The sequence below is a fragment of the Marisediminicola sp. LYQ85 genome, from assembly GCF_046600695.1.
In the GTDB taxonomy this organism is placed as follows: Bacteria; Actinomycetota; Actinomycetes; order Actinomycetales; family Microbacteriaceae; genus Marisediminicola.
The window spans coordinates 1197916-1255586 of sequence record NZ_JBKIWO010000001.1; the positions used below are offsets into that span (position 1 = coordinate 1197916).

Consider the following 57671-nt stretch of genomic DNA (forward strand, 5'->3'; position numbering starts at 1 on the left):
CAACTACCTCGTGTCGTCGACGCCCGAAGCCGACAGCGTGCTCACCGAACTGCCCGAGCGATTCGACATCACGACGAACGACCTGCTGCTCGACCTCGGCGACGGCTCGGACGCCTTCGTCTTGAGGGTCTCCGACGCCGACGGCCTCTTCTACGGCGACGGGTGCGTCGACGTCGATGGACCGACGATGTCGACGCCCGCAGCCCTCGGGCCCGCGGGGGACTACACGGTCGACTGGCAGATCGTGTCGATCGACGGCCACCCCGTCGCGGACTCCTTCGAGTTCGAGTGGGACCCGAGCGACCCCTCGGTCGCGACCGAAGGCAGCGCCGAGCCGCCCGTGTGCGGTGCTGCGGCACCTGAGCCGAGCGCATCCGCCTCTCCGGACGACAGCGACTCCCCCGACGGCGCGACCGACGAGGCAGCCGACCAGCCGGGCGACGACACGGCCGACCCGAGCGCCGAGCCCACCGAGCCCACGACCGCGACGGATTCCCTCTCGACGGTGCTGTGGGTCGGGGGCATCGCCCTCGTGATCGCGGCCCTCGTCACGCTCGGCGTGAAGTTCGCCCGCGCGAAGCGCACGGGCTCGCGCCGCGACGACACCGACTGACCGCGTCAATACGACGAAGCCCGCACACGACGAAGCCCGCCGGTCTCCCGGCGGGCTTCATCGTTATCGGTGGAACCTACTGCACGAGTGCGGCGGGCGCCTGGATGTTCTTGCGCGAGGTCAACACCTGGTCGATGAGACCGTACTCGAGGGCGGCATCCGCTCCGAGGATCTTGTCGCGATCGATGTCTTTGTTGACCTGCTCGACGCTGCGGTTCGAGTGGTGCGCGAGCGTCGACTCGAGCCACGTGCGCATGCGGAGGATCTCCTGCGCCTGGATCTCGATGTCCGACGCCTGGCCGCGGCCCGCGTCGCCCGTCGAGGGCTGGTGGATGAGGATGCGCGCGTTCGGCAGCGCGAGGCGCTTGCCGGGGGTTCCCGCAGCGAGGAGCACTGCGGCAGCCGACGCCGCCTGACCGAGGCACACCGTCTGGATCTGCGGACGGATGTACTGCATCGTGTCGTAGATCGCCGTCATGGCCGTGAACGAGCCGCCGGGTGAGTTGATGTACATGACGATGTCGCGGTCGGGGTCCTGGCTCTCGAGAACGAGGAGCTGCGCCATGACGTCGTCGGCCGACGCGTCGTCGACCTGCACACCGAGGAACACGATGCGGTCTTCGAAGAGCTTCGCGTAGGGGTCTTGACGCTTGTACCCGTAGGCCGTGCGCTCCTCGAAGGTCGGGAGGATGTAGCGGGACTCGGCCACGGGGCCTGCGTTACCGCCGAAGGAAGAGATGTCCATGGTGTCTTTCTGCCTTAGTTGGAGCTGTCGGGAGTCTCGGACGAGTGCTCTGGGAGGTCGCCGGTTCCCTGGCCCGCGTCGGGTTCGGTCGAAACCGTCTTCTCGGTGACGCTCTCGTCGGTTCCGCCGCCGCCGATGACGTCGGACGCGAACTCGCGGAGGTGATCGACGAAGCCGTACTCGAGGGCTTCCTGCGCCGTGAACCAGTTGTCACGGTCGTTGTCGATGAGGATCTGCTCGATCGGCTTGCCGACCTGCTCGGCGGTCAGTTCCGCCATCCTCTGCTTCATGTCGAGGATGACCTTGGCCTGGGTCTGGATGTCGGCCGAGGTGCCACCGAAGCCTCCGGACGGCTGGTGGAGGAGGACACGCGCGTTCGGGGTGATGTATCGCTTGCCCTTGGTGCCCGACGAGAGCAGGAACTGCCCCATCGAGGCGGCGAGGCCGATGCCCACCGTGACGATGTCGTTCGGCACGAACTTCATCGTGTCGTAGATCGCCATTCCCGCGGTGATCGAACCACCGGGGCTGTTGATGTAGAGGAAGATGTCGCGTTCGGGATCCTCCGCTGCCAGCAGCAGGATCTTTGCGCAGATCTCGTTGGCGTTGTCGTCACGCACCTCTGACCCGAGCCAGATGATGCGGTCCTTGAGGAGTTGGTCGAAAATGCTCGAGACCAATGCCGGTTGGGCCATGGTTGCGCTCCGTTTCAGTTATCGCTTGTGTCGAATCTATCGGGAACAACGCGGCCACATCGGGCTGTTCGCCCTGGGCAGATACCCGCGCGGGCTCACCCGCCCGACAGACGCCGAACGGCCCGCCGCTTTCGCGACGGGCCGTGGGCCGAGCAGGAGTTCGGGGTCGATCAGTGCTGGTGTCCGGCGTGGTCGTGACCCTCGTGATCCTCGTCGTCGTCTCCGCCGCCGGAGACGTCGTCGGCCGAGATGATCGCGCTGTCGTCGTCGACCATGACGGGCTCGGTGAACGACGAGATGTCGACGGCGTTGCCGTCGGCATCCACGACCTTGGCCTTGTTGAGCACGGTCGCGAGAGCCTTGCCGCGAGCGACCTCCCCGATCATGCCGGGGATCTGGCCGTTCTGGTCGAGGATCTTGATGAACTCGCCCGGCTCCATGTTGTACTGCGCAGCGCCCTGGATGAGGTACTGCGTGAGCTCGTTCTGGCTCACCTTGATCTCTTCCTTCTCGGCGATCGCGTCGAGGAGGATCTGGCTGCGGAACGTCTTCTCGCTCGCTTCGGTCACCTCGGCGCGGTGCTCGTCGTCTTCGAGGCGGTTCTCGTTCTCGAGGTGACGGTGCACCTCGTCTTCGACGAGCTTCGCGGGAACGGGGATGTCGACCTTCTCGAGGAGGCGGTCGACGATCTGGTCGCGCGCCTGGGTGCCCTGGCCGAAGACCTTCGACTTCGAGACCTGCTCCTGCAGGTCTGCCTTGAGCTCGTCGATCGTGTCGAACTGGCTCGCGATCTGCGCGAAGTCGTCGTCGGCCGCGGGGAGCTCGCGCTCCTTGACGGCGAGGAGCGTCACGGTGATCTGTGCGGTCTGGCCCTCGTTGTCGCCCCCGAGGAGCTTCGACTCGAAGGTCGTGGTCTCGCCGGCGCTGAGCGCGTCGAGTGCCTCGTCGATGCCGTCGATGAGGTCGCCGGAGCCGACCTCGTAGGAGATGCCGCTCGCCGTGTCGACCTCGGTGTCGTCGATCATGGCGACGAGGTCGATCTGCGCGAAGTCGCCGGTCTTGGCCGGGCGGTCGACGGTCACGAGGGTGCCGAAGCGCGTGAGGAGGTTGTTGAGCTCGGTCTCGACCTCGTCGTCGTCGACGGTGATCGCGTCGACCGTGAGCTCGAGGCCGTCGGTCTCGGGGAGCTCGAAGTCGGGGCGCACGTCGACCTCGACGACGATGACGAGGTCACCGCTGAAGTCCTTGATGTCGGGCAGCTCGGTGACGTCGGCTTCGGGGCGACCGAGGGGGCGCACCTTCTCCTCTTTCACGGCCTGGCGGTAGAACTTGTCGAGACCGTCGCTCACGGCATGCTGCAGCACCTCGCCGCGCCCGACGCGCTGGTCGATGATGGGCGGCGGCACCTTGCCCTTGCGGAAACCGGGGATGTTGACCGACTCGGCGATGTGGCCGTAAGCGTGGTCGACGCTCGGCTTCAACTCCTCGGGGGTCACCGCGATGGTGAGCTTGACGCGCGTGGGGTTCAGCTTCTCGACCGTGGTCTTCACGATGGATTCTCCTGTTTTCGACGTACTGGGTACTGGACTTCGCCGTACTGGATGGGTGGGTTTTCGACTTCGTGGGGTTGCCGGAGGCACCGCGTCGGGGCGACAGGATTCGAACCTGCGACCTCTCGGTCCCAAACCGAGCGCTCTACCAAGCTGAGCTACGCCCCGGTTCTGCGTTCCATCGTGCACAACGCAGCACCGACTGGTTCCGATCAGCTGTCACCTGAAATTTGGCCTCGGCAAGTCTAGCCGAGCGAGGCGACGCGCGGTGCCAGCGGAATGTATTAGGCTGATGGTCGCACTCATCGGCTTCGGCTGATTTTTGCGGGGATGTAGCTTAGTGGTAAAGCCTCAGTCTTCCAAACTGATGATGCGAGTTCGATTCTCGTCATCCCCTCTCCTGTTCGATCACGTCAGAGCTGTGCTCCGCCTTGCGATCACCGCCCCCCCGTTCGGGGTACTGCCGTGTCCTCCTTTGTGAGGACTAATCTGGGTACACCCCCAACCGCACCCCGATTCGCTGCACGGTTCAGCACACGCCGCACCCGCTAGGCCCCCGCGGCAGGCCACCCCCCGGAGCACACCCATGTCTTCAGCGCCCGCATCCCTCGCCCCCGCCGGTTGGTACACCGACCCCCTCGGACTCCCCCAGTTGCGCTGGTGGAACGGCTCGAGCTGGACCAACCAGATCGACGAGCCGAGCGTCGAACTCCAGGTGTCACGGCAGTTCCGGGTGTCGTTCGTCGACTCCCCCGACGCCGCCTGACGGCTCGGCGCACACGCCGTTCGTCAGCTCGGCTGCACTCCCGGGAGCTCGGCGGTCGCCACGGTCTCGCCGCTCGCATCCCGGATCTCGACGAGCTCGACGGATTCGCGGAGGACCGCGGCGTTCATCGAGCACTCGATGAGAGCGGTGCTGCCGAGGAAGGTGCCCGATTCCGACTCGGTTCCGTCGGTGGCGACGAGCACGACCGCGTACCTGTCGGTCTCGAGTCCGTCGATCTCGAGCACCGTCTCCGTGCCCCACGTGTGTGCGACGACGCTCCCCTCGACCTGAACGCCCGAGGGTTCGCCGACGAAATCGACCGTCTCGATCGCCCCGAGGGTTCCCGGACCGCCGGTGGGTGGCGCGTCGATCACCGCTTGGGTTGCGAGAGCCGAGCCTGCGCCGAGGGCGATGCACGCGGCGGCAGCGGCGACGAGAACCACGCGGCGACGCAGCGATCCCGGAACCCGGCGTCTCAGGGTCTCGGCGGTGAGCGGCGGGACGGCCGAGAGCGGTGTCACCCCGTCCGCCCGCACTGCGGCGGTGATGCGGTCGCCGAGGGCGACCGACGGCTCGTGCTCGATCCATCCACCGAGGGCCCGAACACGTGTGGCCGCCTCGGCCAGCCGGACGATCTCCGCGTCGACACCGGGATCGGCTGCACGCAGCGTCTCGAGTGCGCGCTCATCGTCGGCGGTGAGCTCCCCCGCGATCGCGGCGGAGACGAGCCGGGCGCGTTCGTCGTCGTGAGTCACGAGGGGCTCCTGTCGTTGTGGGGATCGTCGGCGGTGTCGAGGTGTTCGCGGAGCGCCCGCAAACCGTAGAACGCCCGCGTTCGCAGCGTCGTCGCTCCGACGCCCGTGCGCGCCGCGAGCTCGGCGTAGGACTCCCCGTGAAGGTGCACCGCGACGACGGCGAGACGGTGCTCGGCGCTGAGCTTCGCGAGCGCCTCGAGCACGCGCAGGCGCTCGAGCTCGTCGGTGCCGACATCCGCCAGGTCTGCGAGGTCGGCACTGTCGGAGATCTTCGGCATCCGCTGCAGCGACCGCCGCGAATCGATGATCACGTTGCGGGCGATCGCGAAGAGCCAGGTACGTGTCGATGCCTTCGCGGGGTCGAAGCTCTCGCGAGCCCGCCACGCCTTGAGAAACGTCTCCTGCACGCAGTCTTCGGCGAGCTCCCGGTCGCCGAGCGCGTTGATCGCGAAACCGAAGAGGCTCGCACCGTGCTCGTCGTAGGCCGACGACACGTCGAAGTCGACACCGGCAGGCGTGGTGGGAACGGCGCTGCGCGACTCGACAGCACCCGGCGACTCGACAGCGGGGGGCACCGCGGCGAGCCCTCGGCCGGTCGCACGGGAGGAGCGATGCTTCCAGAACGGGGTACCCGAAGCACTCAGGGTGATCACACTCCTGCTCTGCACGTCGGTCACAAGACCCTCTCACCCTAAGTCAGCCGGTCCGGGTCGATCGGTACGAGGGGATACGTCGGAGCGGGCGGATTCGTTCATCCGCTCTCCCATGACGCAGGCAATGACGCCGATGAAAAAGATTCTCCGAATCGGATGAACGGATGCCCGGGCCTCGACGTACCCCCTCGTAATCGGGCGCACGACGGCGCCCACCCACTCGAAAGGCACACCATGTCGATGAAGAGAAACACCCGAACCGTCACCATCGGCGGGGCAGCGGCCGCTGCCGCGTTCGCCGTCCTCTCGGTCGCCGCCCCCGCGAGCGCCGAGACCGAGGTCGCCGAGCCGGCGACGTTCACGAGCGCGTTCACCGTCATGGCGACCCCGGGCGAGGTCATCGACACCGACGGCAACGCCGCCCCCGGTGAAGAGGGCGCGACCGGCACCTTCGACTTCCGCATCAACTCCGACCTCGAGATCATCTGCTACGACATCACCCTCGAGGGCGTCACCGGTGACTACGAGAGCCCCGCGAAGACCGCGACGCACATCCACGAGGCTGCGGCCGGCGAGTCCGGCCCGCCCCGCATCGCGTTCCCCAACCCCGAGCCTGTCGGGGATGGCCCTCGCACGAGCTCCGGCTGCCTGCAGGGCCCGTTCACGACCGGTGTCGCACCCGACGGAGCCGACACGGGAGAGGGCTTCACCCTCGCGCAGATCGAGGCGAACCCCGCCGGATTCACCGGTGACTCGCACACCGTCGACTTCCCCGCCGGAGTCGTGCGCGGACAGCTGAGCCAGGTTCCGGTCGGCGGAGTGCAGACCGGTGGCGGAGGACTCGCCACCGCAGATGACTCCGCTCCCGCCGGCCTCATCGCCCTCGGCGCGCTCGCTGCGCTCGGAACCGCGGCGACGGTCGTCATGCGTCGTCGCGCTTCGGCCTCGAACTGACGATGACACGCGCACGCACCGCGGCCTCGACGACCTCGCGTCGTCGGGGTCGCGGGCGTGCGCCCCTCTCCACACGCTCGTCCGTCGTCGGCATCCTGGGCGTCGCCATCGTGGTGGCACTCGCGGGGTGCTCGCCCTCGACCTCCGATCCGTCCTCCCCCGCCCCGACGCAGTCGGCACCGACGGAGTCGGTCGCGCCGGAGCCGTCAGCACCCGCGCCCGACGCCGCCGCCGACACGTCGCCCACGGTCGAGCCTGCTCTCGGCGACGGTGTCGTCCCCGCTCGAGTGTCCCTCCCGACCATCGGCGTCGACTCCGCTCTCATCGACCTCGGCATTCAGGCCGACGGAACCCTCGAGGTGCCCGTCGACTTCGACGACATCGGCTGGTTCACGGGAGGAGGGAAGCCCGGTGGCCGCGGACCGACGGTCGTCGCCGCGCACGTCGACTCCCCCTCGGGCCCCGCGGCGTTCGTGCGGCTCGGTGAACTCGAGAACGGCGACCGGTTCACCCTCACGGGAGTGGACGGAACGGACTTCGAATACGAGGTCTACGACTCCGCGAACTATGCGAAGGCGGAGTTCCCGACCACCGACGTGTTCGGAGCCGTCGCCGACGACGAAGTGCGCCTCATCACATGCACGGGATTCTTCGACACGACGATCGGCCACTACGACGACAACCTCGTGGTGTCGGCGGTTCGAGTCCTCCCGGAGTAGTCGGTCTGCCCCGCACGCGAGTTTCTGTCACGTGACCGCCGGACCGGCGCGAACCTGAGACTAACCTGAGGGCGTGACCCCGCCAGACGACGCCGCATCGCCTTCATCCCGCGCATCCGGAACCCCCGGCGGGGCCTCATGGCCTCGCGGATCCGCAGACTTGAGCGACACGACGAAGTGCCCGGCCTGTTTCACGAGCCTGACATCGACACGCTGCGGGCGCTGCGGGCTCGACGTGGCCCACCCCTCGGCGGCGACACTGCTCGAGGCATCTCTCGCGGCCGCCCGCGCCCTCGACGACCGCGTCGTGCTCATCTCGCACATCCGCGCCGACACCGCGAAGCAAGCCGACACCGCGAGGCAGAGAGTCGCGGCGGCGACCGACGCGGCCGCAGGGGTGGCTTCGGCGGCTTCCGCTGCCGCAGCGCCGCCGCGACAGACCGTGGCCGCCCCGTCGCCGTCGACCGTGCCCGGTGCGGTGACGGCATCCTCCGCTCCGCCCGCCGTTCCGGTGTCAGCAGGAGAGGTGTCGAGACCGGCTCCCGCGCGCACCTCGAGCGTGCAGGTGATCTTCCTCGGCATCGGGATAACGCTGCTCTCCATCGGAGCGATCACCTTCCTCGTCTATGCCTTCGTCACCTACGGGCTCCTCGCGAGGTCGATCATCATCGGCACGGTCACGATCGCGACGATCGTCGCGGCCACCATCCTGAAGAAGAGACTCGGCGCCACGGCGGAGGGGCTCGCGACGTTCGCCGTCGTGCTCATCTATCTCGACGCTTTCGCGGTTCGAGCCAACGACCTCGCGGGCACCGCCTCCGTCGAAGGAGCCCTGTTCTGGGGGATCACGATCGTCGTCGCCTCCGGTCTCTTCGCCGTGTGGCACCACACCTCGGGTTTGCGCGTGCCCGGCCTCGCCGCGCACATCGGCGTGGGGCCCGGGGCCGGCCTGCTCGCGGTCGCGGTGACCGATGGACTCGCGACAGCGATGCACGTGACCGTGGTCGCCCTCGCGATTGCGGTCGCGGGGCTCCTGCACGCGACGATCGGGCGTGTTCCCCGCGCGAGAACCGCCGACGTCGACGGCACACCCGAGCGGGCCATCCTCCTCGTCACGACGGCCGTCGCGCTCGTCATCGCCTCCATCGCGGCCTTCTCGAGCGAGCGCTCCGCCGGCGACGCCGTCACGGCGCCCGTCTCGCTCGCTCTCGTCGCGATCGTCGCCGTCGTCCACATCCTCGTGCTCGCACGCCTCCGTCTCCCGCGCGACGAACACTCGCCATCTGGGGCTCGGCCCGGAGCGCCGTGGCATCCCCTCGTCACCGTCTTCGCCGTCGTCGCCGGCCTCGACCTCGCGACGCTCGGATTCGCGTCGGTCGCACACAGCACCCACGACGACCTGCTCGTGTCGGTCGCCCCCGTCGCCGCGCTCGCGGTCGCCCTCGCTGCCGAAGTGCTGTGGCGGCGCACGCGCACGGGTGCGCACGCCCGTGCGACGACTGCGGCCCTCGTGTCGACCGTCGTGTCGACTGCGGCGCTCTTCGCTGCGCCCGTGGGCTTCGCCGTGTTCGCCTCGATCCGCCTTCTCGCCGGGGCGATCGCCGCACCGTGGAGTGTCGACGTGACGGCGACCGTCACCGAGCCGACGCACTGGGACATCCCCTCGCTAGGAGCGCTCGGTGCCGCCGTCGTGCTCGTGGCCGGCGCGTGGATCGGCCTCGCTCGCGCGGGCGACCGTCGCCGCGGTGCCGCGCTCGTCTGGGGCGCTCTCGCCGTCGCCGCTCTCGCCGTGCCCCTGCTCGAGTCCCTTCCCGCCATCCTCGCGGCCTACTTCGCGCTCGCCGCGGGCTCGCTCGCTGTCGCGATCGCCGGCCGGAGACGAGTGCGCGCCCGCGACCGCGTCATTCTCGCCGCGATCGCCGTGGTGTCGACCGTTTGTCTGTGGATAACCGGGTGGCTCGCCCTCGGAACCTGGCCTGTCGTCGCCGCGGCCGCGGTCGCTCTCGCGGTCGCCGCGCGCGGAGTCGCCCCGACGCGGCCGACGATCGCGGCCCTGTCCACGGGCACGATGGTCCTCCTGCTCCTCACCTCCGCGGGAGCGACGGCGCTCCACCTCACCTCGGCGCTCGACGTGCCGACGCTCACTCGCGCGACAGACGCCACGCGGTTCAGCTCCGTCGCCGCCATCGTTCTCGTCACGCTCGCCGCGCTGCTCCCATCTCGGCGGGTGCAGACTCTCGAGAGGCGCACGGCATTCTGGCTCGGACTGCCGGTCGCCGTGGGTGCCGGGGTCGTGCTGAGCCCCGCGTGGCTCGGCGGGACGACGCGGCTCGTCCCTCCCGCGGTCGACGCGGTCGTCGCGGCGGCCCTCGTCGCGGCCGTCGTCGCGTGGGCTCTCGCGCGCACCCTCGAGTCGGCCTTCGTCGAGCGCGTTCTCTCCGGGGCGATCATCGCTCCAGCCCTGCTCCTCGCCACGGTGACGATCACGACCGCCGCCGACGCATCCGACGTCATCGTCGGTGCGAGCGCTGCGGGGGCCGCGACTCTCGTCGCGGCCGCCGCTCTCGTCGCCTCCCTCCGCATCGCCCCCGACGACCCTCGCATTCGCACGATCGCACGCTCGTGCCACATCGGCGTCGGAGCGGTCGCTCTCGGAGTTCTCGCGCACACGGTCGGGGCCGACGCGCGCACCGCGTGGATCGTGCTCGCCCTCAGTGCCGCGACCGCCCTCATGCTCGCCCTCGTCCGCACCGTTCCCAGCATGTCTGCCGCTCTCGTCGCGGCGGCCACGGCGCTCCTGCTCTCCGCCGTCGGCGCTCTCGCGACAGACGTGGTCCGCGCGATCGAGCCGACGGGTTCGGCGCGAGCCGACGCCGCACTCGCAGCGCTCGCCGCATCCGCCGCCGCTATCGCGCTCACGCTTCTTCCACCCCGCGCACCGACCGCACGATTCGCGCTCTCGACGCTCGATCGCCGGGCGATCTTCTGGGTCGCCTTCGCGTGCGCTCTCCTGACAGCGACGTTGCCCGCGCTCTCGATCGTCGGCGTCAGTGGAGATCGGATGGCGGCACCGCTCGTCGTCGCCGCAGTGTACGTGGGGGTGCTCGCCGCGCTCACCGCCTTCCTCGCGCGGCGCACAACGAGGGCGGCCCGCGTCGAACGCGTCGCGGCGTCCGTCGCTCTCGCCCCGGTCGTGTTCCTCGTGCTCGCGAGCAGCATCGACGTCGTCGACCCCGGGAGCGCGACGAGCGCGATCATTCCCGCCCTCGCCGCGCTCATCACCGCCGTCGCCGCCCTCGCCTGGTCGGCTCGATCGACGTCGACCTCGCGCCCACCGGTCTCCCGAGGGGCGATCGACACCGGTGCTGCGCTCGTCGCCGCCCCCGCCGCACTCGTGGCGATCATCGACTACGACGGAGCATCGTGGTTCGTGCTCGTGCTCCTCGCGATCGCGCTTCTCGTGGTCGCGGTCAGCGCCGACGGACTGCTCGCATCGCGGTCGCGACGACACCAGCTCGGCTGGGCGGCACTCGCCGTGGCGGTCGCGGGGCTGTGGCTCAAGCTCGGCGACGAGTCCGTCGTCGCGGTCGAGGCCTACACGCTCCCGGTCGCGGGCGCAGTGCTCCTCATCGCTGCTCTGCTCGAACGCGAGCGGCCGGCTCGAGCGCACCTCGAGCACCCGGCCGACCCGCGAGGAGCGGATGCGACGGCCTTCGATGCGGCACCGACCCTGACTCTCGTGGGCCTCGTCGTCGCGATCCTGCCCCTCGCGATCGTCGCGAGCGACGGGTCCCTCGTGCGTGCCGTCGTCGTCTTCGTCGCGAGTGCTGCGCTTCTCCTCGCCGCGAGCCTCGCCACGGCGACCGGGCGGCCGCGGCCCTTCCTCGACGCTGCCGCGATCGCCGCGGCCCTCGGTGTCGTCGTGGTGTCCCTCGGCCGGGCCATCGTCGAATCCGACGCACTCATCGGGGCCGAGCTCGACCGCTCGTTCACCCCCGAGGCCTGGCTCGTCCCCGCCGTCGCTGTCGCGATCGTCTCCGCCTACGGTCTCTCTCGAGAGCGCACCGACCCCGCACAGCCGCGACGACGCGTTTTCGCTCTCATCCTCGCCCTCGTCACGCTCGTCGCATCCGTCGCGGTCGAATGGCCGCTCGTCGCACACACCGACACCGTCGTGCGGGCGCTCCTCGTCGTGCTGCTCCTGAGCGCGGTGCACCTCGTGACGGCCCTCGCCGCCGGGCCTCGGTTGTCGACGGTCCTCTCGCTCGTCTCGATCCTCGCGGGCGTCGCCATCGCGGGTCTCGCCATCGCAGCCGGATCCGCCGATCCCCTCGAAGTCGTGACCGTCCCCCTCGCGGTCGCCCTCATGGCGTCGGGTGCGACCCGTCTCGCGCGCGACCCCGACGCTCGCAGTTGGCCGTGGCTCGGCCCCGGCGTCGCGCTCCTCCTCGTGCCCTCCCTCCTCGCAACCCTCGGCGATCGGCCCGTCTGGCGTCTCGTCGCCCTGGGGGTCGTGAGCGTCATCGTGCTCATCGCGGGGGTCTCACGACGGCTCCAGGCACCGTTCGTGATCGCGAGTGCCGTCGTTCTCATCCACGCCATCGCGACCTTCACCCCGCAGATCAGGGCGGCATACGCGGCGCTCCCCTGGCCCCTCTGGCTCACGATCGGCGGTGCCATCGTCGTGGCCCTCGCCGCGCGATACGAGAAACGCGTCGCGAACCTCAAATCGGCTGCGGTCTCGGTGGCGAAACTGCGCTGAGAACAGCGGATAAGCGTTGCCTCAGCTTGCTTGCGCAGAACAACCATCGGCGTACATTGACATCAACGTCACCGAAACGGAGCAGCCCATGACCGACATCAGTTCTGTGTCCCACAGCCCCATCGATCCCGACATCACCGCGGGCGTGGCGCAGTTCCTCGCCCCCGTCGTCGTCGACCTCACCGCCCTCGCGGTCGACGGCAAACAGGCCCACTGGCACGTGCGCGGCGCCAACTTCCAGGCTGTTCACGAGTTGCTCGACACCGTCGTCGATCACGCTCGGGATTACGCCGACCTCGCCGCGGAGCGGGTCGTCGCCCTCGGACTCCCCCTCGACGCGCGCGTGTCGACCGTCGCCACCAAGAAGACGACCCCGACCCTGTCGGCGGGGTTCCAGTCGACCGATCGGGTGATCGCCGAGATGGTCGGTCACATCGACGCGGCCCTCACGACGGTGCGCACCGCGGTCGACGAACTCGCCATCCTCGACCCCGTGAGCCAAGATGTGGCCATCGAGATCGCACGAGCCCTCGAGAAGGACCGCTGGTTCCTCTTCGCGCACATCGCGACCGCGTGACGTCGTTACCCGCGCATCACAACCGGGAGTGCGTGAAGTAACCGTCGACCATCGTCGCGGCGACAGGCATCGATCGGAGCTCGTCGGTCTTCGCTGTGCTCGGGTCGATGTCGACGAGCACGAGGTCACCGACGTCGCCGACCTCGACGCGTGAGCGTCCCCGCGTCGAAGCCGTGAGCGCCTCGTCGAACGAGAGGCGCTGCTCCGGATGCCACGGCTCGAGGCCGTCGCGCGAGCGGGAGGTCGCGGCGGCGATCGTCACCCACGGATCGAGGGGCGCGACAGGAGCATCGGAGCCCAGAACGAGCGTGACGCCGGCATCCACGAGCCTGCGGAGGGCGAACGCGCGATCGGTGCGACCATGCCACAAGACGTCGGCGACCTCGCGGTCGTCCATGGCGTGTTCGGGTTGCACGCTCGCACCGACTCCGAGCCGAGCGAACCTGTCGAAGTCCGCGTCGCGCACGAGTTGGGCGTGCTCGATCCTCCCGCCGCATCCCGCGGCCTCGAAGGCGTCGAGGGCGAGTCTGTTCGCCTCGTCGCCGATCGCGTGCACAGCAGAGGTGAATCCGCCCGCGGTCGCCCGCCTGAGCAGGTCGATGAGTCGGTCGGTCTCGACCGTCAGCTGACCGTGGGCGTGGGCTCCGCTCGATCCGGGGTACGCATCGACGCACAGGGCGGTGCGGGTGTTGAGCGAACCGTCGGTGATGACTTTGAACGGGCCGACCCGCAATCGCCCGGCGGAACCGTCGACCACGAGGCCCGAGCGCAGTCCGGCGGCGAGGGCGGCATCCAATTCCGCAGGGTAGACACCCGCGTCGACCCTCACCGTGCGGAAGCCCGCCGCGAACCTCCGAGACCAGTCGGCGACGGCCCCGCGCATCTCGAGGTCGACGATCCCCACGATCCCGCGCCCCGCGGCCTCGGTCATCGCGGCCTCGACCCACCCGTCGAGCACGGTCGCGGGCACATTCTGAACGGCGCTCGTGACCGGAAAGGCATCCTCTTCGCGCAAGACCCCGTCGGAGGCGCGATCGAGCCCGAAGTGCGCGAGGGCCGCCGAGTTGAGCCAGCAGCAGTGCAGGTCGGCGCTCACGATCACCACGGGGTAACCCGCGACAACGTCGTCGAGTACGGCCCTGTGAGCGAGGTCCGGCCAGAGTGAATCGCGGAACCCGTAGCCCACGAGAGGCAGACCGTGCTCGGGTGCGGGTGCCGCCGCCATGATCGCTGCGGCGTCGGCGGCGGATGCCGCGAGCGACACGTCCACCCGACGGCGCGTGAGAGCCGCTTGACTCGCGTGCACGTGCTCATCCCAGAGCCCCGGGATCATCCACCGGCCGCCTGCCGACACCTCCGCCGTTCCCGTGAGACCCGGTCCGATGTCGGTGACGACCCCGTGCTTGAGGAGCACGTCGACGGGGTCGGTCGAACCGCCGACGACGCGCACATCGCGGAGGACGAGACTCACTCGTGCACCCGGCGCATCTCGGCGGCGAGACCGGGGTTGCGATATGCGTCTCCGTGATCGAGCTCGTCGATGATGCGGGCCGCGACCTCGGGTGACTTCCCCTGGCTGAGCTTGAGCCTCGCGTCGAACCTCGTCACGTCGACACGGATGCCGACGGTGCCGGTCGCGATGCGGCGAGCCTGCATCTCGTCGACGTCGAGTGACACGGGCGCGGGCATCTCTTTCTCGAAGTGGTCGACGAGCTCGCTCAGCACCGAGAAGTTCTCGTCGTCGTCGAGGATCTCGGGGGTGCCCCACAAGTGGGCGGTCACGTGGTTCCAGGTCGGCACGAATCCGTCGCCCTCGTACCACCCGGGTGAGATGTAGCCGTGGGGGCCCTGCACGATGACGAGCACCTCGTGCTTGCCGAGCTCGTGAGCACGTTCATCCGGTCGCCCCACATGACTGACGATGCTGATCCCCTCGACGGACTCGTCGAGCATGATCGGATAGTGGGATGCCACGATGCCCGCGGCCGTCGACGACACGATCGTCGCCCACGGGTTCTCACGGATGAGGCGTTTGACCTCCGCGGGATCGTCGAGGAGGTACGCGGGTGTGTATCGCATCGGATCATTCTGCTGGATCGAGCAGACCCCGGCGTGCACGCCGATGCCGTTCGCGCGCGAGTCAGACCTGATCGGTCGGGCACCAGTAGAGCTTGCGCCCCGCAGCCATCTCCATGCGGATGGGTGTGCCGCACACGCGGCACGGGAGACCCTCGCGGTGGTAGACCCAGTGGCGATCCGCGCGGCTGCGCAGAGCCGCGGCGTACTGCTTCTTCGAGAGGCCGTCCATCGTCATCATCTGGCCGACCTCGACTCCTGACTTCAGCAGTTTCGTCCAGTCGCGCCAGAGGGCGCGCACGACCGCCTCGTCGAGGTCCTTGCCTCGCCGATGCGGGTCGAGCCGAGCGCGGAACAGCATCTCGGCGCGATAGACGTTGCCGATCCCGCTCACGACCGACTGGTCCATGAGCAGCAACCCGATCGGGGTGCCCTTCTTGAGAACGGCCTCCGTGAACCTGTTCTCGCCCTTCTTGCCCGGCTCGACGAGAGGGTCGGGACCGAGCTTGGCGATCTGAGCGCGAACCTGATCGGGCTCCTGAACCTCGCACGCCGTGGGCCCGCGCAGGTCGGCGACGATGTCGTCGGCGAGAAGCCGGACGCGAACCGCTCCGACAGGGTCGGGAGGGAAGGCCGCGTCGTCGGGTGTCAGATTCTCCTGCTCCGCCATGCGCAGCCTCGCCGTGCGCGGAGCGCCGATGCTCGCGGCTGAGTCCTCACCCGCGGCGTCGACGATATCGCGACGCGATGCCGCGGCCGCCCCGCGCGCGATCGGGCGAGGCAGCTCGAGTTCGGCCGCAGAATCGGCGGCGAAGTCCCAGGCTCCGTAGATGCCGAGGTGCACCCGCAACCAGAGGTCGTGGTCGAATTCGAGGAAGAGTTGCTTGCCGACGGCGATCGAGTCGACGATCTCGTGACCGTCGAGCCTCGCGGCATCCGACGCGAAGCGACCCTGCGGTGACGAGACGGCCACGCGCTTCCCCACGAAGTGGGTGGAGAACTGCCGTGCGATCCGGTGGACGGAGTGACCCTCGGGCATGGTCTCAGTCGACCGATCGACCGGCGATGAGGCCGGTGGTCTCGTATTCGGCGAGCTGGGCGATCCGGCGCACGTGCCGTTCCTCGCGGGTGAACGGCTGCGCGACGAAGGCGTCGATGAAGCTCGTCGCCTCGTCGATCGTGTGCTGCCTGGCCCCGATGGAGATGACGTTCGCGTCGTTGTGTTCGCGCGCGAGTCGTGCTGTCGAGAGGTTCCACACGAGAGCCGCCCTCGCCCCGACGACCTTGTTCGCCGCGATCTGCTCGCCGTTGCCCGAGCCACCGAACACGACACCGAGTGCCTCGACACCGTGCCCCCTATCCGCGACGACGGCTTTCGCCGCGTTGATGCAGAAACTCGGATAGTCATCGAGGGGGTCGTAGGAGGTCGGTCCGTGGTCGACGACCTCGTGACCGGCGCTCTCGAGGTGCGCGGTGAGGTGCCGGCTGAAGTCGAGCCCGGCGTGGTCGGTGGCGATGTGGATGCGCATGAGCAGGCGCTTTCTCGAAGAGGGTGATCGGTCGGTGATCGGATGGAGCCCGCGGATCCGGCCGCGAGGGGGTCCGGCCCCGTGAGCCTCGGGGTTCGTCGGTCAGTCGAAGATCGGGCCGACCGTGCGAGACCGCTTGAGCTCGAAGAAGCCGTCGTAGGAGGCGACGGCGACGACGCCGTCCCACACGCGGAGAGCGTCCTCTCCCCGGGGCGCGGGGGACATCACGGGCCCGAAGAACGCGACACCGTCGACAGCCATGACCGGAGTGCCGACATCCTGGCCCACGCGACCGATGCCCTCGAAGTGGGAGGCGCGCATCTGCTCGTCGAACTCGTCCGACTCGCTGTAGGCCGCGAAGTCGTCGGGGAGGCCTGCGGCCGCGAGCGCGACGCGTACAACCTCGTGAGCGTCCTTCTTGCCCTCGAGATGGATCTGCTGTCCGAGAGCGTCGTAGAGCTTCTTCACCATCGGTTGCCCGTGAAGCTCCTTCGCCGCGGTCACGAGGCGCGTGTACGCGAGGCCACGAACGTGCACCTCGTGGTGAGCGTCGTCGACGTCGTTGTTCTCGTTGAGCACGGCGAGGCTCATGATGTTCCAGGTGACCCTGAGGTCGCGATGCTTCGACACCTCGTCGACGAAACGGGAGGTCATCCAAGCCCAGGGGCACGACGGGTCGAACCAGAACTCGACGGAGGTCGCCGACCCGTCGATGGTCGTGTCGGATGCGGGGAGCGTATCGGTCATGAATCCAGCCTATCCGCGCCCGCGACAGCTGCTGGATCGGACTGTTTTGGGTCTGGTGATCTCGCTCGCCCGAGCGCACACTGAAGAGAGGATCATCTCTGGTGCGACTGGAGGCAACATGTCTGCTCTCTCGAACGGTTTCTCGGTGTTCAGCGCCTCTGCTCGCGCGGAGCGTCGGAACAGCGCCACCCACCCTCACCCGCCGCAATCCCCCGACGGCGTTCCCGAACTCTCCCGCGGCCGTCATCGCAACGCCAAGCGCGGCGCATGCTTCATGGAGTTCGCGTCGTATCTCGCGGGAGAGAAGTTCAGCGACCATCCCGCGTGCACCCACCCCGCTCTCGCCGGCCTCGCGCGCCTGGTCAACGACTGGACACGCGACTCCAACCGGTCGAAGCTCGCTCCCCTCATCCCCAGTGTGATCGGGGTCGTCACCACGGGCCCCCGCGCCTACGAGCGGATCGAGCTCGACGTCGCCGTGCGCGCCGGCGCCGCCGCACTCGCGATCGCGAGCGAGTCGCGTCAGCGAGCCCTCGCCGTCGGACTCATCCGCGGGCACGCGCGCCTCGCCGCAGTCGACCCCGCGGGGGCCACCGCGATCCGCGAGCTCGTGCGCTCCGCACTCGCCGCCGTGCCCCTCGCCGACGCGTGGGCTCGAGCTCAGCTCGCGGCGACGAGAACGTGGTCGTCGCAATCGTTCGACTTCATGTACGGGGCCATGGTCAGCCTCGCCGTGGCATCGATAGCCGAAGCGTGCGTCGACGATTCCGACTCACGCTTGCGACTGCTGCTCGAGGACACGATCACGGCGTGCCGCGAGATCGTCGATTCCGCGGGACCGGAGAGCGCCGGGTCATCCGCGGGCACTCCCGCACGTGGGTCGGAGAGGCCCGTCTGGCACGGCTTCCTGACTCACGCGTAGCACCGGTTCCCGTTCGTTAGGGTGGTCGGGCGGCTCGATGCCGTCGATTACCCGAAGGAGAACACGGTGCCAGGAGAGAACCTCACTCGAGTCGAGGCCCAGGAACGCAAAGCTCTCGTGGATGTGCGCAGCTACGACATCGCGCTCGATCTGACGACCGACACCGAGACCTTCCGCAGCACGACGACGGTCTCGTTCTCCGCCACCGCCGGCGGTTCGACCTTCATCGATGCGCTCACTCGCACCGTGCACTCGGTGACCCTCAACGGGCGAGAGCTCGACCCGGCCGTCGTGAGCGACGGGGTTCGCATCCGGCTCGACGACCTCGACGACGAGAACACCCTCACTGTCGTCTCCGATGCCGAATACACCAACACGGGAGAGGGCCTCCACCGCTTCGTCGACCCCGTCGACGGTGAGGTCTATCTCTACTCGCAGTTCGAAGTGCCGGATTCCCGCCGGGTCTTCGCTGTCTTCGAGCAGCCCGACCTCAAGGCCACGTTCGCCTTCACCGTCACGGCGCCCGCGACGTGGCAGGTCGTGAGCAACTCCCCGACCCCCGAGCCCGAGACCCTCACGACGCAGGACGGTTCCGTGGCCTCCGCGGTCTGGCGATTCGCCCCCACCCCCGTGCTCTCGAGCTACGTCACGGCGATCGTCGCGGGGCCGTACGAGGTCACACGCAGCTCGCTCGTGAGCAGCGACGGGCGTGAGATCCCCCTCGGCCTGTTCGTGCGCAAGTCTCTGCACCAGTACCTCGATGCCGACTACATCTTCGAGAAGACCCGCCAGGGCTTCGCCTACTTCGAGGAGAAGTTCGCCTACCCCTACCCCTTCGAGAAGTACGACCAGCTCTTCGTGCCGGAGTTCAACGCCGGCGCGATGGAGAACGCGGGCGCCGTGACCTTCACCGAGACCTACGTGTTCCGCAGCAAGGTCACCGATGCCGTGCGCGAGCGCCGCGTCGTGACGATCCTGCACGAGCTCGCCCACATGTGGTTCGGCGACCTCGTGACCATGAAGTGGTGGAACGACCTGTGGCTCAACGAGTCGTTCGCCGAATGGGCCTCGACGATCGCGACCGCCGAGGCGACCGAGTGGACCGAGGCCTGGACGACGTTCCAGGCGATGGAGAAGAGTTGGGCGTACCGCCAAGACCAGCTGCCGTCGACCCACCCCGTCTTCGCGACGATCAACGACCTCGAAGACGTGCAGGTGAACTTCGACGGCATCACCTACGCCAAGGGCGGCTCGGTTCTCAAGCAGCTCGTCGCGTGGGTCGGGATCGACGCCTTCTACGCGGGCGTCGCGGCCTACTTCCAGAAGCACGCCTACGGCAACACCGAGCTGGGTGACCTCCTCGCCGAGCTCGAGACCACGAGCGGCCGCGACCTCTCCGGGTGGGCTGCGCTCTGGCTCGAAACCGCGGGCGTCAACACCCTCCGCACCGAGCTCGAGGTCGGCGACGACGGAACCATCACGTCGTTCGCGATCGCGCAGTCCGCACCCGACGACTATCCGACCATCCGCCCGCACCGGCTCGCCGTGGGGTTCTACGACTTCGCGAGCGACGGCTCCGGCGCTCTCGAGCGCACGCACCGTGTCGAACTGGATGTCGACGGCGAACGCACCGAGGTCGCGGAACTCGGGGGGCTCGCCCGCCCGGCTCTCGTGCTGCTCAACGACGACGACCTCGCCTATGCGAAGGTGAGACTCGACGAGGTGTCGCTCGCCACCGCGATCGATCACCTCTCGTCGATCTCCGACCCTCTCGCTCGCGCGATCGTGTGGGGCGCGGCGTGGGATGCGACGCGCGACGGTGAGACACCGGCACGCGACTACGTGCGCCTCGTGCTCGGCAACATCGAGACCGAGACCGAGTCGACGACCATTCGCACGACCCTCACCCAACTCGCGACCGTCGCGCGCGTCTATGTCGCCCCCGAGGCGCGAGTGCAGACTCTCGCGACCGTCGGCGACCGGCTCTGGGAGCTCGCGCGCGCCGCCACCCCGGGTTCGGATGCGCAGTTCCAGTTCGTGAAGTTCTTCGCCAACATCGCGAGCACGCCCGAACACGTCGAGGCCATCCGGGCACTGCGTGACGGCACCGCGACTCTCGACGGGCTGCTCGTCGACACCGACCTCGCGTGGGAGCTTCTCGAATCGCTCGTGCTCAACGGCGCCGCCGGTCGACTCGACGTCGAGGCCGCGCTCGCTTTCGACAACACGGCGAACGGTCAGCAGGCCGCCGCTCGCGCGATCGCCGCCATTCCGACCGTCGAGGGCAAGTCGGACGCCTTCTCCTCTCTCGTCGACACCGACGAGCTGCCGAACGCGATCGTGCGGCAGACGACCGTGGGCTTCCAGCACGCCAACGACCCCGCCGTGTTCGAGGCTCTCGTCGAGCGCTATTTCGCGACCATCACCACGGTGTGGCACTCGCGCTCGCACGCGATCGCGGAGGCCATCGTCGTCGGTCTCTACCCGACCCTCCTCGCGAGCGCGGAACTGCGCGACGCGACGAAAGGCTGGCTCGACGCGAACCCCGACACGCCGGCACTGCGACGACTCGTGATCGAGAATCTCGCCGGTGTCGAACGCGCCCTGGTGGTTCAAGCGAAGGATGCTGGATGACAGACGTCGTCTCCGTGATCGGCGGCGCTGCGCGCAGCGCGGTGGCCGGCGCCGTCGAGCCCGAAACCCAACCGTTCGACTGGACGGCTTTATGGGCGGGCGTGGGAGAGTTCCTCGAGCTCTTCCAGATGCCGATCACCATCATCGGCATCATCGTCGGCGCGATCCTCATGCGCGTGATCCTCCACTTCGTGATCCGTCGCGTCGTGACGCAAGTGGTATCGGGGGTGAAGAAGCGTCAGAATGTCGACGACACCCAGGCGCTCACGACGTCGCCGCTCGCGGCGGTCCGCGTCGTGCAGCGCACGCGCACGCTCGGCACGGTGCTCAACAACGTCGTGACGGTCGTCATCGTCATCGTCGCGCTTTTGCTCATCGTCACGGCGATCGACCCGAACATCATCGGTTCGTTCGCGCTCATCACCGCCGCGCTCGGTGCAGGCCTCGGTTTCGGCGCTCAGAACATCGTCAAAGACGTGCTCAACGGGTTGTTCATGGTCGCCGAGGACCAGGTCGGCGTCGGAGACGTCGTTGATCTCGGAGAAGCCTCGGGCACCGTCGAGACCGTCGGCATCCGCGTCACGACCGTGCGCGATGTCAACGGCACCCTGTGGTTCGTGCGCAACGGCGAGATCCTCCGCGTCGGCAACAAGTCACAGGGCTGGGCTCGCGTGATCATCGACGTTCCGACGCCCTATCACTCCGATGTCTCGGCCGTGCAAGCGTCGCTCCTGAAAACGGCCGTGACGATGACCGAGAGTGTTCAGTGGCGCAAGAAGGTGCTCGAAGCCCCCGAGATCTGGGGCATCGAAACCCTCTCGGCCGAGGCCCTCGTCATCCGTCTCGTCGTCAAGGTGCGGCCCGCCGACCAGTGGGACGTCGCGCGCGAGCTGCGATTGCGACTCAAGCTCGGTCTCGACGACCTCGGGGTCGATCTCCCGGCCCTCAATCGCATGGTCATCGACTCGCCCCCGAGCGCACCCCTCACCGAGTCCCGCAGCCCTCGGCAGACCGCAGACGCGCCCGACCCGCAACCGGCGACCAAGCCCGTGCGCAAGACTCCGACGCGAAAGCCGCAGCAGTGACCGACCCTCGCGATCTTCCCCTCACGCCGACAGCCGGCGTGCCTCCCGCTCCCCTCGTGCTGCGGGCCCCGAACACGGGAGGACCAGGCACGGGAGGACCAGGCGCGGGAGACCCGAACGCCGGCGCCGGACTCGGCCAGTCGTTCTGGTCGAAGGTCGGCGGCCGAGAGACCTTCGAAGCGCTCGTGCGCCGGTTCTACGAGGGGGTCGGTTCCGACCCCGTGCTCCTGCCGATGTATCCCGAAGACGACCTCGAGGGAGCCGTGCAGCGCCTCACGGGGTTCCTCGAACAGTACTGGGGCGGGCCGGGCACCTACAGCGAGCAACGCGGTCACCCGCGGTTGCGCATGCGTCACCAGCCGTTCAAGATCAATCCCGACGCGCGCGACCGCTGGCTCCTGCACATGCGTGCGGCCGTCGACTCCCTCGAACTGTCGCCTCTCGACGACGCGACGCTGTGGGACTATCTCGAACGCGCCGCCCACGCGATGGTCAACACTTTCGACGACTAGGAGCGGCCGGGGACCGATCCGCCACCGTGTGAGGCGAGCGCGGCCCTGACCCTCACGGTGTCGTTGTCCATCTGGGTGATGAGGGCCGGGAGGGAATCGAACTTCTCCATGCCGCGGATCCGATCGACGAACTCCACCTCGACCTCCAGGTCGTAGAGGTCCAGGTCGGCATCGAGCACGTGAGCCTCGACCTGGCGCTGCGGCACCCCCTCGAACGTCGGGTTGTTGCCGATCGAGATAGCGGCGGGTAGGCGTTCGCCCGCGACCGAGAGGTAGCCGGCGTACACCCCGTCGGCGGGGATGAACCCCTCGAGATCGGGCGAGAGGTTGGCGGTCGGGTAGCCCAGTTTGCGCCCGCGCTTCTGGCCGTGCACGACGATGCCCCGCACCGAGGGGAGCCGGCCGAGCCATCGTGCAGCATCGGTGATCTCCCCGCGGTCGAGCGCTCCCCGGATGCGTGTCGACGACACCGGTTCGCTGCCCTCGCCGACGGGGTCGAGGCGCTCGACGTCGAAGCCCATCGTGCGCGCGGCCTCCACGAGCGTGTCGAAGGTGCCACGACCGCCCGCACCGAACCTCGTCCCCGGCCCGACGAGCACGACACGCGCATCGAGGGCGTCGACGAGAACGGTGCGGATGAAGTCGTCGGCGGGCATTCGGCTGAACGCGAGGTCGAAGCGCAACTGCACCATCGCATCGACCCCGGCGTCGTCGAAGAGCTCGACTTTGCGTCGCGACGAGACGAGGCTCCGCGGATTGCGTTCGGGAGCGAGCAGGCTCAGGGGGTTGCGGTCGAAGGTCACGACGGTCGAGGTGAGGGAACGCGCCCTCGCCGCGGCCGTGAGGGTATCGACGATCGCGCGATGACCGACGTGGAGCCCGTCGAATTTGCCGAAGGTGACCGCGCTCGGCCCGAAACCCGCGGGAACCTCGTCGAGCGCCGGGAAGAAGCGCATCACGACCGGCGCGCCGCGGGTGCGCCGCCGTCGGGAGTCGACACTCCCGCCGAGCCGTTCCGCCGGCGCCTGCGGAGCCACAGGAGTCCGAGCACGGGCAGCACGAGCGGGATGAAGAGGTACCCCTGCCCGAAGCGCGACCACACGGTGTCGTCGGGGAACAGCACGGGGTCGAAGATGCTCAGCACCCCGACGACGATGACGCCGACGAGCTCGAACCCGATCGTCGCGAGCGCGACGCGGTACCAGCGGTCGCCGGGAACCACGAGCGCGACGGTCGCGAGGATGTAGACGACCGCCGCGAGAGCCGAGAGCGAGTAGGCGACGGGAGCGTCGCCGAACTTCGTCAGGATCTGGAACACCGACCGCCCGGTCGCCGCGAGGGCGAGGATTCCGTATACGACGATGAGGACTCGCCCGATTCCGAGCGCGCGGGGTGGAGTCGATTCGGTCATCATGTCCAGATTAGGGCACCGACCGGGCCCGAGACGGCGGAACGCCCCTCACGGCTCACGCGCCCTGCACGAACCAGATCTCGTTCATGCGATAGACCATGACCGCGATCGCGAGATTCGTGACCCCGAGGATCACGGTGCTCCAGCGGTTGCGTTCGACGAGCGCCCAGAAGACTGCGAGCGGCGGCAGGAGCAGGGCCGAGATGAGGTAGACGTAGAACTCGAGCACGCTCCCCGTGGCCGTGTTGCCGGCGAGTGGCGCGAAGAGGGCGACGACGAGTTGCACGACGAGAAGCAGCTCGACGAGCAGTGTCACGCCGAGGGTCAGGTCGGCGGGAGTGCGTTTGGCGAGACCGAGCACGAGACACAGGAGCCCCGCCGCGACGGCGAAGGCGGCCTGGGCGACGGTGAACCACTCGATCACGACGTCACCTCGTCGGTCGGGAAGTTGACGATGGGTTTCGCGCGCCCGTTCGCGACCTCGAGGAGCCCGACGAGTCGGCCATCGGGAGCGAGAGCGGCGTAGGGCTGACCGTCGGCGGTCTCGACGGCGATCCTCTTGCCGTGGGTGAGGTCGACGACCTGCTGGGCGTCGAGGGCGATCGAGTCGAAGAGGGCGGTCGCGACATCCGCGGGGGCCAGGATGCTGTCGGCGACGACGACATCCTCGAGAGTGCGCGCTTCGGCGACACCGAACGGCCCCACTCGTGACCTGCGCAGGGCCGTGAGGTGGCCGCCGGTTCCGAGTGCCTCGCCCAGGTCTCGCGCGAGAGCCCGCACGTAGGTTCCGCTCGAACACTCGATACGCACGTCGAGCTCGATCACTCCGCTCTCGCGGCGCTCGTCGAGCACCTCGAACGCACTCACGGTCACGGGTCGGGTCGCGAGCTCGACCTCCTCGCCGTCGCGCACTCGCGCGTACGCGCGCTTGCCATCGACCTTGATCGCGCTGACGCTGCTCGGACGCTGCTCGATGGGGCCCCTCAACGCGCCGACCTCCTCGGCGATGCGCTCTGCCGTGACCGCGTCGACCTCGTGGGCGGGCGCCGTGCTCACGACGTCGCCCTCTCGGTCATCGGTCGACGTCGAGGCACCGAGTCGAATGGTCGCGAAGTACTCCTTGTCGAGGCCGACGAGAAAGGTCAGGAGTCGCGTGGAGCTGTTGAGACCGAGCACGAGCAGGCCCGTCGCCATCGGGTCGAGGGTGCCCGCGTGGCCGACCTTGCGGGTCTGCGCGAGTTTGCGGGTGCGAGCCACGACATCGTGGCTCGTGAGGCCCTCGGCCTTGTCGACGAGCAGGATGCCGCTCGATCTCGTCACGGACTCGGGGTTTTGCTTCTGCACCCGTTAAGGGTATGCCGTCACACCGTGCTCGCCCCGCACTCCCCCGGCCCCACCCGGCCGGCGGCGTCGCGCCAGCACCGTCGGGCCGCCGCGACGGCGGGCGCCGACCTATGCTCGAGTCCATGCGGATCGCGGTGATCGGGGCGGGAGCCGTCGGGGGGACTCTCGCGGCACTCCTCGACCGTGCGGGCCACGACGTGGCGGTCACCGCACGCGGAGCCCACGCCGCGGCGATGCGAGCCCACGGGTTGCGCCTCACGGGCGCCTGGGGCGACCACATCGCGCGCGTCGAGGTCTCCGCCGCCGTCGACCAGACCCCCGACCTCGTGATCGTCGCGACGAAAGCGACCGATGCGATCGACGCGGTCGCCGCGTCCGCCGCCCGCATCGACGGGGTGCCCGTCGTCGTCGCCCAGAACGGACTCGAGTCGGTGCGGTCGCTCGCGACGGTCGTGCCCCGATCCGACCTCGTCGGGGCACTCGCCCTGTTCGCGGCATCCCACCTCGAACCGGGCGCGGTCGCGGTGACCGCGCCCGGTTCGCTCAGCATCGGCGACGAGTCGTCGACCCACATCGCGTCGCACTTCGCCGCTCGCGTGCTCGACCCGGTCATCCCCACGACGATCGTCGACGACTTCCGCGGTGCGCAGTGGACGAAACTGCTCATCAACCAGGTCAATGCCCTGCCCGCGATCACGGGCTCGAGCGTGCAAGACACCATTCGGCACCGGGCGTTGCGGCGCGTGCTCGTGGCGAGCATGCGCGAGACGGTGGCCGTCGCGCGAGCCGCGGGCATCCGGTTCACGTCGATGTCCGGGCTCACGCCCCTCGCGATCTCGGTGTTCGCGGCGCTCCCGGCGGCGCTCTCGGGCTTCCTGCCCCTCGCCATGGCGAAGCGCATGGGCGACGTGCCCAATCTGGGTTCGACCCTGCAGAGCATCAGTCGCGGCCACCTCAGCGAGATCGACTATCTCAACGGCGCCGTCGTCTCCGAGGCTCGCGCCGCGCGCGTCGACGCGCCGGTCAACACCGTGCTCCTCGATCTCGTGCACTCGGTCGAACGCACGGGGCGCTTTCTCGACCCCTCTGCCGTCGTGGCCGCGGTTCAGCAGGTGTCGGCGAAGACCCGGCGCGGATGATCGGGGTCGCTCACGTCGACGATGGCGACCGCTGACGCGCGCGGTCGTGCCTCGACGAGGTAGGACGCCAGGGCTTCGGCCGGGCCGCTGCCATCGTGCCCGTCGGTCGACGAGGCGGGACCGTCGAGCCAGATCGCGAAGTTCCACTTTGCTCGAACGGCGGGATCGAGCACGAACGACCCGTCGACCACGAGCACGGCCGGTGAGGTCGAGGCTCGGCGGAACGGTGCGACGACGGTCTCGCCGAAGAGCGCGGCGTCGTCACTCGACGGGCGCCGCGGCGTGCCGTCCGAATTCGCCGGGGCGAAGGTGGCGCGCTCGACCGCGTGCGGCCTCGCGGCGAACGCCTCGGCGAGGTCGGTGGCGAAATTCGCGGAGAGGGCGCCGTCGGCCGCGTCGACGGCGACGATCGCTCGCCCGGTGCCGTAGTTGTGCAGGATCTCGGTCACGATCGCTGCGAGGGTGTCTGCTTTCGCCGGTTGCCATCTCGTCATGGCTCGAGCCTAAGCAGGGCGCCCTGAAGCGCAACCTCGAAGCGCGAACCGCTTGCACTGCATCCGACGGCGGAACGCTCACTGCGGGGTGCCTACTGTAGAGCGGTGACCTCGACGAATCCGGCCGATATCCCCCCGGCGCTCGGCGCGTGGTTCACGGAGCACGCGCGCGACCTGCCGTGGAGACGGGAGGGGGTCTCCCCGTGGGGCATCCTCGTGAGCGAGATCATGCTGCAGCAGACGCCCGTCGTGCGCGTCATCCCGCGACTCGAGATGTTCCTCGAGCGCTGGCCCACCCCCGCACACCTCGCCGACGCGACCGCGGGAGACGTCGTGCGCGCCTGGGACAGACTCGGGTATCCGCGTCGCGCCCTCAACCTGCACCGCGCGGCGATCGCGATCGTGGAACGCCACGACGGCGTCGTGCCGTCGGATGTCGATGAGCTCCTCGCTCTCCCGGGGATCGGCGATTACACCGCGCGAGCCGTCGCGGTCTTCGCCTTCGGACTGCGACACCCCGTGGTCGACACGAACGTGCGGCGGGTGCTCGCTCGCGCCGTCGCGGGCGTCGCCGAGGCGGGCGCCCCGTCCACTCGGCGCGACCTCGCGGCGATGAGCGCGATGCTCCCGGCCGACGACGCCGAGGCGCGCGTGTTCAACGCCGCGACGATGGAACTCGGGGCCGTCGTGTGCACGGCGCGCGCTCCCCGGTGCGGGGCGTGCCCGATCGCCGAGTCGTGCGCGTGGCGCGCCGCGGGGTTCCCGGCCTTCGAGGGCGTGCGCGCGCCCGCGCAGAAGTCGTTCGCAGGGTCGGATCGGCACGTGCGCGGGCTCGTGCTCCAGGCACTCCGGTCGAGCGATCATCCGGTCGACGAGAGTGCCGTGCGCACGGTGTGGCATGACGAGGAGCAGCTCGCGCGCGCGACGGCGGGTCTCGTCGCCGACGGCCTCGTGGTCCGCTCGAACGGTACTCTCGCTCTGCCGTCGTGATCGGAGGGGAATAGCCCCACCCTCGATCCGGTTGGGCCGACCATGAAGACGATCATCTACTCCACGACCGGCGACTCGTCGGTGCTCCAGCTCGCCGACCGCGAGACTCCGACGCCCGGCGGGGGCGAAGTGCGCGTGCGCCTGAGCGTCTCGGGCGTCAACCCGACCGACTGGAAGAGTCGTCGCGGAGGCCGCGGTGAACTCCCCTTCGCCGAGGTGACCCCCAACCTCGACGGCGCGGGTGTCGTCGACGCCGTCGGACCCGATGTCATCGACTTCGCGGCGGGCGACCGCGTGTGGGTCTACCTCGCCGCCGACCAGCGCCCCCACGGCACCGCCGCCGAGTTCACGGTGCAGCCCGTGTCCCGCGTGGTCAAACTGCCCGACGGAGCGTCGTTCGACGTCGCGGCGAGTCTCGGTGTCCCCGCCATCACAGCGCACCGCGCGCTCACGGTGAGCGAGGACGGCCCGTCGCGGCTCTCCCCCGGCGCCCTCGCTGACACGATCGTCCTCGTCGCGGGTGGCGCGGGTGCCGTGGGTCACGCGGCCATCCAACTCGCGCGGTGGGCGGGTGCGACCGTCATCACGACCGTGAGCTCCGACGAGAAGGCGACCCTCGCGCGGTCGGCGGGTGCCCACCACGTCGTCAACTACCGCGACAGCGACGCCGTCGACCAGATCCGCGCGATCGCACCCGACGGGGTCGACCTCGTCGTCGAGGTCGCGGTCGTGCCCAACATCGGGCTCGACCTCGCCGTGTTGCGCACGCGCGGAACGCTCGCGATCTACGCGAACAACGGCGGGAGCGAGCTGACGGTCGACATCGGCCCGCTCATGGCGCAGAACGTGCGCGTGCAGTTCATCCTCGTCTACACCGTGGGCCAGGATGCCCTCGACGCCGCGACCGACGACATCACGGCGGCCCTCCGCGACGACGCCCTGCCTGTCGGAGTCGCGAGCGGCCTCCCCCTCACGAGGTTCGCCCTCGCCGACACCGCGGGAGCCCACGACGCGGTCGAGAACGACACCGTCGGCAAAGTGCTCATCGACATCGACTGACGACGGCGCACGAGCATCGACCGACGAGAGAAGCACGAGCGGAATCCTCCGCTCGTGCTTCTCTCGTTCTGACCGTCGGCGCGACTCGGCGTCGCGCTATCGGTCGTCGCGAGTCTCCTCGTCGATCGTCCGAGGCTTGATGTACGGGTCTTCGTCGCCCGCGTAACTCGCTTGCGCCTTCAGGCGCTCGACCTCGAGGTCGCGCTTGGTGGCCTCGGCGAGCAGTTCCTCGATGTGTTTCGCGTTCTCGGGCACCGCGTCGGCGATGAATTCGAGCGACGGCGTGAGCCTCGAGGTCAGGTTCTTGCCGACTTCGCTCCGCAGCATTCCCGTCGCCGACTTGAGGGCGGCAGCCGAGTCGGCGCGCTCCTCGTCGGACCCGTAGACCGTGTAGAAGACGCTCGCGTGCTGGAGGTCGCCGGTCACTTTGACGTCGGTGATGGTCACGAATCCGAGTCGCGGGTCCTTGAGTCCACGCTCGAGCTTCTTGGCGACGATGACCTTGATGGTGTCGGCCATCTTCCGTGCCCTGGTGGGATCCACCATGTCAATACTCCTCATGTACGAGCACCGATGGCGCTCTGTATTCTCTGCTCCCCGCGGCGTCGAGCGTCGCGAGGCGGAGGCCGACGGAGGGGCCCCGAGAGTCGGGGTCTTGGGGGTCCCGTTCTCGGGGCCCCTCCGTCGGCCGGAGCCGGGGCACTAGACCCGCGGCTTCTCCTTCATTTCGATCGTCTCGATCTCGTCGCCGATCTGGATGTCGTTGAACTTGCCGAGGCCGATTCCGGCTTCGTAGTCCGTGCGCACCTCGGTGACGTCGTCTTTGAACCGGCGGAGCGAGTCGATCGTGAGGTTGTCGCCGACGACGACTCCCTCGCGGATGACGCGCGCCTTGGCGTTCCTCGTGATGGTTCCCGAGCGCACGATGACTCCCGCGATGTTTCCGACCTTGGAGGAGCGGAAGATCTCGCGGATCTCGGCGACGCCAGACTGGACCTCTTCGAACTCCGGCTTGAGCATGCCCTTGAGGGAGTTCTCGATGTCTTCGAGTGCCGCGTAGATGACCGAGTAGAACCGCACGTCGACACCTTCGCGAGCAGCCCGCTCGCGAGCCTTCGTGTCGGGGCGCACGTTGAACCCGATGATGATCGCGTTGTCGACCGTTGCGAGGTTGACATCGCTCTCGGTGACGGCTCCCACTCCGCGGTGGATGATGCGGAGCTGAACCGACTCGTCGACCTCGATCTTGAGCAGCGACTCTTCGAGTGCCTCGACGGCACCGGAGACGTCACCCTTGATGATGAGGTTGAGCGAGTCGACTTTGCCGTCTTCGAGGGCCTTGGTGAAGTCCTCGAGGCTGATGCGCTTGCGGCTGCGGGCCAGCAGAGCGTTGCGCTCCACGGCTTCGCGCTTTTCGGCGATCTGGCGGGCGGTGCGGTCGTCGTCGGTCACGAGGAACGTGTCGCCGGCGCGGGGAACCGACGTGAGTCCGAGCACCGCGACCGGGCGTGCCGGTGTCGCGAATTTCACGGTCTCGCCGTTCTCGTCGAACATCGCTCGAACGCGGCCGTAGGCCGTTCCGGCGACGATCGGGTCTCCGACCTCGAGGGTTCCCGACTGGATGAGCACCGTCGCGACGGCACCGCGGCCCTTGTCGAGCTTGGCCTCGATGGCGACACCGCGCGCATCCTTGTCGGGGTTGGCGCGCATGTCGAGTCCGGCGTCTGCGGTGAGCAGCACGGCGTCGAGAAGCTCGGGGATTCCGATCTTGTTGAGCGCCGAGACGTCGATGAACATCGTGTCTCCGCCGTACTCTTCGGCGACGAGTCCGAACTCGGTGAGCTGCTGACGCACCTTCGCGGGGTTCGCCCCCTCTTTGTCGACCTTGTTGACGGCGACGACGATGGGCACGTTGGCGGCTTGGGCGTGGTTCAGCGCCTCGACCGTCTGCGGCATGATCCCGTCGTCGGCCGCGACCACGAGGATCGCGATGTCGGTGACCTGTGCACCTCGGGCTCGCATGGCGGTGAACGCCTCGTGACCCGGGGTGTCGATGAAGGTGATCGGTCGCTCGATGCCTTCGTGCTCGGTGACGATCTGGTAGGCACCGATGTGCTGCGTGATGCCGCCCGCTTCGCCGGCGACGACGTTCGCGTTGCGGATCGCGTCGAGCAGTCGGGTCTTTCCGTGGTCGACGTGACCCATGACGGTGACGACGGGGGGTCGCGCCTCGAGGAGGTCGTCGTCTTCGTCTTCGAGCTCCTGGTCGAGGTCGAGGTCGAAGCCCGCGAGGAGTTCGCGGTCTTCGTCTTCGGGCGAGACCATCTCGATCTTGAAGCCGAGCTCTTCTCCGAGGATGTCGAACGTCGCCTCGTCGAGCGACTCGGTCGCCGTGGCCATCTGTCCGAGGTGGAACAGCACGGTCACGAGGTTTCCGGGGCTCGTGTCGATCTTGTCGGCGAAGTCGGTGATCGACGCGCCTCGGCGCATACGCACGACAGTCTTGCCGTCGCCACGGGGAACACTCACGCCACCGAGCGACGGAGCTTCTCTGAGCTCGAATTCCGCTCTCTTCGTGCGCTTCGACTTGCGCGCCTTGCTCTTGCCGCCTCCGCGACCGAACGCACCGGCGGTTCCTCCGCCGGGACCTCGGCCACGGCCGCCGCCTCCGCCGGGGCGGGGGGCACTGAAGCCTCCGCCCGGAGCGCCGCCGGGGCGTGCGAATCCTCCACCCGCGGGGCGTCCGGGACCGCCGGGACGTCCTCCGGCCGCAGCGGGGCGCTGTCCGAAGCCGCCGGGGCGTGCTCCCTGTCCTGGTCCGCCCGGTCGCGGTGCGCCGGGGCGCGGTGCCGACGGGCGCGGGATTCCGCTGGGGCTCGGCGGACGCGTGTTCATGCCCTGCGCGCTCGCGTAGGGGTTGTTGCCCGGACGCGGTGCGCCGGGGCGCTGCATCCCCTGGGCACTCGCGAACGGGTTGTTGCCGGGGCGCGGGGCGCCGGGGCGCGGGATGGACGACGAGGCGTCTCCGCCGGTCGGTGACGCGGGAGCCGCTGCCTCGGCCGGGGCCTCGGGAGCCGCGGCGGGCTCGTCGGGCGTCGCCGCAGCAGCGGGTGTCTCGGCCTCGGGTGCTGCCGCGGGTGCGGGAGTGGGGGCGGGTGCCGGGCGGGGGGTCGGTGCCGCGGCCTTCGCCGGCGCTTCGGGCTTCTTCTCCGGAGCCGTGATGCCGTCGGCGGCGAGGGCCGCCCTCAGCTTGCGCGCGACGGGGGGTTCGATGCTCGACGACGGTCCTTTGACGAACTCGCCCATCTCCTTGAGCTTCTCAAGGGCCTTCTTGCTGTCAATACCGAGTTCGCTTGCGATCTCGTGTACGCGTGGTTTCGCCACAATTCTCCTGTCTGGGCCTTCTCCCGAACAGGAAGGAAGGCATTAGTCGAGTACGGGACTCATTTCGAGCCGCTCATTAGTCGTTGCTCATTAGTTGTTCACGGGGCTGTACAGCCTGTTCTCTCGGGGATCCCCACGGGACCCTTGCGGATTGGTTGGTCAGACTCCGGCGCAATGTCGTGACGTCTGCCTCGATTCCCGGCACTCGCAGCGCTCTGCCGAAGGCTTTGCGCGAGAGGGCCGTGTCGAGGCATCCGTCCGTGCGATGCACCCACGCGCCTCGACCGGACAGCACCGCGGAAGGATCCGCGGTGAGTTCGCCATCGCACACGACGATCCTCAGAAGGGACGATCGGGGGGCACGTCGGCGACAGCCGAGACAGGTTCTAACTGGCTCCATCGTACACCTGCCTTTCGAGGATCAGCCGTCTCGCGGCTGGCGTGGTCGAGGCACCCGCTCCCGCGGGCATCGACGACGACCCTCCGGCTCAATCCTCCAAGACGGAATCGGGCTGGATGTCGATGCGTGCGCCCGTCAATTTGGCGGCGAGTCGCGCGTTCTGACCCTCTTTGCCGATCGCGAGCGACAGCTGGTAGTCGGGCACGAGCGCGCGCACGGCTTTCGTCGACTGGTCGATGACGAACGACGAGGTCACTTTCGCCGGCGAGAGGGCGTTCGCGACGAACGTCGCGAGGTTCTCGTTGTAGTCGACGATGTCGATCTTCTCGTTGTTGAGCTCGGCCGTCACCGCGCGCACGCGCTGGCCCATCTCACCGATGCACGCGCCCTTCGCGTTGATCCCGCTCTCATTGGCCTTGACCGCGATCTTGGTGCGGTGACCCGCTTCGCGAGCGAGTGAGACGATCTCGACGACGCCGCTCGCGATCTCGGGTACCTCGAGCGCGAAGAGTTTGCGCACGAGCGAGGGGTGCGTGCGCGAGACGGTGATCTGGGGTCCTTTGAGGCCCTTGCTCACGCTCGTCACGTAGACGCGGATGCGCGAACCGTGCGCGTAGTTCTCGCCGGGCACCTGCTCCTCGGGAGGGAGGATCGCCTCGATCGTTCCGAGGTCGACGTGGATCATCCGCGGGTTGGGGCCCTGCTGGATGACACCCGCGACGATGTCGCCCTCGCGCCCCTTGAACTGTCCGAGCACCCGGTCGTCGCCGATATCGCGGAGGCGCTGGTTGATGACCTGCTTCGCGGCGAATGCCGCGATCCGGCCGAAATCGCTCGGGCTGTCTTCGGCCTCGCCGACGACGAGTCCGTCGTCGTCGAGCTCCGGCACGAAGACCGACACGTGGCCGGTCTTGCGGTCGAGGTGCACTCGCGCGGTCGACTCGCCGATCTTCTCTTCGGGAGCGTCGGTGTGCTTGAGGTAGGCGGTGAGGATCGCTTGCTCGATGATGGCGACGAGCTCCTCGAACGGAATCTCACGCTCGCGCTCCAAGAGCCGCAATACGCTCAGATCGATCTCCACGGAGGGCCTCCACTATTCAGATTGGGAACTCCGCGACATACGTCGTCGAGCGGAGCCTGACCCCAAACTACCAGTAGCGAGCCGCCCCCTTCGGCTACCAGGGGCGTTCGACGAACCCCGGCGGCCCGCTTTGGCCGCGATCACGGTCGAGCTGTTCGCTTTTCTCCCGCGCCCCCTCGTCGTTGAGCTCCCCGAGCTCGTCGAGCTGCTCCTCGAGAGACGATTCGGGTTCATCGCCGGAGGGTTGCACCCTCTCGAGGCCCTCGGTCTTGGCCTCGAGCCGGCTGTCGGCGGCATCGAGTTCCTCCCCGGCTTCGCGCCCCTCCCGCTCATTCGGCGGGGCCTCGGGTGGGGTGCACTCCTCTCCCGCTTCGTCGATGACCGCTTGCGCGGCCTCGTAGAGCCTCTGTGCACCCGTGAGGAATCCTTGCTCCACGTAGGAGTCACCGAGCAGCTCCCACGAGAGCGAGAGGTTCACGGCGACGTCGCACCGCGTCGAATCGGGCGCGGTCGCGAATGCGCGCTCGAGGTCGTCGACCGCTTCGTTGAGCAGACCGCCTCTCGCGTATGCCGTGCCCCGGTCGAAATAGGCGATCCACGGTTCGAACGCGTTGCCGGTGAGGAGACCCTCCGACGTCGTCGCGCTCTCGTCGAACGCACCACTGTCGTAGTGCTCGATGGCTCGGTCCGCCGTCGGGGCGAGCGTCGCGAGCTTGCCCGCGAGGATGAGAGCGGCGATCGCGACGGGAGCGAACCCGATGAGCAGCACGCGTCGGGTCACACGACGGCGCCGCTCCGACCGCACGCGGGGGTCGTCTGCACCCGCCGCAGCACGGTCGGTCTGCCCCTCGCGGGGTGTCGCGCTCGTCATCGTCGCCTCCCCTCACCGGGGCCGCGACGGCCGCCCGAGGGCCCCGCCGCGCTCGACGGGCGCGATGCGGCGCCGGCGGCGGAGAGCGGCGCCGACCGACGCAGCGCGAACCACGCGACGAGAGCCTCGCGGAGCGCGAGCGCCCCGAGCGGGACCGCGAGAATCCAGTAGAACTCGCGTGGCGCGGTGACGGCGCCGGGTGAGACGTTCAGGTCGCTCACGTCGATGCCCTCGACGACACTCGTCGCGGAACTCTCGACGTCGCGACGGGTGAGCGATACCCCGAGGTCGCTCGCGATCGTCTCGAGGGTCGCGGTGTCGACGCGAGACACCGCGTCCGCCCCCGTCGTCGGATCGACGATGTAGTCCGGCGCGCTCTCGTCGTCATCGGCCGAATAGCCGTCGAACACGCGCATCCGTCCCCCGTCTTCGCCGCCGTAGGCGAGCACGCCTCCGCCCGAGATGAACCGTTGCACGGGAGCGAAGCTCTCCGGCTCCCGATCGACGGTCTGCTCGCCGTCACCGAAGTAGAACAGCACGCGATCTCGCTCGGGCTGCTCCTCCGTCGCGTCCGCGAGGAGCTCGACGACTGTCTGCACGGGCTCGCTGATGCTGCTGCCGCTCGAGTAGTAGGTGATCTCCTGGGTCAGCACCGACGTCGCCGAGCGCACCGCCGAGACGTCGGAGGTGAGGGGCACCCGCTGGAGGGCGGTCGAATCCGACGTGACGATCGCGAATTGCGCGCCCGCGAGCGCGGTCGTGATGTCGTCGATGTCGCTCTTGACGAGATCGAGTCGCGTCGCGGGACGGCCGTCGATGTCGACCCCGAGGTCTTCGGCAGCCATGCTGCTCGTCGTGTCGACGACGAAGTAGACCTCGAGCCCGCCCGACGCCGCGGGCGCGCTCGTCGTGCCGGGGATCGCGGGGCGGAGCGCGATGACGGCGAGGAGCAGGATCATCGCGATGCGCGCCCACCCCGACACGCGAACCGAGCGACGAGTCGCCGTGAGCAGACCCCGACCGGCGAGCACGAGCAGGGCGAGGCTCACGACGAGGAGCACCCCGAGGGGGACGAGAGGATCGATCGTCATCGGTCGACCCTCCACGCGAGGGCGAGCAGGGTGGCGAGAGCGAGGAAGGCGATCGTCGCCGGGATCTCGGGCCGATCGAGCAGGAGCGTCTCCGGTGCCCCTCGGCTCGCGACCGCCTCCTCCGCACTGATGCTGTCGACGATCGTGGGCACCGCCGCGGGATCGTCGACGGCGAAGTACGAGCCTCCCGTCGCGAGCACGACCTCCTCGAACTCGATCGCGAACTCCTCGAGGTATCGACCGTCGTCTCCCCCACCGGGGTTGATCCCGTAGACCCGGATGTCGCGGCTCGTCGCGAGCTCGCCCGCGTCCGCGAGGGTGAACACCGGCTCACCGACCACGAGGTTGTCCGTCGCGAGGATCACGGAGCGGGATCTGTCGACCTCGGGAGTGTCGAAGCGCTGCGCACACGAGGCGAGTCCGTCACCGACGAGCGAGGAGCCGTCGCCGAAGAACGTGCCCGAGAAGTACTCGCCCTCGTCGGCGTCGAACTGCTCGGAGATGCGGTCGAACTGGCTCACGATGTAGTCGTAGTCGCTCGTGAGCGGGAAGTAGGTCACGGCCGAGGCATTGAAGACGACGAGGCTGATGCGTTCGCCGTCGAACTCGCGAGCCAGTTCGCCGAAGACCTCGACGAGTTGCCGGTCGTAGTCGATCATCGACCCCGACACGTCGAGGCACAGCACGATGTCGCGATTGCCCGTCTCCGGATACACGAGTGTCGGTGCTGCCGGCCGGGCGGCGAGGGCGCCGGCAGACAGCACGAGGACCGTCGCCGCGACGACGACGGCCGCGAGCACCGCGCGATAGCGGCGCACCGCAGATCGGTACTCGGGCAGCGCCGTGAGTCTCTCGACGTGGGCGATCGGTTTGGCCTCGGCGGGTCTCGACGACCGCCGGTTCCGTGCCACGACGAGTGCTGCGACGACGATGGCGACGACCCACACGACGGGCATCCACGGGAGGATCAGTTCCACGGTTTCACCACCCGCCTGGCGTGCTCGGCCGCCTCGGCGACACTCCCGCCCTCGATCGCCGCGAACGCTCCGGGGTAGAGCCGCTCGACGGCGTCGCTCAGCTCCGGCGACTGCGCGTCACGCAGGTCGGCGAGGGTCATCGTCGGTGCGCGCATTCCCGTCGACTCGAACGCGAAGTAGCGCACGAGCAGGCTCAACCGCTGGTGCGCCGCGCGCGACGAGACGCGGCCGGCCCTGTGGTCCGCTTCGACCTCGGCGATGAGGTCACCGTACTTCTCACTGAGGGGGACGTCGGGCATGACGAACTCCGGAACAGCGGCATCGTCGTGCGCGCGCCGCGGAGCTCGTGTGAGCAGCGGCACGACGATGTAGAAGGCGATCACGAGCGCGACGAGGGTCGCCGCGAGCGCCCCCCACCACGGCGAGAAGGTCACGGGAGGGAAGAATGTGCCCTCCGTCAGGCTCCCCGCTCGGAGCACGAGATCGACGTGATCACCGGCGAGCATGGCGGTGCACCTCCAGGAGCCGGAACAGGGCGGGAACGACATCCGCTTCGCTCTCGATCCTCGTGCGGCTGATGCCGAGTTCGCTCCAGAGCGCCCGGGCGCCGTTCTCCCGCTCGATCGTCGACGCGGCGAAACGCTCGCGCAAGCGACGATCGCCGCGCACCGACGCCGGCAGCTCGCCGAGCGCGTCGACGTCGACGACACTCGAGTCGAGCCAATCGGTGCGCATCGGATCGGCGTCGGCGATCGTGAGCCAGAGGATCTCGTGCTGCACGGCGAGGCGCCGCACCGTCGCGATCTCGACGGGCGTGAGCATCCGGTCGTCGGCGAGCACGACGAGCACCATGCGGCGACGGAACGAGCGGGCGACGAACGCGAGCTGGCTCGCGAGGTCGCTCGCCCCCGAGTCGAGGGTCGTGCGCCGGTGGATGAGCTGCAGGACCCTCTCGAGGTGGGTGTCTGTCGACTCGGGTCGGCGGTGCTCGGTGTGATCCGCATCACCCGCGACGACCCCCACGAGGTCACCGTGCCGAGTCGCGAGGTACCCGAGGACACCTCCCGCGAACACGGCGATGGCCCGCTTCGTCTCGCCGCTCGGAGCGAGCGCGGCCATCGACCGACCGGTGTCGGCGATGAGCATGAGGGTGTGTTTGCGACTCGCGATGTAGCGCCGCGTCATGGGCGCGCCCATGCGAGCGGTCGCCTTCCAGTCGATGTCTTTGACCTCGTCACCCGGCACGTAGTGCCGCACGTCGTCGAAGTCGATGCTGCGCCCGTGGAACACCGAGGTGTACTCGCCCTCGAGCAAGCCGCGCACGCGACGGTGGGCGTGGATCGTCACGCGCGACTTGATCTTGTGGAGGAGCGCCGTCATGACGAGGTCGCGGCCGGGCGCCGCGTCACGGCGCCTGCACGGAGTCGAACACCGCGTCGATGATCGACTCCGGGCTCACGCCCCGCGCGATCGCCTCGAAGTTGAGGATGATCCGATGCCGAAGCACGGTGTGGCGGAGAGCCTTGACGTCGTCGGGCACGACGTGGTCGCGACCAGCGAGCAGGGCTCGCGCTCGAGCGGCGCGGCTGAACGCGATACTCGCGCGGGGGCTCGCGCCGAACTCGATGCACTCGGCGAACTCCGGCGAGATGTACTGCGCCGCGTGGCGCGTGACGTAGACGGCCGAGACGATGTAGTTGACGATGGCGGGATCGAGGTAGACCGACTTGGTCGCGCGCTGGAGGAAGCGCACATCGTCGAGTCCGACCGTCGGAAGCGACGACTCGGTGTCGAACACGCCGCTGTCGACGCGATCGACGATCTGCAGTTCTTCGCCGAACTCGGGGTAGTCGAGCACCTCCTTGAGGAGGAACCGGTCGAGCTGGGCCTCGGGCAGATGGTACGTGCCCTCCTGCTCGATGGGGTTCTGCGTCGCGAGCACGAGAAACGGCTCGGGAAGCGGATGCACGACTCCCCCGATCGTCGTCTGCCGCTCCTGCATCGCCTCGAGCATCGCGCTCTGGGTCTTCGCGCTCGACCTGTTGATCTCGTCGAGGAGCACGAAGTTGGAGTGCACGGGCCCGAGCTGCGTCTCGAAGACCGACCGCGCGTAGTCGAAGACCTGCGTGCCGATGATGTCGCTCGGCAACAGGTCGGGCGTGCACTGGATCCGCTTGAATCGCGCCGTCACCGAGTGGGCGATCGATTCGGCCGCGGTCGTCTTGGCGAGCCCCGGAACACTCTCGAGAAGGATGTGACCGCCGGTCATGAGCGCGATGAGCAGACTCGAGCGCAAACCGCCCTGCCCGACGACCTTCTCGTCGTACGACGCCGTGACGACTCGGAGCATCTCGGTCGCGCGCGCGAGATCCGAGGCGCTCAATCGCTCGGTGGAGGCCGGGGCGGGCGATTGCGGTCCGCGCGCCGGTGGTGTGCCGACGTGTTCGGGCGCGCCGACCTGCTCGGGTGCACCGCCCTGCTCCGGCGCACCGGGCGGAGGGGCGAAAGGGGATGTCTCGGAATGCGGTGTCGACACGGTCTCTCCACGGTCAGGTCGGGTCGGGAGCAGATCTCCCGCCGACGTCAGTGAGCGGCGGTCACGAGATCGACGATCGCGTCGATCGATACGACCTGTCGTTCGCCGGAACGGCGATTCCACAGTTCCACGTCGCCGTCGACGGCCCCCCGCCCCACGATGACGATCGTGGGCACGCCGAGGAGTTCGGCATCGCCGAACTTGACGCCGGGCGAGACCTTGGGCCTGTCGTCGATGAGCACGTCGAGTCCGCGCTCTTCGAGCCCCGCGGTGATGGACTCGGCGATCTCGTGGATCGCGGCCTCCTTCGTCGCGGCGACCACGTGCACGTCGAACGGGCTCACGTTCGACGGCCAGATGAGGCCGCGATCGTCGTTGTTCGATTCGGCGATGACCGCCATGATGCGCGTGACGCCGATTCCGTAGGACCCCATCGTGACGGTCGCGAGCTTGCCGTTCTCGTCGAGCACCTTGAGCCCGAGGGCTTCGGCGTATTTGCGCCCGAGTTGGAAGACGTGCCCGATCTCCATGCCGCGCGCGAGCTCGATCTCGCCCGAGCCGTCGGGCGCGGGGTCTCCCGCGCGAACCTCGGCGGCTTCGACGACGCCGTCGGCGACGAAGTCACGCCCGGCCACGAGTCCCAACACGTGCTTCTCGTGATCGTTGGCCCCCGTGACCCACTGGGTCCCGTCGACGACCCGCGGATCGACGAAGAACCGGATGCCCGTGGCCGACCGTGGCGCCCCCTCGCTGTCACCGCCGAGCACGGCTCCGAGAGGCGACCAGGGGCCGATGTATCCCTTGACGAGGAGAGGGTGACGCGCGAAGTCCTCGGCCGTCGCCTGCTCGACCTCGGCGGGGGCGAAAGCGACCTCGACACGCTTGAGATCGACATCGCGATCGCCCGGGAGCCCGATGGCGATGACCTCGCGGGAGCCGTCGAGGTGGGTGAGCGCGAGAACGACGTTCTTGAGGGTGTCGGCACCCGTCCACTCGCGGCCGTCGGCGCGCGGGTGGCGGTCGTTCGCGAGCGCGACGAGGGTCGCGATGGTCGGGGTGTCGGGAGAGTCGAAGATCGTCGGTTCGGGCAGTGCGCCGAAATCGATCGCGTCGGGAACCGTGGTCGTGAACGCCTCGACGTTGGCCGCATAACCGCCGTCGGTGCGCACGAAGGTGTCTTCGCCGATGGGTGTGGGGTGCAGGAACTCTTCGCTGCGCGAACCGCCCATCGCGCCCGCATCCGCCTTGACGATGACGTACTCGAGACCCAGCCGCTGGAAGATGCGCTCATAGGCGTCGCGCTGCGCCTGATACGACACGTCGAGGCCCGCGTCGGTGTAGTCGAACGAGTAGGCGTCCTTCATCGAGAACTCGCGCCCGCGGAGGAGTCCCGCGCGGGGCCTCGCCTCGTCGCGGTACTTGTCCTGGATCTGGAAGATCGTGAGCGGCAGGTCTTTGTAGGAGCCGTAGAGATCTTTCACGAGGAGGGTGAACGCCTCCTCGTGTGTCGGCGCGAGGAGGTAGTCGGCCCCCTTGCGGTCCTTGAGGCGGAACAGGCCGTCGCCGTACTCGACCCACCGACCGGTGGTCTCGTAGGGCTCGCGCGGCAGCAGGGCGGGAAAATGCACTTCTTGCGCTCCCGCGTTCTCCATCTCCTCGCGGATGATCGCTTCGATGCGCCTGCGCACGCGCAACCCGAGCGGCAACCACGCGAACACTCCCGGCGCTTGCCTGCGGATGTACCCCGCCCGCACGAGCAGACGGTGGCTGGTCACCTCGGCGTCGGAGGGATCCTCCCGGAGGGTACGGACGAACAAGCGGGAGAGTCGTGTGGGCACCCCGCTACTTTAGCCGCCGCCCGGCTGAGCGGACCGCGAGGCGGAGGACGCCGCGCCCCTCGTCCACACTCAGGATCTTCACAGTTCACGTGAGCGCCCACGATGCGTCGCGAGGCGTTCACGCACCGACTCCACCCTGAGACGTCGCCGTCCGGTGACACCACCCCAGCAACGATTGGACCCCAGTGCACTTCGATCCCCCGACGGTTGCGCGACCTCGCTCGCACCGTCTGCGCTCTCTGCAGCGCGGCACCGTTGCGACGCTCGGCGCCGCAGCCACCCTGCTCTCCCTCGCCGCCCTCCCCGCGCTCCCCGCGGCTGCCGCGGCTCCCGAGCCCGCGGCAGAGGGCGATGCCGCGCGCTTCACCCTCGCGGTGCTCCCCGACACGCAGTTCTACTCCCGCTACGCGAACGACCAGTTCGCCCCGCGCTACGGCACCAACCCGTTCGCCGTGCAGACCGAGTGGCTCGCCACACACCGCGACGACCTCAACATCCCCTTCGTCGCGCACCTCGGTGACGTCGTCGACCGCGTCAACACCGCGAGCGAGTGGATGGCCGCCGACGCCGCGATGTCCTCCCTCGAGGCGGCGGATCTTCCCTACTCGGTGCTCGCCGGCAACCACGACGTGCGCAACTCGTCCGACGACTGGTTCGACACCGACTACACCCTCGACGAGGAGCCCTACCTCGAGTGGTTCGGAACCGATCGCGCCGAGGGCCAGTCGACCTACGGCGGCAGCGACCCGACCGGGTTCAACCAGTACCACGTGTTCGAGGCGGCGGGAGAGGAGTTCCTCGTGCTCGCCCTCAGCTGGCGGTCGTCCGACGCGACCCTCGACTGGGCCAACGAGGTCATCGCCGAGAACCCGACCCTCCCCGTGATCCTCACGACGCACTCGCTCCTCAACATCGAGGCCGACGCCGTCACCCCCAAGGAGGAGGAGTACGGCCTGCGGTTGTGGGACCAGCTCATCCGGGACAACGACCAGATCTTCCTGACCTTCAACGGTCACTTCCACGGGTCGACACAACTCACCAAGACCAATGCCTACGGTCACCCCGTCACCGAGGTGCTCATGGACTACCAGATGGCCTACGACGGCGGCAACGGCTACCTCGGCTTGCTCGAGTTCGATCTCACGAACAACCTCATGACGATGCAGACGGCGTCGCCGTGGGTCACGTGGAAGCCCGAGGAGTCGCTCACCTCCTACGACCAGCCGTTCCTCGAGCAGCCGAACCAGCAGTACACGATCGACATCGACTTCGCGGAGCGCTTCGCCGGGTTCGCCCCCGACTGGGCGGCCGGGGCTGCCGACCAGCCCTCGCTCGTGCAGAAGGCCCGCGACATCCTCCTCGACGGATTCGATGGGCCCGACCCGATCGCCCTCGAGCAGCCGGGGTCTCGTGACGACTTCGTCGCGGCCGAGGGGACCGTCGCCCACTGGCGATTCGGAGACGAACCCGGTGTCGTCGCCGAGGGTCAGGTCTTTGAAGACATCGCGGGAGACGCCGACCTCACTCGCGTCTCGCTCGAGGATTCGGGTTCGACGACCGCGCAGCTCGACGACGTGACGGTCACGGATGACGCGAACCCGTTCTCGGCGGACGGGGGCGGCGTGTGCTTCACGGACTCCGACCAGCGCGACTCGCGGTTCAGCTACCTCACGAGCCCGGCCGACGTGCCCGCGACGACGAACACCCTCGAGAACGGCTACACGATCGAGACGTTCCTCAAGATGGACGAGAGCTGGTCGGCCGAAGCCAACGGCTGGTCGAAGGCCATCGTGCGCTCGGGCAACCGTTCTGAGCTGCCCGGGATGCCGTGGTCGCAGTGGGACTACACGGCCTCACCCGCCGCCCTCGGCATCTCCAACCTGCGGGAGTTCCAGTGGACCGAGGTTCCGACGGAGACCACCAAGGGAGACCGCACCGCGTGGTCGGGCGAGATCATGGTCGACCGGTGGATGCACGTCGCGATCGTAGGCGACCCCGACACGTCGACCTCGACGATGTACGTCGACGGGGCGCCCGTGCTGCGCAACGCGACCGACACTCTCGGTCAGAGCATCAACGCCGGATCGCCCTGGATCTTCGGGGCCGACTGGGTCGACGACTCGGCTCGCAACGGCTGGAACGGGTGCATCGGCGAGACGCGCGTGATCGACCACGCGACCGGTCCCGACGAGTGGCTCACCGCGCGCCCCGACCTCTCGGGCCTCACGACCACGGCACCCTCGGGCACCCTGCCCGCCGGCACCGAGGTCGACAGCATCGAGGGTTCGGGATACCCCGGGGCGACAGTGTCCCTCACGGGAGACCTCGAGGGGTCGACCGTCGTGGACGACGACGGCGCGTGGGGCATCCCGCTCGCCACGACGGTGTCGGCTCCCGATCGCTACAGCTTCGCGGTGCAGCAGGGCTTCGGCACTCGCCTCTCCGGCCCGATCGACGGAGCGTTCCGGATCGCCGCTGCGGCGACGCCGGGCACCCCGGGCGATCCCGACGACGGAACTCCCGGTGACGGTTCAGGCGGCGGGACCGGCGGCGGAGCCGGCGATTCCGGAGACGACACCGACACCGCCGCAGACGGCTCGCCCGACGGCGACCTCGCCTTCACGGGATCCACGATCGGGTCCGGTCTGATCATCGGAGCGATCGTGCTGTTCCTGCTCGGAGCCGCGGCGGTCGTGGCCGCTCGCGTGCGCCGCGCACGAACCTCGGTCGGATCGGCTGACTGAGCGACCAGACCGGATGATGCGGGCGCGGCTTCGGAGAAGTCGCGCCCGCATTCACGGTGCGGCCGAGGGAACTCAGACCGTGACGACCTCGGGGCTCCCGATCTCACCAGGGGGCATCTCCGAGGCGATGCGATTGGCCTCCTCGATGAGAGTCGCGACGATCTCGGCCTCGGGAACCGTTTTGATGACCTCGCCCTTGACGAAGATCTGCCCGCGGCCATTGCCGCTCGCGACTCCGAGGTCGGCCTCGCGCGCTTCGCCCGGGCCGTTCACGACGCAACCCATGACGGCGACACGAAGCGGCACGGTCATGCCCTCGAGGCCGTCGGTCACGTCGTTGGCGAGCTTGTAGACATCCACCTGGGCACGCCCGCAGCTCGGGCACGACACGATCTCGAGCTTGCGCTCACGGAGGCCGAGCGACTGCAGGATCTGCAGCCCGACCTTGACCTCGAGCGCCGGCGGGGCCGAGAGCGACACGCGGATGGTGTCTCCGATGCCCTCGGAGAGCAGCACGCCGAACGCCGTCGCCGACTTGATGGTGCCCTGGAACTCGGGGCCCGCCTCGGTCACGCCGAGGTGCAGGGGCCAATCGCCGCGCTCGGCGAGCAAGCGGTAGGCCTTGATCATCGTGACGGGGTCGTTGTGCTTGACCGAGATCTTGAAGTCGTGGAAGTCGTGCTCCTCGAAGAGGCTCGCCTCCCACACGGCGCTCTCGACGAGGGCCTCGGGTGTCGCCTTGCCGTACTTCTGCAGGATGCTCGGCTCGAGCGACCCCGCGTTGACTCCGATGCGGATCGAGGTGCCCGCGGCTTTCGCGGCCTTCGCGATGGATGCGACCTGGTCGTCGAACTTGCGGATGTTGCCGGGGTTGACGCGCACGGCGCCCACCCCGGCGTCGATCGCCGCGAACACGTAGCGCGGCTGGAAGTGGATGTCGGCGATGACCGGGATCTGGCTCTTCGCCGCGATGATGTGCAGAACGTCGGCGTCGTCCTGATGGGGAACCGCGACGCGCACGATGTCGCACCCGGTGGCCGTGAGTTCGGCGATCTGCTGGAGCGTGGCGTTGATGTTCGTCGTCTGCGTCGTCGTCATCGACTGCACGCTGACTTGCGATTCGCTTCCGACGCCGACCTTGCCGACCTTGATCTGGCGGGTCTTGCGACGAGGGGTGAGCACCGAGGGTGCTTTGGGCATTCCGAGATTGACTGCAGGCACGTCGCGATTCTACGCCGCCGTGATCCGACCGCGCTGAGCCGGGCTCCCAGGCGCGGCGCGAGGTGGGAGAAGAACCCGGCGCTAGAAGAAGTCGATCGGTTTCACGATGTCGGCGTAGATGAGCAGAAGACTCATGGCCCCGAGCAGCATGACGACGACGAGGGTGAGAGGAACGAGCTTGGCGGTGTCGATCGGTCCGGGGTCTTTGCGACCGAAGAGCTTCGCGAAGAACCTCCGCACCCCCTCGACGAGGGCGCCCGCGATGTGACCACCGTCGAGAGGCAGCAGCGGAACGAGATTGAAGACGAAGAGCGCGACGTTGAGCGACGCGAGCAGGCCGACGAGCACCGAGACGCGATCGACGATCGGGATGGTGTCGATGCTCGCGATCTCGCCCGCGACGCGGCCGACGCCCACGACGCTCAGCGGGCCGTTGGGGTCACGCTCCCCCTGCCCGAAAGCGGCGTCGGCGACATCGATGAGGCGCTGCGGGAGGTTGATGATGATTTCGGCGACCCTCACGACGTTCTCCCCCACGGCCGCGGGCACGGCGGTCACCGGTTGCCGCACGTTCTCGAGGGCGGCACCGATGCCGAGGAACCCGACCTCTTGCGTGACGGGTGCGCCGTTCGCATCCTCGACGATCTGCCCGTCGTCGTCGACGACGTAGCGCTCGGTGAGGCTCGGGGTGACTGTGAGGGGCAGCGTGTCGCCGTCACGCTCGACGACGACATCGAGGTCGTCGCCGGCGGCATCCCTGATGATCGCCGTCGCCTGCTGCCACGATTCGACCTCCGTGCCGCCGAGGCTCACCAGCACGTCGCCCGGTTCGAGCCCGCCCTCGGCCCCGGGGGCGATCGGATCACCGGGCTCGCACTCCTGACGCTCGCTCGTGGCCGGGAGCACACACGCCGAGACACTGCCGAGCGTCGTGCTCTCCTGCGCGACCCCGAAACCGCTCAAGACGACCCCGTAGAGCACGACGGCGATGAGCAGGTTCATCGCGGGACCGCCGAGCATGATGATGATGCGCTTGAACACGGGCAGACGGTAGAAGGTGCGGTGCTCTTCGCCTTCGGCGATCGTGTCGGCGCTCACCGATCGCGCGTCTTGGACGAGCGTCTGGAAGAAGCCCGTGCTCGAGGTGCGCGCTCTCGACCCCTCGGTCGCCGGCGGATACATCCCCGCCATCGTGATGTATCCCCCGAGCGGGAGCGCCTTGACGCCGAACTCCGTCTCGCCGCGACGGCGCGAGAAGATCGTCTTGCCGAAGCCGATCATGAACTGGCCGACCTTGACCCCGAACAGTTTGGCCGGCACGAAATGACCGAGCTCGTGGAGGGCGATCGAGGCGGCGATGCCGACGACCATGACGAGCACGCCGACGACATAGAGCAGGACCGTTTCCACCTGCACAGGATAGACCCGCGCCAATAGGCGTCTGCTGCGACCCCGCACGGGGTCGTCGCCCGGCGCGAGACATAGAATCGGGCATTATGACGACGCCCCGCGAGATTGCCGACGAGCGGGTGGGAACCGTTCTGCTCGAGCGATACCGCATCGACGCCCTCGCCGGTCGGGGCGGCATGTCTCTCGTGTATCGCGCGTTCGACACCCTGCTCGACCGACCCATCGCCCTCAAGGTCTTTCGCGAGCACCTCGTCGACGTCGAGGACCTCCAGAGGCAGCGCGACGAACTCCGCTTGCTCGCCGCGCTGCACCACCCGACCCTCGTGACCCTCTACGACGCCGTCAACGACGGCGCGGATCGGGTCTCGCTCGTGCTCGAGTGGGTCGAGGGTCGCGATCTCCGCGACGTGCTCGACTCCCGCATGCTCAGCCGCGCCGACACCGCGAGCGTCGGCGTCGACATCGCCGACGCTCTCGCCTACGTGCACGGCCGGGGCATCGTGCACCGCGACCTCAAGCCCGGCAACCTGCTCATCCCCGACCCCGCGCCCGACGGCCGCACGCCGCACGCCAAATTGACCGACTTCGGCATCGCGCGCCTCGTCGACTCGACGAGACTCACGGCGACGGGCGCCGTCATCGGCACGGCGGGCTACCTGAGCCCCGAGCAAGCCCTGGGCAAAGAGGTCGGGACCGCGAGCGACGTCTACTCACTCGGCCTCGTGTTGCTCGAATGCCTCACGGGCATCCGCCCGTTCGAGGGGTCGGGCATCGCGTCGGCCGTCGCGAGGGTCACTCGCGATGCGGAGATCCCCGACGAGCTCGGCCCGGAGTGGCGCACGGTGCTCGCGGCCATGCTCGAGCGGGACCCCGACGCGCGGATGTCGGCGATCGACGCTCGAGACCACCTGACGGCACTCGCGACCGCCGACACCCTCTCGTTCGCGGCACCCGCGGCGGGGGTCACGGCGAGTATCACCGCGAATCCGACAGCGAACGACGAGCAGACGCAGAATCTGCCGTCGATCGACGAACCCGGACCGGACGCGGTCTACGGAGACGCGCCTCACGAGGACCCGACCGGATCGGACTCGTCGGGCACGGCCTCTTCCTCCTCCGCCGCCGGCGCCGGCGCCGGTACAGCCTCGACCGCCGCGTCGTCGACCGTCTCCCTCGAGAGCGACTCGCGTGATGCCCCGACGGTCGCTCTCGCTCCGCCGCAGCCCGAGACGCTCGACGAAGCGGCGCCGGGCCGCCGGCGCCGCACCCCTCTCGTCGTCGCCGCGGTGTGCGTCGCGGTCGTCGCGGTCGTCGCCGGCGCCGTCGCGGTCACCGGAGGTGTCGGCGGCGTGGCGACCGGAGACGCACCCGAGACCTCGAGCGTCGACTACCCGGCTGTCGAGGGCGAGATCGGCGAGCACCTCGACGAGTTGCAGCGGAGCGTGCAGCCGTGAGGCGCGTCGTCGCGGTCGCCGCCGCCGTGCTCCTGCTCGTGAGCGGGTGCGCCGCCACGGTCGACTACGACCCCGACACCGCGACCGACCTGCAGGAGCGCGTGCTCTCGGTGAGCACCGCGATCGCCGACGACGATTTCGCGGCGGCCGACGCAGCCCTCGACGAGCTGATCGCGGCGGCCGAGGAAGCGCTCGCGGCGGAGACGATCTCGACCGATCGGCACGACGACATCCTCGCCGCGGCGGCACTCGTCAGGTCCGACATCGACTCGGCCATCGCGGCGGCGGAACAGGCCGCGGCCGACGAAGCGGCCGCAGAGCAAGCGGCGGCGGAACAGGCCGCGGCGGAGCAAGCGGCGGCCGAGCAGGCGGCGGCAGAGCAAGCGGCAGCAGACGCGCGAGCGGAAGCGGAACGACTCGCCGCTGAGGAAGCGGCACGCAACGACGACGAAGACCGAGAAGACGCGGCCGAGGAGGCCGACGAGGCCGCCGACGATGCGGAAGAGGCTGCCGAGAAAGCAGCGGAGAAAGCGGCGGACGCGGCCGAGAAGCAAGCCGAGCGCGACGCCAATCGCGATCGCCGGGGCCCCCGCGAAGACTGAGCGCCCTCGCGCCCGCCAGGCGATTCCCGCTCGCGGCCTAGCCCGAGCGGCGCGCGATGAGTTCGTCTGCCGCGCTCCTCGCCCAGGTCTCCGCCTCGAGCACACCCTCGAGGGTCACGGCGAAGGCCTCGTGCTCGTCGACGACGTCGGTCACGATGTCGACGATGTCGAGGTACCCGATGCGACCGTCGTGGAACGCGAGCACCGCTTGCTCGTTCGCCGCGTTGAAGACCGCGGGCCACGTGGCTCCGGCTCGCCCCACCCGTTTGGCGAGCTCCACCGCGGGAAACGCCTCGGTGTCGAGGGGGCCGAAAGTCCACTCGCTCGCGACGGTCCAATCGATCGGGGCGCCGACTCCGGCGACACGGTGCGGCCAATCGAGGCCGAGAGCGATCGGGAGCCTCATGTCGGGCGGCGACGCCTGGGCGATCGTCGAGCCGTCGGTGAACTCCACCATCGAGTGCACGATCGATTGAGGATGCACCGTGACCTCGATGTCGTCGTAGGGGACGTCGAAGAGCAAGTGGGCCTCGATGACCTCGAGCCCCTTGTTGACGAGCGTCGACGAGTTCGTCGTCACGACGAGCCCCATGTCCCACGTCGGGTGGGCGAGAGCCTCGGCGGGTGTCACGGCGCCGAGAGACTCCCGGGTGCGGCCGCGGAACGGCCCGCCCGACGCCGTGAGGATCAGTCGCGCGACCTCGTGCTTCTCGCCTGAGCGGAGCGCTTGCGCGATGGCCGAGTGCTCCGAATCCACGGGCACGAGTTGCCCCGGCCGCACCTTGCTCGTGACGAGCTCGCCGCCGACGATGAGGCTCTCCTTGTTCGCCAGCGCGAGAGTCGCGGGACTGTCGAGCACCGCGAGGGTCGGGCCGAGGCCGACCGAGCCCGTGATGCCGTTGAGAACGACGTCGGCGTCGATCGACCGCACGAGCCGTTCGGCGTCGTCGGCCCCGAACACGACGTCGGCGACGCCGAACTCGTCGGCCTGCGCGTGAGCGAGGTCGCGATTGCGTCCCGCCGCGAGACCGACAACATCGAACCGCTGGGGGTTCCGTCTGATGACGTCGAGCGCTTGAACACCGATCGAGCCGGTGCTTCCGAGGATGATGACGCGTCGCATCCCCTCATCCTCGCACCGGCTCGACCGTGCGGCGTCCGCGCGCCGTCGGTGCGCCGCCGAGCGGCGCTACTGGGCTTCGGTCGCGAGGATGTCGACGACGAAGATCAGGGTGCTCTCGGGGGTGATGGGCGAGTCCGGGGGAACGTTGTCGCCGTAGCCCTGCTCGGGCGGGATGACCGCGATCACTTGCGAACCGACCTGGGCTCCCACGAGGGCTGCGCTGAATCCCTCGATGACCTGGTTGGTCGGGAATGCCGCGGGCTCTCCGCGCTCCCAGCTCGAGTCGAAGACCTCGCCGGTCTCCCAGAGGAAGCCCGTGTAGTGCACCGTCACGAGGTCACCGTCGGCGACCTCCGTGCCGTCGCCCTGCTTGAGCGTCGCGATCTCGAGCTCGGCCGGGGCATCCTCGTCGGGAACGGTGATGCTCGGTGCGCCGTCCTCGTCGAGTTCGACCTCGGGGAACCCGTCGGGCAGCGACTGGTCTTCGCCGTCGGCGCGCGGCAGCACCTCGACGGGCTCGGGCGCTTCTTCGACGCTCACGACGTCGAGCACGAACACCATCGAATCGGTCGCCCCGATCTCGAACGCGTCATTGCCGGTTTCCGCGAAGGCGTCCGCGGGCGGGATGACGGCGGCGATCCGGTCGCCGGGCACGGAGCACTCGAGGGCCCGCACGAGGCCGGGGAGGAATCGCGCCTCATCGATCGTGAACTCGGCGGCGGTCTCCTCGGTGTACTCGGTGCCGTCGATCTCGTCACCGTTCGTCGCGTTGTACGCCGTGTAGTTGACGGTGACCGTCGATCCCTCGAGCGCCTGCTCCCCCTCGCCATCGGTCACGACGGTGCGTTCCGTCGTGCTCGAGGTGAGCGGGGTCGGGAACTCGACCGTGGGCTCCTCGCCTACGGTGCCCGACACCTCGACCTGGTCGGAGCTCGCGCCCGACGCCGTGGGCGTGCATCCGGCCTCGGCCGTCTCGGATTCCGACGGCGAACACGCGGCGAGGGTCAGCACGACCCCGGCGATGAGGACGGTCGAGAAGATCTTCTTGGGCACGGCTCTGCTTTCTACGGGGGGCTCAGGCAGCGGCAAGTGTGCCTCACGAGCATTTGCGGACCCTGAGGGTCTGTTCCTCGAGGCTACCGGTTCAGTGTGACGCGGCAGCCACGACCGTCTCGGGTTCGTGGTGCACGGGGAAAGCCACGGATGCCGCGATGAAGCACTTCGAGGCGGCCTCGGCGTGCAGCGACCTCGCGAGTCGCCGCGCGTCTGCCGCATCGACTCCCGCGAGCGTCGCGACGGTGACGACGGGGCGCAGGGTCACCGAGACGAACGCCCCTCCCCCGCTGTCGTCTTGCCTCATGAGCCCCTCGGGTGAGTCCCGGTATCCGACGACGACGAGACCGTGATTGGTCGCGACGTGGAGGTAGCTCAAGAGATGGCACTGGCTGAGTGCGGCGATGAGGAGCTCCTCGGGGTTCCACCGATCGGCGTCGCCGTGGAACACCCGGTCGCTCGACCCGGCGATGTCGCTCTTCCCCACGGCGCGCAACACGTGGTCGCGCCCGTAGGACCGGTATCCTGTGGTGCCGACGCCGCGATCGCCCGTCCATTCGAGGTCGAGGCGGTAGTGGTGGTCGGGGTCGAGGAGGCTCACCCCGCCACGCTACCGACTCCTCCCCACGGCCGGGTGTCGGCAGTACGCTCGATCCACCATGACCGATCCCGCACTCCCCCTCACCTCTGCTCCCCTCGGCGCCGACATCCCCCTCGAGCGACGCATCCTGACGGCGATCCCCGGCCCCCGGTCGCTCGCGCTCACCGCGCGGCGCGACGCCGCAGTCGCGAGCGGGGTCGCCTCCGCGCTGCCCGTCTACGCCGATCGAGCGCACGGCGGCATCGTCGTCGACGTCGACGGCAACCAGTTCATCGACCTCGGCGCGGGCATCGGAGTCATGACGGTCGGGCACACGGACCCCGCCGTGCTCGACGCCGTGACGACGCAGGCCGCGAGCCTCACGCACGCGATGTTCACCATCACGCCGTACGAGGGGTACGTGCGCGTCGCCGAGCTGCTCGCCGAGCACACCCCCGGTGATCACGCCAAGAAGTCGATGCTCGTGAACTCCGGAGCCGAGGCGGTGGAGAACGCCGTCAAGATCGCCCGCAAGCACACGGGGCGGTCGGCGGTCGCGGTGCTCGACCACGCCTACCACGGCCGCACCAACCTCACGATGGCGATGACCTTCAAGGCGATGCCCTACAAGGCGGGGTTCGGTCCGTTCGCTCCCGACATCCACAGTGTTCCCGGGTCGTATCCGTTCCGCGACGGTCTCGACGGCCCCGCGGCCGCCGCCCGCACCATCGAACACCTCGAGAGGTCGATCGGTGCCGCGGACCTCGCGTGCATCGTCGCCGAGCCCGTCCAGGGCGAGGGGGGATTCATCGTGCCCGCCGAGGGCTACCTCGTCGCCCTTCAGAACTGGTGCACCGAGAACGGCGTCGTCTTCGTCGCCGACGAGGTGCAGAGCGGCATGGCCCGCACGGGAACCTGGTTCGCGAGCGAACACTCCGGGCTCGTGCCCGACCTCGTCACGAGCGCGAAAGGCATCGCCGGCGGATATCCCCTCGGCGCTGTGACCGGCCGCGCCGAGATCATGGATGCCGCACACCCCGGCGGGCTCGGAGGAACCTTCAACGGCAACCCCGTGTCCACCGCCGCGGCGATCGCGGTGTTCGAGCAGATCCGATCGCTCGACCTGCTGGGCCGTGCCCGCCGGATCGAGGGTGTCGCGCTCCCCGCGCTTCGGGCGCTGCAGTCGAGACATCCGATCATCGGCGACGTGCGGGGAATAGGGGCGATGCTCGCGATCGAGCTCGTGCACCCCGCAACCTCGGAACCCGATCCGGCCTCCGTCGCCGCGATCGTGAGGTTCGCCCTGCAGAACGGCGTCATCCTCATCGCGGCCGGCACGCGTGGCAACGTCGTGAGGCTCCTGCCCTCGCTCGTGCTCACCGACGAGCTGCTCCTCGAGGCCCTCGACGTCCTCGGCGCAGCTCTCGAGTCGCTCTCCCCGGACCCGGCGTGACCGGCGTCGCAGAAACGGGAGCGCCTCCCGCGCCGCCCGCACGGAAGGCGCTCGGCCCCGACGGGGTCGTTCCCCTCGCCGTGCTCGAGAGATCGGGGCTCATCGAGTCTCGGCACTCCGGCGCCGCCGTGCTCACGAGACCCGACGGAACGCTCGCTCTCGAACTCGGCGACGGCGACGCGGATGTCTGGGGCAGGTCGTCGCTCAAGCCGTTCCAGGCTCTCGCGGCGCTCCGCGCGGGCGCACCCCTCGACGGCGAGGAGCTCGTGCTCGCGACCGCGAGCCACGCGGGGACACCCGCCCACATCGCCGTCGTCGAGCGCGTGCTCGACGCCGCCGGGGCGGTCGCCGACGACCTGCAGTGCCCTCACGACTGGCCCCTCGATCGTCGCGCCATGCTCGACGCGCACGCGGCCGGTCACGGCACGCGGCGCATCGCCATGAACTGTTCGGGCAAACACGCCGCGTTCCTCCTGGCCTGCCGTGTCAACGGGTTCTCGACCGGCGACTACCTCGACCGGCAGCATCCGATGCAACTGCTCGTGGCCGAGACCATCGCCGACTACACCGGGCAGATTCCCGACCGCGTCGGCGTCGACGGGTGCGGTGCTCCCGTCTTCGCGACCGGTCTCACGGCGCTCGCACGCGGGATCGGACGGATCGCCGGGGCACGCGAGCGCGGGGACGACCCGCTCGCTGCGACACTCGCGGGCGCGATCCTCGACCACCCGTGGGCGATCGACGGGCCGGGGCGGTCGAACACCGTGGTCATCGACAGGCTCGGTGTCATCGCCAAACTCGGCGCCGAAGGGGTGCTCGTCGTCGGAATGCCCGACGGAACCGGGTTCGCCATGAAGATGCTCGACGGCAACCTCCGCGCGACGACGACCGTGGCCCTCGACATCCTCGCCGCCCACGGTCTCGTCGACCCCGACGAGTCGGCCGCCGTCGCCGCCGAGACCGCGGAGCGAGTGCTCGGCGGCGGGCAACCCGTCGGGGGCATCCGCTCCGTCGCGCTAGCGGGATGACATCCGACGCGCTCGCAGAGTGGAGGAGAGCTGCGCGATGAGCACGAGCACGATCGCGAAGAGGAACACCCCCGACGCCACGACATTCGCTTCGGCGGGAATCCCCCGCGCCGCCGCGATGTAGACGAACTTCGGAAAGGTCACGGCGGCACCGGAGTTGAAGTTCGTGATGATGAAGTCGTCGAAACTGAGCGCGAACGAGAGAAGAGCGGCCGCGACGATGCCGGGCAGCAGCAGCGGAAAAGTGATGCGCCAGAACACCTGGGCGGGTGACGCGTAGAGGTCGCGCCCCGCCTCTTCGAGCGATGGATCGAGGCTCGCGACTCGCGCCTTCACGGTGACGACGACGAAGCTGATGCAGAACATCGTGTGGGCGATGATGACCGTGCCGAGGCCCTTCTGCACTCCCGCACTCAGAAACTGGGCGGCGAGCCCCGCTCCGAGAACGACTTCGGGCGTCGCCATCGGAAGGAACAGCAGCAGGCTGATGCTCGACCTCGCCCGAAAGCGGTAGCGCACGAGAGCGATCGCGATCATGGTGCCGAGAGTCGTCGCGATTATCGTCGCCGTCACGCCGATGAGGATGCTGTTGCCGAACGCCTCGCACACGTCCTGGGCGTCACAGACCCCGGTCCAGTTGTCGAGCGTGAACCCGCGCCAGGAGATGTTCGACCTCACCGAATCATTGAACGAGAACACGAACGTGTAAGCGATCGGTATGAGCAGGAACAGCAGCGCGAGAGCCGTGTACACCGGGAGGAGCCAGCGGCCGAGAGAGAGACTCCGACGCGCGCGCCGGGGTCTCGGGGGTGTCGTGACGGCGTCGGTGAGCACCGCGCCCTGCTGCATCGTCACAGGAGGTCCTCCGTTCCGCTTCGCTTCACGTAGACCGTCACGAGAACGAGGATCACGGCCATGAGGATGATCGAGAGGGAGGCTGCGGCGGGGTAGTTGAGCGACACGAGGAAGTTGCTCTCGATGACGTTGCCCATCATCGCCGTGCCGGTGCCGCCCAGGAACTCGCGACTCGCGTTGACGTAGTCGCCCGCCGCGGGGATGAAGGTGAGGAGGACCCCCGCGACGATCCCGGGCATCGAGAGCGGAACCGTCACGGTGCGGAACGTCGTGAAGGGCGACGCGTAGAGGTCGCTCCCCGCCTCGAGATATCGCAGGTCGAGCCGCTCGAGAGCCGCGTACAGCGGGAGGGTCATGAAGGGGATGAAGTTGTAGGTCAGACCGAAGACGACCGCGAAGGGCGTTCCCGTGACGTAGGCGTCGGGGGCGAGCAGTGAGAGCGCTTTCAGGCCTGTGACGATCGGCGATTCATCCGACAGCAGTTGTTTCCACGCGAGGGTGCGCATCAGGAAGCTGATGAAGAACGGCGCGATGACGAGCACGAGCATGAGCTTCTGGAGCAGCGGCCACGGTCTCGCGGTGACCCCGATGAAGTAGGCGAGCGGGTAGCTGAAGAGCAGCGCGAAGACGGTTGCGAGCAGGGCGTAGACGAACGACCGCACGATCTGGGTGCCGTACTGCCCGACGACCGCCGTGTAGTTCTCCCAGCGGAACGCCGACTGATACTGCCCGATGTCGCCGAACTCCGCGGGCGCCTGCAGCGACGTGAGCACGAGGGAGACGAGCGGGACGAGGAAGAACAACAGCAGGTAGAGGATGCCGGGGAGCAACAGTATGAGGGCGACGCGGCTCCGGCGGCGCGGGGCATCCGTCGTGGCTGGCGCGGTGGAGAACGCGGTGAAAGCCACGCTAGGACTCCTCGAGCTCCGACATGAGCGCGCGCCGTTTCTGCACGGCGAGCGAGGCGGTGTCGGTGTCTGCGGCGAAACGGGGCGCGGGAGTGACCTCGTCCTCGAGGCCGAACCCGTGGTCGACATCCCACTCGACCCAGACCTCGGTTCCCTCGACCGTCGGCGGCGCGTAGCCCGTGTTCTGCACGAACACGACCACGGGGTCGAGCCCCGGGATCGCGACGAGGTACTGCGAGCTCACTCCCCCGAACGAGACGTCGATCACCCGACCGGGACCGAGCATGTTGACACCAGACGACGCTGCGGGCTCGTCGACACAGAGACGGAGCTTCTCCGGTCGGACCCCCACCGTGATCGTGCCCGAGTGGCGGTGAGCTCGTGACGTGGGCACCGTCACGCGGTGGCCGTCGACATCCACCGAGATGGATGTCGACGTCGACCCGGCCACCTCACCGCTGAAGAGATTGGACTGCCCGAGGAAGTTGGCGACGAAGGCCGTGCGCGGGAGCTCATAGAGTTCTGACGGGGCGCCGAGTTGCTCGATGCGCCCCTTGTTCATCACGGCCACGGTGTCGGCCATCGTCATGGCCTCCTCCTGGTCGTGCGTCACGTGCAGAAAGGTCAGGCCGACCTCCTCCTGGATGCTCTTGAGCTCGAGCTGCATCTGCCTGCGCAACTTCAGATCGAGTGCCCCGAGCGGCTCGTCGAGCAAGAGCAGGGCCGGCCGGTTGACGATCGCGCGAGCGAGAGCGACGCGCTGCTGCTGCCCTCCCGAGAGTTGTGCGGGCTTGCGCGCGGAGAGGTGGTCGAGTTCGACGAGTCTGAGGGCCTCGTGCGCTTTGTCTCGCGCGTCGCGGATCTTGCGGCGGTGCAACCCGAAGGCCACGTTGTCGATGATGCTCATGTGCGGAAAGAGCGCGTAGCTCTGGAACACGGTGTTGACGGGCCGCTGATAGGGCTTCGTCTCGGTCACGTCGACGCCTCCGATGAGGATGCGACCGCTCGTCGCCTCGTCGAGGCCCGCGACGAGCCGGAGCGTCGTCGTCTTGCCGCACCCCGAGGGGCCGAGGAGGGCGAAGAACGATCCGGCGGGGATGAGCAGATCGAGGTCCTCGATCGCCGTGAAACCCGGGAATCGCTTCTCGATTCCGACGAGCTCGAGGTCGGCCCCCGCCTCGGCGAAAGCACTCCCGACCATCAGGACCCCAGGAGCACGGCCTGGAACGCCGAGTTGAAGTCGCTCTCCTCGGTGCCGTCGAGTCCCCGGAAGATCGAAGCCCGGGCCAAGGTGTCCGCGTCGGGGAAGATGAGTTGGTTCTCGGCGAGTTCGGGGTCGATCGCCGCGGCGGCCTCGCGAGCGCCCTCCACGGGGGTGATGTAGTTGACCCAGGCGGCGACCTCCGCCGCGACCTCGGGCTCGTAGTAGTAGTCGATGAGGTCTTCGGCGTTCGACTTCTTCGACGAGCCGATGGGCACCACGAAGTTGTCGTTCCAGAGCGTTCCTCCCCCCGACGGGATCGCGAACTCCCACTTGTCGCCGGCCTCCGCGTTGATGACCGTGATGTCGCCCGACCAGCAGATCGCCGCGAGAGTGTCTTCGCTCTTGAGGTCTTCGAGATAGGCGTTGCCCTTGATGTTGCGGATCTGCCCGTCGGCGACCTGCTGGGAGAAGACGTCGATGGCATCCATGAACTCGTCGGAGGAGAAGTCCCCGCTGATGTCGACGCCGTTCTCGAGCATGATGAGCCCGATCGTGTCGCGCATCTCCGAGAGCACCCCGACGCGACCGCGCAGCGACGGGTCCCACAGGTCCGAGACCGACTCGAGACCCCCGGGAACTTTCTCCTTGTTCCAGCAGATGCCCGCGAAACCGCCCTGCCACGGCAGTGAGAACTGCCGGCCGGGGTCGAAGTCGGGGTTGCGGAGCGATGCGACGAGGTTGCTCGAGTTCGGGATCCTGTCGAGGTCGAGCTCTTGCACGTATTCCTGCCTGATGAGCCTGTTGACCATCCAGTCGGTCAGACACACGAGGTCGGCGCCGATGTCTTGACCGAGCTGGAGCTGGTCGCGCACTTTGCCGTAGTAGGTGTTGTTGTCGTCGACGGCGATGTCGTACGTCACGGCGATGCCGGTCTCGTCTTGGAAGCGCTCGAGGGTCGGGTAGTCCCCGTTGTCGTCCTCGTCGATGTATGCGGCCCAGTTGGCCCACGCGAGAGTCGGGTCGGTGTCGGAGTCGTCGGTCGCCGCCGTCGGAGCACTCGAGCCGGTCGGCGAGCACGCGGCGAGGGTGAGCGCGGCGGCGCCCACACCGAGACCACCGAGGAGACC

The 57671-nt window shown here is 68.8% G+C and carries 53 protein-coding genes and 2 tRNA genes (2 of these 55 only partly in view); 19 read left to right on the forward strand and 36 right to left on the reverse strand.

Annotated elements, in window-relative coordinates; translation table 11 throughout:
* Positions 1-613 carry the 3' portion of a copper resistance protein CopC gene (locus ACLHG5_RS05585; RefSeq protein WP_411315137.1) on the forward strand. It extends 101 nt beyond the left edge of the window, so 613 of the gene's 714 nt are visible here — the last part of the coding sequence; the start codon falls outside the window, past its left edge; its stop codon occupies positions 611-613.
* A 76-nt stretch (positions 614-689) separates the two neighbouring features.
* On the opposite strand, the gene ACLHG5_RS05590 is transcribed toward ACLHG5_RS05585, so the two are convergent.
* The 4 genes from ACLHG5_RS05590 to ACLHG5_RS05605 form a co-directional block, all read right to left on the reverse strand.
* Positions 690-1358, reverse strand: coding sequence for an ATP-dependent Clp protease proteolytic subunit (locus tag ACLHG5_RS05590; protein ID WP_411315136.1), 669 nt, complete (start codon positions 1356-1358; stop codon positions 690-692).
* Between the two features lie 14 nt (positions 1359-1372).
* Positions 1373-2053 (reverse strand): ATP-dependent Clp protease proteolytic subunit, encoded by a 681-nt coding sequence (locus tag ACLHG5_RS05595; RefSeq protein WP_411315135.1) that lies wholly within the window; start codon positions 2051-2053, stop codon positions 1373-1375.
* A 170-nt stretch (positions 2054-2223) separates the two neighbouring features.
* Positions 2224-3603 (reverse strand): trigger factor, encoded by a 1380-nt coding sequence (gene tig / locus ACLHG5_RS05600; protein WP_411315134.1) that lies wholly within the window; start codon positions 3601-3603, stop codon positions 2224-2226.
* 94 nt (positions 3604-3697) lie between these two features.
* Positions 3698-3771 (reverse strand) — tRNA-Pro (locus ACLHG5_RS05605).
* Positions 3772-3929: 158 nt separating this feature from the next.
* On the opposite strand from ACLHG5_RS05605, the gene ACLHG5_RS05610 reads away from it, so the two are divergent.
* A tRNA-Gly gene (locus ACLHG5_RS05610) sits at positions 3930-4000 on the forward strand.
* Between the two features lie 189 nt (positions 4001-4189).
* Entirely contained in the window at positions 4190-4369 is a 180-nt protein-coding gene (locus tag ACLHG5_RS05615) for a DUF2510 domain-containing protein (RefSeq protein ID WP_411315133.1), read from the forward strand.
* A 23-nt stretch (positions 4370-4392) separates the two neighbouring features.
* On the opposite strand, the gene ACLHG5_RS05620 is transcribed toward ACLHG5_RS05615, so the two are convergent.
* Together ACLHG5_RS05620 and ACLHG5_RS05625 are read right to left on the reverse strand one after the other, a co-directional pair.
* Positions 4393-5124, reverse strand: coding sequence for a hypothetical protein (locus ACLHG5_RS05620; protein WP_411315132.1), 732 nt, complete (start codon positions 5122-5124; stop codon positions 4393-4395).
* On the reverse strand, positions 5121-5801 hold the full coding sequence (locus tag ACLHG5_RS05625) for an RNA polymerase sigma factor (RefSeq protein ID WP_411318075.1): 681 nt from the start codon (positions 5799-5801) through the stop codon (positions 5121-5123). The genes ACLHG5_RS05620 and ACLHG5_RS05625 overlap by 4 nt, the downstream gene beginning before the upstream one ends.
* Positions 5802-6017: 216 nt before the next feature.
* Here ACLHG5_RS05625 and ACLHG5_RS05630 point away from each other — a divergent pair, with 216 nt between their 5' ends.
* The 4 genes from ACLHG5_RS05630 (at position 6018) to ACLHG5_RS05645 (ending at position 12789) form a co-directional block, all read left to right on the forward strand.
* A complete protein-coding gene (locus tag ACLHG5_RS05630; protein ID WP_411315130.1) occupies positions 6018-6731 on the forward strand; it encodes a CHRD domain-containing protein in 714 nt (237 codons plus the stop codon).
* Positions 6732-6733: 2 nt separating this feature from the next.
* Positions 6734-7450: a class F sortase gene (locus ACLHG5_RS05635; RefSeq protein ID WP_411315129.1), complete on the forward strand. Its 717-nt coding sequence runs from the start codon at positions 6734-6736 to the stop codon at positions 7448-7450.
* Positions 7451-7685: 235 nt separating this feature from the next.
* Entirely contained in the window at positions 7686-12212 is a 4527-nt protein-coding gene (locus tag ACLHG5_RS05640; protein ID WP_411318076.1) for an SCO7613 C-terminal domain-containing membrane protein, read from the forward strand.
* 88 nt (positions 12213-12300) lie between these two features.
* Entirely contained in the window at positions 12301-12789 is a 489-nt protein-coding gene (locus ACLHG5_RS05645; protein WP_411315127.1) for a Dps family protein, read from the forward strand.
* A gap of 16 nt (positions 12790-12805) precedes the next feature.
* Here ACLHG5_RS05645 and ACLHG5_RS05650 read toward each other — a convergent pair whose 3' ends face one another.
* From ACLHG5_RS05650 to ACLHG5_RS05670, 5 genes are all read right to left on the reverse strand, one after another.
* Positions 12806-14260 (reverse strand): amidohydrolase family protein, encoded by a 1455-nt coding sequence (locus ACLHG5_RS05650; protein WP_411315126.1) that lies wholly within the window; start codon positions 14258-14260, stop codon positions 12806-12808.
* The gene (locus tag ACLHG5_RS05655; protein WP_411315125.1) at positions 14257-14868 is read right to left on the reverse strand and encodes an FMN-binding negative transcriptional regulator; all 612 of its coding nucleotides are present in this window, start codon (positions 14866-14868) and stop codon (positions 14257-14259) included. Before ACLHG5_RS05655 ends, ACLHG5_RS05650 begins: the two co-directional genes overlap by 4 nt.
* Positions 14869-14929: 61 nt before the next feature.
* Positions 14930-15904: an Fpg/Nei family DNA glycosylase gene (locus tag ACLHG5_RS05660; RefSeq protein WP_411315124.1), complete on the reverse strand. Its 975-nt coding sequence runs from the start codon at positions 15902-15904 to the stop codon at positions 14930-14932.
* A 4-nt stretch (positions 15905-15908) separates the two neighbouring features.
* Positions 15909-16394 (reverse strand): ribose-5-phosphate isomerase, encoded by a 486-nt coding sequence (locus ACLHG5_RS05665; protein ID WP_411315123.1) that lies wholly within the window; start codon positions 16392-16394, stop codon positions 15909-15911.
* Positions 16395-16496: 102 nt separating this feature from the next.
* Positions 16497-17141 (reverse strand): DsbA family protein, encoded by a 645-nt coding sequence (locus tag ACLHG5_RS05670; protein ID WP_411315122.1) that lies wholly within the window; start codon positions 17139-17141, stop codon positions 16497-16499.
* Positions 17142-17259: 118 nt separating this feature from the next.
* Here ACLHG5_RS05670 and ACLHG5_RS05675 point away from each other — a divergent pair, with 118 nt between their 5' ends.
* From ACLHG5_RS05675 to ACLHG5_RS05690, 4 genes are all read left to right on the forward strand, one after another.
* Positions 17260-18063 (forward strand): hypothetical protein, encoded by an 804-nt coding sequence (locus ACLHG5_RS05675; RefSeq protein ID WP_411315121.1) that lies wholly within the window; start codon positions 17260-17262, stop codon positions 18061-18063.
* Between the two features lie 66 nt (positions 18064-18129).
* Entirely contained in the window at positions 18130-20697 is a 2568-nt protein-coding gene (gene pepN / locus ACLHG5_RS05680) for an aminopeptidase N (RefSeq protein ID WP_411315120.1), read from the forward strand.
* Positions 20694-21782, forward strand: coding sequence for a mechanosensitive ion channel family protein (locus ACLHG5_RS05685; RefSeq protein WP_411315119.1), 1089 nt, complete (start codon positions 20694-20696; stop codon positions 21780-21782). Before pepN ends, ACLHG5_RS05685 begins: the two co-directional genes overlap by 4 nt.
* Positions 21783-21841: 59 nt before the next feature.
* Entirely contained in the window at positions 21842-22294 is a 453-nt protein-coding gene (locus tag ACLHG5_RS05690; protein ID WP_411316292.1) for a globin, read from the forward strand.
* Here ACLHG5_RS05690 and ACLHG5_RS05695 read toward each other — a convergent pair.
* The 4 genes from ACLHG5_RS05695 to truB are packed head-to-tail and all read right to left on the reverse strand — an operon-like array spanning position 22291 to position 25049.
* Positions 22291-23250, reverse strand: a complete 960-nt coding sequence (locus ACLHG5_RS05695; RefSeq protein ID WP_411318417.1) for a bifunctional riboflavin kinase/FAD synthetase — start codon at positions 23248-23250, stop codon at positions 22291-22293. The two genes, ACLHG5_RS05690 and ACLHG5_RS05695, sit on opposite strands and share 4 nt — an antisense overlap.
* On the reverse strand, positions 23250-23705 hold the full coding sequence (locus tag ACLHG5_RS05700; RefSeq protein WP_411315118.1) for a hypothetical protein: 456 nt from the start codon (positions 23703-23705) through the stop codon (positions 23250-23252). Before ACLHG5_RS05700 ends, ACLHG5_RS05695 begins: the two co-directional genes overlap by 1 nt.
* Positions 23706-23760: 55 nt before the next feature.
* Complete coding sequence (locus ACLHG5_RS05705; protein WP_411315117.1) at positions 23761-24129, reverse strand: hypothetical protein; 369 nt, start codon at positions 24127-24129, stop codon at positions 23761-23763.
* The gene (gene truB / locus ACLHG5_RS05710; protein ID WP_411318077.1) at positions 24126-25049 is read right to left on the reverse strand and encodes a tRNA pseudouridine(55) synthase TruB; all 924 of its coding nucleotides are present in this window, start codon (positions 25047-25049) and stop codon (positions 24126-24128) included. Before truB ends, ACLHG5_RS05705 begins: the two co-directional genes overlap by 4 nt.
* Positions 25050-25171: 122 nt before the next feature.
* Between truB and ACLHG5_RS05715 the strand changes: the two genes are divergently transcribed.
* Complete coding sequence (locus ACLHG5_RS05715) at positions 25172-26188, forward strand: ketopantoate reductase family protein (RefSeq protein WP_411318078.1); 1017 nt, start codon at positions 25172-25174, stop codon at positions 26186-26188.
* Here ACLHG5_RS05715 and ACLHG5_RS05720 read toward each other — a convergent pair.
* Positions 26155-26682 carry a hypothetical protein gene (locus tag ACLHG5_RS05720; RefSeq protein WP_411315114.1) on the reverse strand — a complete coding sequence of 176 codons (528 nt, stop codon included), beginning with the start codon at positions 26680-26682 and terminating at the stop codon, positions 26155-26157. The two genes, ACLHG5_RS05715 and ACLHG5_RS05720, sit on opposite strands and share 34 nt — an antisense overlap.
* A 105-nt stretch (positions 26683-26787) precedes the next feature.
* Here ACLHG5_RS05720 and ACLHG5_RS05725 point away from each other — a divergent pair, with 105 nt between their 5' ends.
* Complete coding sequence (locus tag ACLHG5_RS05725) at positions 26788-27672, forward strand: A/G-specific adenine glycosylase (RefSeq protein ID WP_411315113.1); 885 nt, start codon at positions 26788-26790, stop codon at positions 27670-27672.
* 42 nt (positions 27673-27714) lie between these two features.
* On the forward strand, positions 27715-28731 hold the full coding sequence (locus ACLHG5_RS05730) for an NADPH:quinone reductase (RefSeq protein ID WP_411318079.1): 1017 nt from the start codon (positions 27715-27717) through the stop codon (positions 28729-28731).
* A gap of 96 nt (positions 28732-28827) precedes the next feature.
* Here the strand turns inward: ACLHG5_RS05730 and rbfA are convergent, their stop codons facing one another.
* From rbfA to ACLHG5_RS05785, 11 genes are all read right to left on the reverse strand, one after another.
* Positions 28828-29277 (reverse strand): 30S ribosome-binding factor RbfA, encoded by a 450-nt coding sequence (gene rbfA, locus ACLHG5_RS05735; RefSeq protein WP_411315111.1) that lies wholly within the window; start codon positions 29275-29277, stop codon positions 28828-28830.
* Positions 29278-29433: 156 nt separating this feature from the next.
* Positions 29434-32115, reverse strand: a complete 2682-nt coding sequence (gene infB, locus ACLHG5_RS05740; RefSeq protein WP_411318080.1) for a translation initiation factor IF-2 — start codon at positions 32113-32115, stop codon at positions 29434-29436.
* 76 nt (positions 32116-32191) lie between these two features.
* Positions 32192-32515 (reverse strand): YlxR family protein, encoded by a 324-nt coding sequence (locus tag ACLHG5_RS05745; RefSeq protein ID WP_411318081.1) that lies wholly within the window; start codon positions 32513-32515, stop codon positions 32192-32194.
* Between the two features lie 88 nt (positions 32516-32603).
* Complete coding sequence (gene nusA / locus ACLHG5_RS05750; protein ID WP_411315108.1) at positions 32604-33596, reverse strand: transcription termination factor NusA; 993 nt, start codon at positions 33594-33596, stop codon at positions 32604-32606.
* A 94-nt stretch (positions 33597-33690) separates the two neighbouring features.
* Positions 33691-34467: a hypothetical protein gene (locus ACLHG5_RS05755; RefSeq protein ID WP_411315107.1), complete on the reverse strand. Its 777-nt coding sequence runs from the start codon at positions 34465-34467 to the stop codon at positions 33691-33693.
* Positions 34464-35558: a vWA domain-containing protein gene (locus ACLHG5_RS05760; protein WP_411318082.1), complete on the reverse strand. Its 1095-nt coding sequence runs from the start codon at positions 35556-35558 to the stop codon at positions 34464-34466. Before ACLHG5_RS05760 ends, ACLHG5_RS05755 begins: the two co-directional genes overlap by 4 nt.
* Positions 35555-36535 (reverse strand): vWA domain-containing protein, encoded by a 981-nt coding sequence (locus ACLHG5_RS05765; RefSeq protein ID WP_411318083.1) that lies wholly within the window; start codon positions 36533-36535, stop codon positions 35555-35557. Before ACLHG5_RS05765 ends, ACLHG5_RS05760 begins: the two co-directional genes overlap by 4 nt.
* Positions 36526-37041, reverse strand: a complete 516-nt coding sequence (locus tag ACLHG5_RS05770; protein WP_411318084.1) for a hypothetical protein — start codon at positions 37039-37041, stop codon at positions 36526-36528. The genes ACLHG5_RS05765 and ACLHG5_RS05770 overlap by 10 nt, the downstream gene beginning before the upstream one ends.
* The gene (locus ACLHG5_RS05775) at positions 37028-37915 is read right to left on the reverse strand and encodes a DUF58 domain-containing protein (protein ID WP_411318085.1); all 888 of its coding nucleotides are present in this window, start codon (positions 37913-37915) and stop codon (positions 37028-37030) included. The genes ACLHG5_RS05770 and ACLHG5_RS05775 overlap by 14 nt, the downstream gene beginning before the upstream one ends.
* A 25-nt stretch (positions 37916-37940) precedes the next feature.
* Positions 37941-38885, reverse strand: a complete 945-nt coding sequence (locus ACLHG5_RS05780) for an AAA family ATPase (protein WP_411318418.1) — start codon at positions 38883-38885, stop codon at positions 37941-37943.
* Positions 38886-39118: 233 nt separating this feature from the next.
* Positions 39119-40909: a proline--tRNA ligase gene (locus ACLHG5_RS05785; RefSeq protein ID WP_411318086.1), complete on the reverse strand. Its 1791-nt coding sequence runs from the start codon at positions 40907-40909 to the stop codon at positions 39119-39121.
* A gap of 185 nt (positions 40910-41094) precedes the next feature.
* On the opposite strand from ACLHG5_RS05785, the gene ACLHG5_RS05790 reads away from it, so the two are divergent.
* Entirely contained in the window at positions 41095-43653 is a 2559-nt protein-coding gene (locus ACLHG5_RS05790) for a metallophosphoesterase (protein WP_411318087.1), read from the forward strand.
* 72 nt (positions 43654-43725) lie between these two features.
* Here the strand turns inward: ACLHG5_RS05790 and ispG are convergent, their stop codons facing one another.
* Positions 43726-44874 (reverse strand): flavodoxin-dependent (E)-4-hydroxy-3-methylbut-2-enyl-diphosphate synthase, encoded by a 1149-nt coding sequence (ispG, locus tag ACLHG5_RS05795; protein ID WP_411318088.1) that lies wholly within the window; start codon positions 44872-44874, stop codon positions 43726-43728.
* Positions 44875-44955: 81 nt separating this feature from the next.
* The gene (locus ACLHG5_RS05800) at positions 44956-46284 is read right to left on the reverse strand and encodes a M50 family metallopeptidase (protein WP_411318089.1); all 1329 of its coding nucleotides are present in this window, start codon (positions 46282-46284) and stop codon (positions 44956-44958) included.
* 86 nt (positions 46285-46370) lie between these two features.
* On the opposite strand from ACLHG5_RS05800, the gene ACLHG5_RS05805 reads away from it, so the two are divergent.
* Positions 46371-47738 (forward strand): serine/threonine-protein kinase, encoded by a 1368-nt coding sequence (locus ACLHG5_RS05805; RefSeq protein WP_411318090.1) that lies wholly within the window; start codon positions 46371-46373, stop codon positions 47736-47738.
* The gene (locus ACLHG5_RS05810) at positions 47735-48340 is read left to right on the forward strand and encodes a hypothetical protein (RefSeq protein ID WP_411315097.1); all 606 of its coding nucleotides are present in this window, start codon (positions 47735-47737) and stop codon (positions 48338-48340) included. Before ACLHG5_RS05805 ends, ACLHG5_RS05810 begins: the two co-directional genes overlap by 4 nt.
* A 37-nt stretch (positions 48341-48377) precedes the next feature.
* Here the strand turns inward: ACLHG5_RS05810 and ACLHG5_RS05815 are convergent, their stop codons facing one another.
* From ACLHG5_RS05815 to ACLHG5_RS05825, 3 genes are all read right to left on the reverse strand, one after another.
* Positions 48378-49463, reverse strand: coding sequence for a 1-deoxy-D-xylulose-5-phosphate reductoisomerase (locus ACLHG5_RS05815; RefSeq protein WP_411318091.1), 1086 nt, complete (start codon positions 49461-49463; stop codon positions 48378-48380).
* A 66-nt stretch (positions 49464-49529) separates the two neighbouring features.
* Positions 49530-50516, reverse strand: a complete 987-nt coding sequence (locus ACLHG5_RS05820) for an FKBP-type peptidyl-prolyl cis-trans isomerase (protein WP_411318092.1) — start codon at positions 50514-50516, stop codon at positions 49530-49532.
* 91 nt (positions 50517-50607) lie between these two features.
* On the reverse strand, positions 50608-51117 hold the full coding sequence (locus tag ACLHG5_RS05825; protein ID WP_411318093.1) for an OsmC family protein: 510 nt from the start codon (positions 51115-51117) through the stop codon (positions 50608-50610).
* 58 nt (positions 51118-51175) lie between these two features.
* On the opposite strand from ACLHG5_RS05825, the gene gabT reads away from it, so the two are divergent.
* Together gabT and ACLHG5_RS05835 are read left to right on the forward strand one after the other, a co-directional pair.
* A complete protein-coding gene (gabT, locus tag ACLHG5_RS05830) occupies positions 51176-52549 on the forward strand; it encodes a 4-aminobutyrate--2-oxoglutarate transaminase (RefSeq protein WP_411318094.1) in 1374 nt (457 codons plus the stop codon).
* Positions 52546-53577 carry an asparaginase gene (locus ACLHG5_RS05835; RefSeq protein ID WP_411318095.1) on the forward strand — a complete coding sequence of 344 codons (1032 nt, stop codon included), beginning with the start codon at positions 52546-52548 and terminating at the stop codon, positions 53575-53577. Before gabT ends, ACLHG5_RS05835 begins: the two co-directional genes overlap by 4 nt.
* Here the strand turns inward: ACLHG5_RS05835 and ACLHG5_RS05840 are convergent.
* The 4 genes in view from ACLHG5_RS05840 to ACLHG5_RS05855 are tightly spaced (at most 2 nt apart) and all read right to left on the reverse strand, a layout consistent with a single transcriptional unit that may run on beyond the window.
* Entirely contained in the window at positions 53566-54426 is an 861-nt protein-coding gene (locus ACLHG5_RS05840; protein ID WP_411316289.1) for an ABC transporter permease, read from the reverse strand. The genes ACLHG5_RS05835 and ACLHG5_RS05840 overlap by 12 nt on opposite strands.
* 2 nt (positions 54427-54428) lie before the next feature.
* The gene (locus ACLHG5_RS05845; protein WP_411318096.1) at positions 54429-55340 is read right to left on the reverse strand and encodes an ABC transporter permease; all 912 of its coding nucleotides are present in this window, start codon (positions 55338-55340) and stop codon (positions 54429-54431) included.
* A 1-nt stretch (position 55341) separates the two neighbouring features.
* Positions 55342-56541, reverse strand: a complete 1200-nt coding sequence (locus ACLHG5_RS05850) for an ABC transporter ATP-binding protein (RefSeq protein WP_411318097.1) — start codon at positions 56539-56541, stop codon at positions 55342-55344.
* On the reverse strand, positions 56541-57671 hold the 3' portion of the coding sequence (locus ACLHG5_RS05855) for an ABC transporter substrate-binding protein (RefSeq protein WP_411318098.1). Its footprint extends 78 nt past the window's final position; 1131 of the gene's 1209 nt are visible here — the last part of the coding sequence; the start codon falls outside the window, past its right edge; it ends in the stop codon at positions 56541-56543. The genes ACLHG5_RS05850 and ACLHG5_RS05855 overlap by 1 nt, the downstream gene beginning before the upstream one ends.

Excerpts from the sequence above, each read along its gene's own strand:
- ACLHG5_RS05630 (WP_411315130.1), top strand. The coding sequence starts at position 6,018 with ATGAAGAGAAACACCCGAACCGTCACCATCGGCGGGGCAGCGGCCGCT.
- ACLHG5_RS05850 (WP_411318097.1), bottom strand. The coding sequence starts at position 56,541 with ATGGTCGGGAGTGCTTTCGCCGAGGCGGGGGCCGACCTCGAGCTCGTC.
- ACLHG5_RS05755 (WP_411315107.1), bottom strand. The coding sequence starts at position 34,467 with ATGACGAGCGCGACACCCCGCGAGGGGCAGACCGACCGTGCTGCGGCG.
- rbfA (WP_411315111.1), bottom strand. The coding sequence starts at position 29,277 with ATGGTGGATCCCACCAGGGCACGGAAGATGGCCGACACCATCAAGGTC.
- ACLHG5_RS05665 (WP_411315123.1), bottom strand. The coding sequence starts at position 16,394 with ATGCGCATCCACATCGCCACCGACCACGCCGGGCTCGACTTCAGCCGG.
- ACLHG5_RS05730 (WP_411318079.1), top strand. The coding sequence starts at position 27,715 with ATGAAGACGATCATCTACTCCACGACCGGCGACTCGTCGGTGCTCCAG.
- ACLHG5_RS05590 (WP_411315136.1), bottom strand. The coding sequence starts at position 1,358 with ATGGACATCTCTTCCTTCGGCGGTAACGCAGGCCCCGTGGCCGAGTCC.
- ACLHG5_RS05670 (WP_411315122.1), bottom strand. The coding sequence starts at position 17,141 with ATGACCGATACGCTCCCCGCATCCGACACGACCATCGACGGGTCGGCG.
- gabT (WP_411318094.1), top strand. The coding sequence starts at position 51,176 with ATGACCGATCCCGCACTCCCCCTCACCTCTGCTCCCCTCGGCGCCGAC.
- ACLHG5_RS05595 (WP_411315135.1), bottom strand. The coding sequence starts at position 2,053 with ATGGCCCAACCGGCATTGGTCTCGAGCATTTTCGACCAACTCCTCAAG.
- ACLHG5_RS05805 (WP_411318090.1), top strand. The coding sequence starts at position 46,371 with ATGACGACGCCCCGCGAGATTGCCGACGAGCGGGTGGGAACCGTTCTG.
- ACLHG5_RS05715 (WP_411318078.1), top strand. The coding sequence starts at position 25,172 with ATGCGGATCGCGGTGATCGGGGCGGGAGCCGTCGGGGGGACTCTCGCG.
- ACLHG5_RS05720 (WP_411315114.1), bottom strand. The coding sequence starts at position 26,682 with ATGACGAGATGGCAACCGGCGAAAGCAGACACCCTCGCAGCGATCGTG.
- ACLHG5_RS05660 (WP_411315124.1), bottom strand. The coding sequence starts at position 15,904 with ATGCCCGAGGGTCACTCCGTCCACCGGATCGCACGGCAGTTCTCCACC.
- ACLHG5_RS05615 (WP_411315133.1), top strand. The coding sequence starts at position 4,190 with ATGTCTTCAGCGCCCGCATCCCTCGCCCCCGCCGGTTGGTACACCGAC.
- ACLHG5_RS05780 (WP_411318418.1), bottom strand. The coding sequence starts at position 38,885 with ATGCTCCGAGTCGTCACGGCGTCGTACGACGAGAAGGTCGTCGGGCAG.
- ACLHG5_RS05655 (WP_411315125.1), bottom strand. The coding sequence starts at position 14,868 with ATGCGATACACACCCGCGTACCTCCTCGACGATCCCGCGGAGGTCAAA.
- ACLHG5_RS05770 (WP_411318084.1), bottom strand. The coding sequence starts at position 37,041 with ATGCTCGCCGGTGATCACGTCGATCTCGTGCTCCGAGCGGGGAGCCTG.
- ACLHG5_RS05815 (WP_411318091.1), bottom strand. The coding sequence starts at position 49,463 with ATGCGACGCGTCATCATCCTCGGAAGCACCGGCTCGATCGGTGTTCAA.
- ACLHG5_RS05745 (WP_411318081.1), bottom strand. The coding sequence starts at position 32,515 with ATGGAGCCAGTTAGAACCTGTCTCGGCTGTCGCCGACGTGCCCCCCGA.
- ACLHG5_RS05675 (WP_411315121.1), top strand. The coding sequence starts at position 17,260 with ATGTCTGCTCTCTCGAACGGTTTCTCGGTGTTCAGCGCCTCTGCTCGC.
- ACLHG5_RS05635 (WP_411315129.1), top strand. The coding sequence starts at position 6,734 with ATGACACGCGCACGCACCGCGGCCTCGACGACCTCGCGTCGTCGGGGT.
- ACLHG5_RS05840 (WP_411316289.1), bottom strand. The coding sequence starts at position 54,426 with ATGCAGCAGGGCGCGGTGCTCACCGACGCCGTCACGACACCCCCGAGA.
- ACLHG5_RS05645 (WP_411315127.1), top strand. The coding sequence starts at position 12,301 with ATGACCGACATCAGTTCTGTGTCCCACAGCCCCATCGATCCCGACATC.
- ACLHG5_RS05700 (WP_411315118.1), bottom strand. The coding sequence starts at position 23,705 with ATGACCGAATCGACTCCACCCCGCGCGCTCGGAATCGGGCGAGTCCTC.
- ACLHG5_RS05695 (WP_411318417.1), bottom strand. The coding sequence starts at position 23,250 with ATGCGCTTCTTCCCGGCGCTCGACGAGGTTCCCGCGGGTTTCGGGCCG.
- ACLHG5_RS05775 (WP_411318085.1), bottom strand. The coding sequence starts at position 37,915 with ATGACGGCGCTCCTCCACAAGATCAAGTCGCGCGTGACGATCCACGCC.
- ACLHG5_RS05760 (WP_411318082.1), bottom strand. The coding sequence starts at position 35,558 with ATGACGATCGATCCTCTCGTCCCCCTCGGGGTGCTCCTCGTCGTGAGC.
- ACLHG5_RS05685 (WP_411315119.1), top strand. The coding sequence starts at position 20,694 with ATGACAGACGTCGTCTCCGTGATCGGCGGCGCTGCGCGCAGCGCGGTG.